The organism is Achromobacter sp. Bel (genome assembly GCF_012928505.1).
Taxonomy (GTDB): Bacteria; Pseudomonadota; Gammaproteobacteria; order Burkholderiales; family Burkholderiaceae_B; genus Achromobacter.
This window is the reverse complement of record NZ_JABBJN010000017.1, coordinates 57,672-114,806: the sequence shown is the minus strand read 5'-3', so window position 1 is coordinate 114,806 and position 57,135 is coordinate 57,672. Positions and strand designations below refer to the sequence as shown.

General features: G+C 66.3%; 42 protein-coding genes and 2 riboswitches (1 of these 44 cut by a window edge). Of the genes, 18 read left to right on the top strand and 24 right to left on the bottom strand.

The annotated features are described in order from the left end of the window. Positions 1-1,181, top strand: a 1,181-nt coding sequence (pgi, locus tag HG262_RS13150) for a glucose-6-phosphate isomerase (protein ID WP_169271450.1), incomplete at its 5' end; no start/stop codon positions are given. Here pgi and HG262_RS13145 read toward each other — a convergent pair. The 10 genes from HG262_RS13145 to coq7 all read right to left on the bottom strand — a co-directional run bounded on the left by HG262_RS13145 (position 1,178) and on the right by coq7 (position 14,026). Further along, positions 1,178-2,314, bottom strand: coding sequence for a glycosyltransferase family 4 protein (locus tag HG262_RS13145; protein ID WP_169271449.1), 1,137 nt, complete (start codon positions 2,312-2,314; stop codon positions 1,178-1,180). The two genes, pgi and HG262_RS13145, sit on opposite strands and share 4 nt — an antisense overlap. Continuing rightward, positions 2,311-3,468, bottom strand: coding sequence for a glycosyltransferase (locus tag HG262_RS13140; RefSeq protein ID WP_248293346.1), 1,158 nt, complete (start codon positions 3,466-3,468; stop codon positions 2,311-2,313). Before HG262_RS13140 ends, HG262_RS13145 begins: the two co-directional genes overlap by 4 nt. After that, positions 3,465-4,580 carry a glycosyltransferase family 4 protein gene (locus HG262_RS13135; RefSeq protein WP_169271448.1) on the bottom strand — a complete coding sequence of 372 codons (1,116 nt, stop codon included), beginning with the start codon at positions 4,578-4,580 and terminating at the stop codon, positions 3,465-3,467. Before HG262_RS13135 ends, HG262_RS13140 begins: the two co-directional genes overlap by 4 nt. A gap of 3 nt (positions 4,581-4,583) precedes the next feature. Continuing rightward, positions 4,584-6,515 carry an asparagine synthase (glutamine-hydrolyzing) gene (gene asnB / locus HG262_RS13130; protein WP_169271447.1) on the bottom strand — a complete coding sequence of 644 codons (1,932 nt, stop codon included), beginning with the start codon at positions 6,513-6,515 and terminating at the stop codon, positions 4,584-4,586. Positions 6,516-6,560: 45 nt separating this feature from the next. Continuing rightward, a complete protein-coding gene (locus HG262_RS13125) occupies positions 6,561-7,703 on the bottom strand; it encodes a glycosyltransferase family 4 protein (protein ID WP_169271446.1) in 1,143 nt (380 codons plus the stop codon). After that, on the bottom strand, positions 7,704-9,053 hold the full coding sequence (locus HG262_RS13120; protein WP_169271445.1) for a lipid II flippase MurJ: 1,350 nt from the start codon (positions 9,051-9,053) through the stop codon (positions 7,704-7,706). 1 nt (position 9,054) lies between these two features. Then, on the bottom strand, positions 9,055-10,080 hold the full coding sequence (locus HG262_RS13115; protein ID WP_169271444.1) for an SDR family oxidoreductase: 1,026 nt from the start codon (positions 10,078-10,080) through the stop codon (positions 9,055-9,057). 10 nt (positions 10,081-10,090) lie between these two features. Beyond that, a complete protein-coding gene (gene tviB / locus HG262_RS13110) occupies positions 10,091-11,368 on the bottom strand; it encodes a Vi polysaccharide biosynthesis UDP-N-acetylglucosamine C-6 dehydrogenase TviB (protein WP_169271443.1) in 1,278 nt (425 codons plus the stop codon). 95 nt (positions 11,369-11,463) lie between these two features. Continuing rightward, a complete protein-coding gene (locus HG262_RS13105; RefSeq protein WP_006226215.1) occupies positions 11,464-12,570 on the bottom strand; it encodes a glycosyltransferase in 1,107 nt (368 codons plus the stop codon). Between the two features lie 778 nt (positions 12,571-13,348). Continuing rightward, positions 13,349-14,026, bottom strand: a complete 678-nt coding sequence (gene coq7 / locus HG262_RS13100) for a 2-polyprenyl-3-methyl-6-methoxy-1,4-benzoquinone monooxygenase (protein WP_169271442.1) — start codon at positions 14,024-14,026, stop codon at positions 13,349-13,351. Between the two features lie 123 nt (positions 14,027-14,149). Here coq7 and HG262_RS13095 point away from each other — a divergent pair, with 123 nt between their 5' ends. The 4 genes from HG262_RS13095 (at position 14,150) to HG262_RS13080 (ending at position 18,758) form a co-directional block, all read left to right on the top strand. Further along, complete coding sequence (locus HG262_RS13095; RefSeq protein ID WP_006226212.1) at positions 14,150-14,593, top strand: OsmC family protein; 444 nt, start codon at positions 14,150-14,152, stop codon at positions 14,591-14,593. Between the two features lie 119 nt (positions 14,594-14,712). Next, positions 14,713-15,684, top strand: a complete 972-nt coding sequence (locus HG262_RS13090; RefSeq protein ID WP_169271441.1) for a thymidylate synthase — start codon at positions 14,713-14,715, stop codon at positions 15,682-15,684. A 426-nt stretch (positions 15,685-16,110) separates the two neighbouring features. Further along, on the top strand, positions 16,111-18,174 hold the full coding sequence (locus HG262_RS13085; protein WP_169271440.1) for a bifunctional diguanylate cyclase/phosphodiesterase: 2,064 nt from the start codon (positions 16,111-16,113) through the stop codon (positions 18,172-18,174). A 101-nt stretch (positions 18,175-18,275) separates the two neighbouring features. Further along, positions 18,276-18,758 carry a dihydrofolate reductase gene (locus HG262_RS13080; RefSeq protein WP_169271439.1) on the top strand — a complete coding sequence of 161 codons (483 nt, stop codon included), beginning with the start codon at positions 18,276-18,278 and terminating at the stop codon, positions 18,756-18,758. 79 nt (positions 18,759-18,837) lie between these two features. Here the strand turns inward: HG262_RS13080 and HG262_RS13075 are convergent, their stop codons facing one another. Beyond that, the gene (locus HG262_RS13075; RefSeq protein ID WP_169271438.1) at positions 18,838-20,256 is read right to left on the bottom strand and encodes a PLP-dependent aminotransferase family protein; all 1,419 of its coding nucleotides are present in this window, start codon (positions 20,254-20,256) and stop codon (positions 18,838-18,840) included. 161 nt (positions 20,257-20,417) lie between these two features. Between HG262_RS13075 and HG262_RS13070 the strand changes: the two genes are divergently transcribed. From HG262_RS13070 to HG262_RS13025, 10 genes are all read left to right on the top strand, one after another. Then, the gene (locus HG262_RS13070; RefSeq protein ID WP_169271437.1) at positions 20,418-21,743 is read left to right on the top strand and encodes an aspartate aminotransferase family protein; all 1,326 of its coding nucleotides are present in this window, start codon (positions 20,418-20,420) and stop codon (positions 21,741-21,743) included. A gap of 116 nt (positions 21,744-21,859) precedes the next feature. Beyond that, complete coding sequence (locus HG262_RS13065) at positions 21,860-23,353, top strand: CoA-acylating methylmalonate-semialdehyde dehydrogenase (RefSeq protein WP_169271436.1); 1,494 nt, start codon at positions 21,860-21,862, stop codon at positions 23,351-23,353. A gap of 218 nt (positions 23,354-23,571) precedes the next feature. After that, positions 23,572-25,080, top strand: coding sequence for a M81 family metallopeptidase (locus HG262_RS13060; RefSeq protein WP_169271452.1), 1,509 nt, complete (start codon positions 23,572-23,574; stop codon positions 25,078-25,080). 81 nt (positions 25,081-25,161) lie between these two features. Then, entirely contained in the window at positions 25,162-26,727 is a 1,566-nt protein-coding gene (locus HG262_RS13055; RefSeq protein WP_169271435.1) for an ABC transporter substrate-binding protein, read from the top strand. 26 nt (positions 26,728-26,753) lie between these two features. Beyond that, a complete protein-coding gene (locus HG262_RS13050; protein ID WP_169271434.1) occupies positions 26,754-27,695 on the top strand; it encodes an ABC transporter permease in 942 nt (313 codons plus the stop codon). Between the two features lie 9 nt (positions 27,696-27,704). After that, on the top strand, positions 27,705-28,607 hold the full coding sequence (locus HG262_RS13045) for an ABC transporter permease (RefSeq protein WP_169271433.1): 903 nt from the start codon (positions 27,705-27,707) through the stop codon (positions 28,605-28,607). Positions 28,608-28,612: 5 nt separating this feature from the next. Then, positions 28,613-30,310 (top strand): ABC transporter ATP-binding protein, encoded by a 1,698-nt coding sequence (locus tag HG262_RS13040; RefSeq protein ID WP_169271432.1) that lies wholly within the window; start codon positions 28,613-28,615, stop codon positions 30,308-30,310. Positions 30,311-30,346: 36 nt separating this feature from the next. Beyond that, entirely contained in the window at positions 30,347-31,756 is a 1,410-nt protein-coding gene (locus HG262_RS13035; RefSeq protein WP_169271431.1) for an amidase, read from the top strand. 28 nt (positions 31,757-31,784) lie between these two features. Continuing rightward, on the top strand, positions 31,785-33,260 hold the full coding sequence (locus HG262_RS13030; protein ID WP_169271430.1) for a M81 family metallopeptidase: 1,476 nt from the start codon (positions 31,785-31,787) through the stop codon (positions 33,258-33,260). A gap of 336 nt (positions 33,261-33,596) precedes the next feature. Further along, complete coding sequence (locus tag HG262_RS13025; RefSeq protein WP_169271429.1) at positions 33,597-35,552, top strand: DUF945 family protein; 1,956 nt, start codon at positions 33,597-33,599, stop codon at positions 35,550-35,552. A 120-nt stretch (positions 35,553-35,672) separates the two neighbouring features. On the opposite strand, the gene gcvP is transcribed toward HG262_RS13025, so the two are convergent. The 8 genes from gcvP to HG262_RS12985 all read right to left on the bottom strand — a co-directional run bounded on the left by gcvP (position 35,673) and on the right by HG262_RS12985 (position 46,719). After that, positions 35,673-38,546: an aminomethyl-transferring glycine dehydrogenase gene (gcvP, locus tag HG262_RS13020; protein WP_169271428.1), complete on the bottom strand. Its 2,874-nt coding sequence runs from the start codon at positions 38,544-38,546 to the stop codon at positions 35,673-35,675. Positions 38,547-38,614: 68 nt separating this feature from the next. After that, positions 38,615-38,992: a glycine cleavage system protein GcvH gene (gene gcvH, locus HG262_RS13015; protein WP_169271427.1), complete on the bottom strand. Its 378-nt coding sequence runs from the start codon at positions 38,990-38,992 to the stop codon at positions 38,615-38,617. Between the two features lie 99 nt (positions 38,993-39,091). After that, positions 39,092-40,192 carry a glycine cleavage system aminomethyltransferase GcvT gene (gcvT, locus tag HG262_RS13010; RefSeq protein WP_169271426.1) on the bottom strand — a complete coding sequence of 367 codons (1,101 nt, stop codon included), beginning with the start codon at positions 40,190-40,192 and terminating at the stop codon, positions 39,092-39,094. A gap of 91 nt (positions 40,193-40,283) precedes the next feature. After that, positions 40,284-40,408: riboswitch (glycine riboswitch) on the bottom strand. A gap of 35 nt (positions 40,409-40,443) precedes the next feature. Further along, positions 40,444-40,540, bottom strand: a riboswitch (glycine riboswitch). 315 nt (positions 40,541-40,855) lie between these two features. Continuing rightward, a complete protein-coding gene (locus HG262_RS13005) occupies positions 40,856-41,749 on the bottom strand; it encodes a ZIP family metal transporter (protein WP_169271425.1) in 894 nt (297 codons plus the stop codon). Positions 41,750-41,780: 31 nt separating this feature from the next. Continuing rightward, positions 41,781-42,395: a superoxide dismutase gene (locus tag HG262_RS13000; protein ID WP_169271424.1), complete on the bottom strand. Its 615-nt coding sequence runs from the start codon at positions 42,393-42,395 to the stop codon at positions 41,781-41,783. Positions 42,396-42,537: 142 nt separating this feature from the next. Continuing rightward, positions 42,538-43,740: an NAD(P)/FAD-dependent oxidoreductase gene (locus HG262_RS12995; RefSeq protein ID WP_169271423.1), complete on the bottom strand. Its 1,203-nt coding sequence runs from the start codon at positions 43,738-43,740 to the stop codon at positions 42,538-42,540. A 22-nt stretch (positions 43,741-43,762) separates the two neighbouring features. Next, the gene (locus HG262_RS12990; protein WP_105556975.1) at positions 43,763-46,024 is read right to left on the bottom strand and encodes an arginine/lysine/ornithine decarboxylase; all 2,262 of its coding nucleotides are present in this window, start codon (positions 46,022-46,024) and stop codon (positions 43,763-43,765) included. 242 nt (positions 46,025-46,266) lie between these two features. Further along, positions 46,267-46,719, bottom strand: coding sequence for a hypothetical protein (locus HG262_RS12985; protein ID WP_169271422.1), 453 nt, complete (start codon positions 46,717-46,719; stop codon positions 46,267-46,269). Positions 46,720-46,831: 112 nt separating this feature from the next. Here HG262_RS12985 and HG262_RS12980 point away from each other — a divergent pair, with 112 nt between their 5' ends. Continuing rightward, a complete protein-coding gene (locus HG262_RS12980; protein ID WP_169271421.1) occupies positions 46,832-47,350 on the top strand; it encodes a GNAT family N-acetyltransferase in 519 nt (172 codons plus the stop codon). Positions 47,351-47,357: 7 nt separating this feature from the next. On the opposite strand, the gene HG262_RS12975 is transcribed toward HG262_RS12980, so the two are convergent. Next, positions 47,358-48,596 carry a GGDEF domain-containing protein gene (locus HG262_RS12975; RefSeq protein ID WP_169271420.1) on the bottom strand — a complete coding sequence of 413 codons (1,239 nt, stop codon included), beginning with the start codon at positions 48,594-48,596 and terminating at the stop codon, positions 47,358-47,360. Between the two features lie 173 nt (positions 48,597-48,769). Between HG262_RS12975 and HG262_RS12970 the strand changes: the two genes are divergently transcribed. Beyond that, positions 48,770-49,621: a GNAT family N-acetyltransferase gene (locus HG262_RS12970; RefSeq protein ID WP_169271419.1), complete on the top strand. Its 852-nt coding sequence runs from the start codon at positions 48,770-48,772 to the stop codon at positions 49,619-49,621. 4 nt (positions 49,622-49,625) lie between these two features. Here the strand turns inward: HG262_RS12970 and dcd are convergent, their stop codons facing one another. The 4 genes from dcd to apbC all read right to left on the bottom strand — a co-directional run bounded on the left by dcd (position 49,626) and on the right by apbC (position 56,953). Further along, positions 49,626-50,189 carry a dCTP deaminase gene (gene dcd, locus HG262_RS12965; RefSeq protein ID WP_006226186.1) on the bottom strand — a complete coding sequence of 188 codons (564 nt, stop codon included), beginning with the start codon at positions 50,187-50,189 and terminating at the stop codon, positions 49,626-49,628. A 108-nt stretch (positions 50,190-50,297) separates the two neighbouring features. Further along, positions 50,298-53,906 carry a translocation/assembly module TamB domain-containing protein gene (locus HG262_RS12960; RefSeq protein ID WP_169271451.1) on the bottom strand — a complete coding sequence of 1,203 codons (3,609 nt, stop codon included), beginning with the start codon at positions 53,904-53,906 and terminating at the stop codon, positions 50,298-50,300. Between the two features lie 56 nt (positions 53,907-53,962). After that, positions 53,963-55,861 (bottom strand): BamA/TamA family outer membrane protein, encoded by a 1,899-nt coding sequence (locus tag HG262_RS12955; RefSeq protein ID WP_169271418.1) that lies wholly within the window; start codon positions 55,859-55,861, stop codon positions 53,963-53,965. Between the two features lie 3 nt (positions 55,862-55,864). Then, a complete protein-coding gene (apbC, locus tag HG262_RS12950; RefSeq protein WP_169271417.1) occupies positions 55,865-56,953 on the bottom strand; it encodes an iron-sulfur cluster carrier protein ApbC in 1,089 nt (362 codons plus the stop codon). Between the two features lie 101 nt (positions 56,954-57,054). Between apbC and HG262_RS12945 the strand changes: the two genes are divergently transcribed. Then, positions 57,055-57,135, top strand: partial view of a hypothetical protein gene (locus tag HG262_RS12945; protein WP_050448114.1) — the beginning only. 195 nt of this gene lie beyond the right edge of the window; only the first 81 of its 276 coding nucleotides appear in the window; the start codon lies at positions 57,055-57,057; the stop codon falls past the right edge of the window.

Here is a 57,135-nt window from a genome sequence, read left to right as displayed (position 1 = left end):
TGGGCATCGGCGGCAGTGACTGGGGGCCTCGCCTGGTGACGCGCGCCTTGCGCCACGGCGGCGCGAAGCGCGAAGTGCGATTCGCCTCCAACGTCGACTCGCACTCCGTCGCCGACGCCATGAGCCGGCTGGATCCGCACGACACGCTGGTCATCGTCGCCTCGAAATCATTCACGACCACCGAGCCGCTGGCCAACGCCGAAGTCGCGATGAACTGGCTGCGGGAAGCCGGCGTGGCCGATCCCATCAAGCAGGTCGTGGCGATCACCTCCAACGTCGAAGCCGCGCTGAATCTGGGGATTCTGCCCGACCACATTTTCCAGATCTGGGACTGGGTCGGCGGCCGCTATTCGCTGTGGTCGGCGATCGGCCTGCCGATCGCGCTGGCGCTAGGCAACGAGGCGTTCGACCAGTTGCTGGCCGGCGCCGCGGCCATGGACGAGCACTTCCGCACCGCCCCGACCGCGGACAACGCGCCGGTGCAGCTGGCGCTGGCCGGCGTGGTCAACCGCAGCGTGCTGGGCTATGACTCGCTGGTGATCGCGCCTTACGACTCGCGGCTGTACCACATCGTGCCGTGGGCGCAACAGCTGGAGATGGAATCGCTGGGCAAAGTCGCCACCGCCGACGGCAGCCCGGCCGGCGTGCCGACCGGGGCGGCGATCTGGGGCATGTCGGGCACCGACTGCCAGCACACGTTCTTCCAATGGCTGCACCAGGACACCATGGGCGCGCCCGTGGACTTCATCCTGTGCGAACAGCCCAACCACGACTATGCACGACACCATGAGCTGCTGATCGCCAATTGCCTGGCGCAGCGTTCCGCACTGCTGCGCGGCAAATCCTTCGACGAAGCGCTGGCGGAAACCTCCGCCACCGAACGCGATCCGGCCCGCGCGCGCCTGCTGGCGCAACACCGCGTCCACCCCGGCGGGCGCCCGTCATCGCTGATCGTGCTGCCGCGGCTGGAAGCCTATACGCTGGGTGCGCTGCTGGCGCTGTACGAGCACAAGGTGTTCGTGCAGGGCGTGATCTGGGGCATCAACCCGTTCGACCAGTGGGGCGTGGAATTCGGCAAGGCGCTGGCCAAGAACATCATGCGAGAGCTGGACTCGCCGCAGACGAGCCAGCAGGACCCGTCCACCCGCTTCTGGATCAACGCGATCTCGCGCCGCCACTAACCCGCGCTGAGCGTGTTGTAAAGCGCCACGTGGGTGCGGGCAACCTGCTCGATATTGAATTCACGTTCGGCCAGCGCCCGGCCCGCCTTGCCCATCGCCTGCCGCAATGCAGCATCTTCGGCCAAGCGGGCGATCGCATCGGCCAAGGCCTGCGCGTCCCGCACCGGCACGAGCAAACCGGTTTCGCCGGGCTCGATCGCATCCCGGCAACCCGGCACGTCGGTTGTCACGACGGCGCGCGCGCACGCGGCGGCCTCGATCAGCGACTTGGGCAGGCCTTCGCGATACGAAGGCAGCACGGCAATGTGGGAGGCCGCATACAACGCCGGCACGTCCGAACGTTCCCCCAGCGCCTGGACAGTCCCGTCGCGCTGCCAGGCGTCGACTTCATCCTGCGTCGCCGATGCGGGGTTGCCCGCGTCCACGCCGCCCACCAACTGCATCGTTACCGGTACGCCGCGCTGGCGCAGGATGTCCGCGGCCTGCACGAACTCCTGCACGCCCTTGTCGCGCAGCAGGCGGGCCACCATCGTGACCACGACCGGCGGCGCAGGCGGCTCGGGCAATGCGCGATAGGCGTCCAGGTCGACGCCTGCGCCGCGGATCATGACGACCTGCGCGTCGCGCACCGCGCCTAGCGATTTGAGCAGGTCGCGGTCATTGGCGTTCTGGAAGATCACGCGACTGTTGGGATGGCCCAGCGCGATCCGGTACAGCCTGGCCACGACCGCGCGCACCAGCCGCATCTTCAACGAATCGGACAGGAACACGAAGCCCAGCCCGGAAATCGCCGCCACCATGCCCGGCACGCGGGCCAGGCGCGCGGCGATGCCGCCGTAGAGCACGGGCTTGATGGTCACCAGGTGCACCACATCCGGACGCACGTGCCGGAACAGGCGGACGAGCGCCAGCAGCGTACCCAGCTCCTGCAACGGATGCTTGCCGCTGCGCGTCATCGGGATAGCGTGGTGCGTCATGCCGAGTGCCTGGATGTCGGCCACGGCAGGCCCGTCCATCGTGGCCACATGCACGTCGTAACCCGCGCGCTGCGCGGCTTGCGCCAGCGGCACGCGATGCGACATGAAGAATGCCGGATTATTGACGACGAACATCAAGCGACGGCCGGCGTTCATGCCTGGACTCCAGAAATGCGGCGCCACACGGCGAGGTACCGTTGCACCATCCGGGCAAGGTCGAAATTTTCAAGTACGCGGGCGCGCCCGGCTTCGCCCGCCCGTCGGCTGCCTCGCGCAGCCACGTCGCCCAAGGCCGTCTCGATACCGCGCGCCAGCGCCTCGGCCTGTTCGGGCGGCACCACGACACCGGTATCGCCGACGATATAGGCGGCGTCGCCCACGTCGGTCACGACGCAGTAAACCCCGCAGGCCATTGCCTCGGCCACCACGTTGGGGAAGCCTTCCGCGCAGCTGGACAGGACATGCAGGTCCAGCCCGTTCATCACTGCGGGCACGTCGTCGCTGGGGCCGGCAAGGATCAGGCGTTCGCGCAAATCCAGCTTATCGATCAGGGCGGCCAGTTCGGCGTTGTCCGGCGTCATGCCGCGCCCGACCAGCACGCAGCGCAAGCCCCCGTCGCGCCCGTCGCGCACCAACGCAGCCACGGCGCGCAGCAGGTTGGCGTGGTCCTTGAGCGGGTCCCAACGGGCCACGCAACCGATCACGGGCGCGTCTTCGGACAGGCCCCATTGCGCCCGCACACGCGCGCGGGCCTGAGCGTCGGGCGCATAGCGGGACAAGTCATAGCCATTTGATATCACCACCATGCGGTCGCGGCGGTAACCCTTCTCGGCATGGCGTTCGGCGGCGTTTTGCGCGGCGCAAACGATCGCGCGGGGCACGCGACCCGACAGCAGCGCGCACACGCGCAGCACCAGACGCGCCGATCGGCTGCTGCGTTCTAGGTGCGCGCCCGAATTACGGATGCCCCAGGCAACGGCGCGCACGCCGGCCAAGCGGGCAGCCAGACCGCCGATCAGGTCGGCGTGGTACATCCAGGTCTGCACGGCGTCGGGGCGACTGCTGCCGATTACGCGGCGCAAGGCCAGAAAGCCGCCCAGGCTGACGCGGCCGCGCTTCATGCCCAGCGCGTGCACGGCCACGCCGGCGGCGCGCAGGCGTTCGCCGTAGATGCCCTCATCGGTCAGCGACACGACGATGTGCTCCACGCCGGCTTCGGGGTAGGTCGCCAGGCGCAGCAGCACGGATTCCGCGCCGCCCTGCCCCAGGCCGGTAATGACGTGCAGGATGCGCATTGCCGGGGTGCTCATCGCGCCTCCCGCACCGCTTCGAACAGTTCGTCCCACTCCGACAGCACGCTGGCCAGCGCATAACGATGGCGCACCGCCGTCGCACCGCGTTCACCCATTTGCCGGCGCAAATTCAGGTCGCCCATCACGCGCTGCAAGGCGCCTTGCAAGGCGTCGCGGTCGCCTGCCGGCACCAGCAAGGCATCCTGGCCGTCGCGCGTCATCTCGCGCGGGCCGCTGGGGCAATCGAACGCCACGCAGGGCAAGCCCAGCGACATCGCTTCCAGGAGGACATTGGGGAAGCCCTCGACCAGCGAACTCAGCACAAAGGCCTGGCCGCGGGCCAGTTCGTCCCAGGGCGCTTCCGTGCGTCCGGGCAGGCTGATCCGCGATTGCAGGCCCAGCCGGGCAACCTGCGCCTCGAGCGCGGCGCGCTCGGGGCCTTCGCCCCAGATGCGCAGGTTCCAATCCGGGTTCGACGGCGCCAATTGCGCGAAGACATCGATCAGCAGATCGAATTGTTTGTCAGAGACCAGACGCCCCATCGCCAGCAGTTCACGCGGACCGTCGTCATCGCGTTGCAACACGCGGGGCGCATCCAGCAAGGGCGCAGGCAAGGGATTCGGGATGACGGCCAGACGCTTGATGCCCGGAACCTGGCGCGAGAACGGGCCGGCGGTGTCTTCCGCCTGCACGGTCACCATGTCGGCGCGCGGATACAGCAGGCGGCGCAGCTTGCGCCACACCGTGCCCGTCGTCGTCTCGGCGACCGGATTCGTCCGCTCGCAGACGATGAGCGGCACGCCCAAGCCTCGCGTGGCGAGGATGGCGGCCACATTGACGTTGGTCAGGAAGGACACCACCACATCGGGTTTGGTGTCGCGGATGTGCTTGCGCAAGGCCATCAGACGCTTGAACGCGGCCATTGCGCCCGACTCCCGCGTGCCGGCGATGTCCGCCAGCCATGCGAGTTCGACCTTGTCAGATAAGGGATAAAAACACGTGCCCTTGGACGAATAGGTGGGCGTCAAGGTGACGGCGTCCCCGCGTTCGGCCCATGCGCTAACCAGCGTGGCAGCCACCCGTTCGGCGCCGCCCGCATGCATGGAACTGACCAGCATCAATATTCTCATTCGTCAGAGACTCCCAATAGATCCCCCTTGATCCGGTTCTGCGCGATAACGGTCCAGCCAGGCCTGCATCATCAGGACGCCCCACAGATGACTGTCCCAGTTGCGATGGCCCGAAGTATGTTCACGCCACTTGCGCAGGATCGGTTCCGGTTCGAACCAGCCTTCCTGGCGCAGGCGCGCGGGGTCCAGCAACGCGTCCGCCCATTCCCGCAAGGGGCCGCGCAGCCAGGCCGCCAGCGGCACGGCAAAGCCGCGCTTGGGACGGTCCACCATCGCTTGGGGCACATGGCGATGCAGCACCTGGCGCAGCAGCCACTTGCCCGTATTGCCGCGCACCTTGTAGTGGTGCGGCAGGCTCCACGCGAATTCATAGACACGGTGGTCGATCAGCGGCACGCGGGTTTCCAGGCTGACCGCCATCGCGGCGCGGTCCACCTTGACCAGGATGTCGTCCGGCAGGTAGGTCACCGTGTCCAGCTTCATCATGGATTCGAAGGTGGAGCCCTGCATGGCCCGCGCGAATTCCGAGACCGGTTCCACGCCGCCCTTGACTACCTTGGACGGATCGGCCCAGTACGACACGAAGTGGCGGTAGAAATCGCCGCGCGAGTCGGTGCGCAGCAGTTCGCCCAACTTGCCGACCTTGCCGCGCCAGGCGCCGCGTCCCGGCAGATGGGTGGATGCGGAGAGCAGCGCGCCTGCGGGCTTGCGGACAAGCGCGGGGACGCGCTCGCACTGCTGCCACCAATTGTTCACGCGGAAGTAGCGCGAATAGCCCCCGAAGAGCTCATCGCCGCCGTCGCCCGACAGCGCCACGGTAACGTGCTGGCGCGCCATTTTCGTGACCAGCGAGGTCGGGATCTGCGACGAATCGGCAAACGGCTCGTCGTACATATCCGCCAGCGACGGCACCACCGCCAGCGCGTCCGCCGCGGTCACGTAAAGTTCGGTATGGTCGGTGCCCAGGTGCGTGGCCACAGCCTTCGCGTGCTGCGCCTCGTCATAGCCCTTTTCATGGAAGCCGATCGCGAAGGTGCGCACCGGCTTGGCGCTTTGCGCCTGCATCAGGGCCACGATGGTCGACGAATCGATGCCGCCCGACAGGAAGGCGCCCAGGCTCACGTCAGCCAGCATCTGGCCACCGACGGCCTTGGACAGCACGCCTTCCAGCGCTTCGGTGGCTTGCGCGTCCGACTCGAATTTCAACAGCGATCGGGCGGCGGTGTCGGCGGCGTCGCGCGCCGACCAGTACACGCGCGGCTCGGGCATGCGGCGGCTGCGGGTATCGTCGGCCGTGAATTCGACCCAGGTGCCCGGCGGCAGCTTGGCGATGCCTTCATAGATGGATTGGGGCGCCGGAATGTAGTTGTGCCGCATGAACGACGCCAACGCATTGCGGTTCAGGTCGCGGCCAAATCCCGGGATGGGCATCAGGCCCTTCAGTTCCGAAGCGAACACCAGCTCGGCGCCCGAATAGCCGTAGTACAGCGGCTTTTCGCCCATGCGGTCGCGCGCCAGCACCAGCTTGCGCGAGGCGCGGTCCCACAGGGCGATCGCAAACATGCCGACGGCCGCCTGCAAGGTCGCCTCGATACCCAGCGCCGTGAACCCCGCCAGCAGGGTTTCGGTGTCGGAGTGCCCGCGCCAGGACGGCGCCAGCGCGGATTGCTCCAGCTGCTTGCGGATGTCCAGGTGGTTGTAGATCTCGCCGTTGAAGACCATCACATAGCGGCCGCAGGCGGACGACATGGGCTGATGGCCCGCTTCGGTCAGGTCCAGGATCGCCAGGCGGACGTGCGCCAGCGCCAGATCCGCCTCCGGGTCTTCCCAGAAACCGTTGCTGTCCGGCCCGCGGTGGCGGATGCGGCGGCAACTTTCCGCCAGCACGCGCTCCTTGTTTCCGAGGGGGCCCCAAATTCCGACTATTCCACACATGATGTAGTTCTCGTGGTCACCGTAGCAACGGCGCACCGCGTGGGCCTAACGGCCCGATGCGCGCACGCCGTCAAAAAGTTCTTGCCATTGTTGCAGCACGCGCGTGGCCGAAAACCGGTCGCGCACGTCAGTCGCCGCCTGCGCCATGCGCTGGCGCGCGGCGTCATCGCCCATGACGTCCGCCAGCGCCTTGCACAGCGCGGGCACATCGCCATTGGGCCGGACCAGTACGCCGTCGATCCCTTCGCGCACGATCTCGCGCGGACCAGTATCGCAATCGAACGACACGGCCGCCAGGCCGCTGGCCATCGATTCAAGCAGGGTATTGGACAGCCCTTCAAAGCGCGACGTCAGCACGTATAGATCGGCACTGTCGTACCAATCGCCCACGTTGCCGGCGCGTCCAGGCATCGAGACGCGCGACGCCAGCCCGGCTTTGCCTACCTGCGCCTCGAGGGCGGCGCGCTCATCGCCTTCGCCCAGAATAACCAGATCCCAGTCCGGATGCGACGGCGCCAGCGTGGCGAACGCCTGAATCAGCAGGTCGAAGCCCTTGTCCCCATGCAGCCGGCCGACCGCCAGCAATCGCTTGCGCCCGTCGCCCGACACCGGGATCAGCAACGGTTCGGCGCGCGGCAAGGGCCAATGCACCGGATTGGGGATGACCGCCAGCCGGGAACCGGGCACATGCTGTCCGATCCAGTCGGCCGTGCCGCGGGTCAGCGCAACGACGCGCGCGGCGCGCGGATAGGTCAGCCGGCGCAAGCGCAGCCATAGGCCCGAGAGCGTCTGCGACGGCGGATGCGTGTGTTCCGTGGCGATCACGCGGCAGCCCAGGCCGGCGCTTGCCAGCACGGAAAGCACGGATGCCGTGGTCATCATGCCCAGCACAATGTCCGGTCGGAACGCCTTGATCACCCGGCGCAATGCCCGCACGCGCTGCACGTTGCTCCAGATGCCGCGCCAGCCGCCGCCCTCGCCCGCCGTATGCAGGACTTCGCGACGGACCTTGGGGTGCAGGCAATAGACGTCGCCTTCGGTGCCGGCTTGCGTCACCACCATCACGTCGCGCCCCATCTCGGCCCAGTGGGCGCTCAGGTCGGCGGCGACGCGCTCAGCGCCGCCGCCATGCAGCGAATGGATGAATAGCAGGACGCGCAAGGCACGGCCGGAATCGGCTTGGGACATTCAATCGGCCTCCTTGGGTTCGACCTTGCGCATCGCCACCACCAGGTAGCACGCGAAGGACAGCACATACATGAGGCTGGTCGCCAGCATGATGCCGGCCGCGCCCATCTTGGGCGCCAGCACGATGTTCAATATGGCCTTCAACGCGAAATTGGCAACGGCGATGGCGGCCATGATGCGGTAGCGGTTCTGGCTGGCCAGCAACTGCACCAGGATCAGCACGCCGAAGTAGAACGGCAATTGCAGCAGGCCCCAGCGCAGCACATGCGCGACGGCCTCGGTGTTCTCGGCGGTGAAGGCGCCGCGCTGGAACAGCACCGACACGCCCCACGGGGCCAATACCCAGCCGATCGCGACGGCGACGGCGCCCGCCCCCACCATCAGCACCGACCATTTCAGCGCCATGCCGCGCGCGCGGCCGGTGTCGCCCCGGGCCTGCACATCGGCCAGCACCGGTAGCGCGGCACGGCCCACCGACACGGCGCCAATGCCCAGCAGCAGGGAAAGCAGCCGGCTGGCGTAGCCCAGCGTCGCGTTCGCATTAGCGCCCAGATTCGCGGCGGCGTACTGATCCAGCGGGCCGACGAAGCTCATCGCCACTTGGCCGATCAGCATCACGCCGGCGGCGCCCATCAGTTCAGGCCAGTGTGGCGAACGCAGCGTCAGGCGCGGCGCGCCCCAGAACCCGCCGTCCGCGCGCGCCGCCAGCCAGGCCAGCCATACGGTCTGGATGGCATAGCCCACCAGCGTGCCCCACAGCAGGGGGCCGACGCCATCAGCGCTGACGGCCAGCATCACCCAGGCCAGCGTCGCCACGGCGGGCACGCTGTCCAGCAAGGTATTGACGTGGCGTTCATGTGCGCGCAATCGCGCGGCGCTGATGCCGGCGATCAGCAGCAGCGCCGACACCGGGGCGAAGGCGGCCAGCAGGTCGCCCGTCATGCCGCGCACGCGATCGGGCAGGCCCTTGCCCAGCAAGTCCACCACATACGGCCAGGCGAACCAGGTAGCGATAGCCAGCGCGATGCCGGCCGCCGCCACCCAGCCTTGCAGTTCTTTGATGAATTGGTCGCGTTCGGCGTCTTCCGCGCGGCGCAGCCGCACCAGCACCGGGATCAAGACTACCGACAGCACGCCCACGATCGTGACCGGCAGCCAGGTGGCCATGGTCATCGTGAATTGGTAGGCGTCCACGGCGTCGCTGACGCCGTACCGGTAGGCCACCGCCATCTCTTTGATGGCGCCGGCGGCTTTGCCCAGCAGCAGGAACACGGCCACCCGGAAAGCGCCTTTGAAGATGCGCTGATGGTCCGGGTGGATGTTGCCGAGTTTGCGGATGAGTGCTTTCAAATCAACGCAGGAATTGCGTGTACCAGGGCATGGCCACTTCCAGGCCTTGCAGCACCGTATGCGACGGCGCGTAGCCCAGCAGTCGGCCCGCCTTGCTGACGTCGGCCTGCGAGTGGCGCACGTCGCCCGCGCGGAAGTCGGCATACACCGGCTTTTTGCCATAGGCCACGTTCTGGTTGCCCAGGGCCTTGACCAGGAAGCCGAACAGGTCGTTCAGCGTGCTGCGGCCGCTGACGGCCACGTTGTAGACCTGGTTGCGGCCTTCCGCCGGCGCCATCGCAGCCAGCAGGTTGGCCTGCACGGCGTTGTCCACAAAGCAGAAGTCGCGGCTGGTCTCGCCGTCGCCGTTGATGGTGACGTCGTCGCCCTTGATCATCGCGGCGGTCCACTTGGGGATCACCGCGGCGTAGGCGCCGTCCGGGTCCTGGCGTTTGCCGAACACGTTGAAGTAGCGCAGGCCCACGGTCTCGAAACCGTAGGAACGCGCGAACACGTCCGCATACAGCTCGTTGACGTACTTGGTCACCGCATAGGGCGACAAGGGCTTGCCGATGTTCTCTTCCACCTTGGGCAATGCCGGGTGGTCGCCGTACGTGGAGCTGGACGCCGCGTAGACGAACGACTTCACTTCGGCGTCGCGCGCGGCGACCAGCATGTTCAGGAAGCCGCCGATGTTCACCTCGTTGGTGGTGATCGGATCCTTCAGCGAACGCGGCACGGAGCCCAGCGCGGCCTGATGCAGCACGAAGTCCACGCCCTGGACCGCGCGGCGGCAAGCGTCCAGGTCGCGGATATCGCCTTCCACGAAGGAAAAGCGCGCCCATTGCTCTGCCGAGACCGAGGTGCGCACTTCGTCCAGATTGCGCTGGTGGCCGGTGGCAAAGTTGTCCAGGCCGGTGACGGTCTGGTCGAGTTTCAGCAGGGTTTCCAGCAGGTTCGATCCGATGAAGCCGGCGCAGCCGGTCACCAGCCACTTGCGCGGCGCAGCCTGCAGTTCCTGCTTGAGGGTTTCAAAGCGTGTCGTCATCTTGGAATCCTTACAGGCGCAGATCGGATTCGTCGGCCGGCAACACGTACTTCAAGTCGTACAGAACGTGTTGCGCCTTGCCCAGTTTGCGGATGCCTTCAGCGCCCAGCGCCTTGAACTGGTTGTGCGCCACCGCCAGGATCACGGCGTCGTACTTGCCCTCTTCCGGCTTGGCCACCGGCGTCAGGCCGTACTCGTGCACGGCCTCTTCGGGGTCGACCCACGGGTCGTAGACGTCGACGTCCACGTTGTAGTCGCCCAGTTCGCGCACGATGTCCACGATGCGCGTGTTGCGCAGGTCGGGGCAGTTTTCCTTGAAGGCCAGACCCATGACCAGCACGCGCGCGCCTTGTACATGAATGCGCTGCTTGGTCATCGCCTTGACCAGCTGCGACACCACATAGCCGCCCATCGAGTCGTTCAGGCGGCGGCCCGCCAGAATGATCTCGGGGTGGTAGCCGATCGATTGCGCCTTGTGCGTCAGGTAGTACGGGTCCACGCCGATGCAATGGCCACCCACCAGGCCCGGGCGGAACGGCAGGAAGTTCCACTTGGTGCCGGCGGCTTGCAGCACGGCTTCGGTGTCGATGCCCATCTTGTTGAAGATCAGGGCCAGTTCGTTGATCAGCGCGATGTTGACATCGCGCTGCGTGTTCTCGATCACCTTGGCGGCTTCGGCCACGCGGATGCTGGACGCCTTGTGCGTGCCAGCGGTGATGATCTCTTTGTACAGCTGGTCGACCAGTTCGGCGACTTCGGGCGTAGAGCCCGAGGTGACCTTTTTGATCGTGCTGACACGGTGTTCCTTGTCGCCCGGATTGATGCGCTCCGGGCTGTAGCCGGCGTAGAAGTCCACATTGAACTTCAGGCCCGACACGCGTTCCAGCACCGGCACGCAGTCTTCCTCCGTCGCACCCGGGTAAACGGTGGATTCGTAGATGACAATGTCGCCGCGCTTGAGCACCGCACCGATCGTCTCGCTGGCCTTGACCAGCGGGGTCAGGTCAGGTTGCTTGTATTCGTCGATGGGCGTCGGCACGGTCACGATGAACACGTTGGCCTGGCCGAGCTCGGCACGGTCCGCGGAGTAGCTCAACTGAGCGGCTTCGGCCAGCTCGGTGTCGCTGACTTCCAGCGTGTGGTCATGGCCGGCCTTCAGTGCGTCGATGCGGCGCGTATTGATATCGAAACCGATGACCGAGCGCTTCTTGCCGAACTCCACCGCAAGCGGCAGACCGACGTAGCCCAAGCCGACGACAGCGAGTTTCACATCCTGAATTCGCAACATAACTCTCCCTTCACCGTAAAGCGATTACGGCATTTTAAATATGGTCGGGTGAAAGATAACCGAGCCCCCGACGGCAATCGCCGGGGCACTCAAACCTAATCCGTGGTCTTCAAAACGGACGGCAGCAGCAGCCATCCCGGCCGGCGCCAGGACACCAGGCGCGCATACAGCCAGATATAGACGCTGGCGAACACCACGAGGCTGGCGCTGAGCGCCCACGCGTTGTCCCACCAGATCGTGGCCGGCACCAGGCCGATCAGCGCCAGCACCCACATGTAGGGCGACGCCATCGCATTGCACAGCGCGGGCACCGCATGGCGGCGGCCGCGGCTGAACGTCACGCGGACCAGCCGGCGGAACACCAGCTGGTGCAGGTGCAGGGCATCCGGCTGGTCAACCGGCACGCCGCGCTTGAAGCGCCGGCGCCAGATCGAAAAACCAGTTTCGAATACGGGGTAGAACAGCACGGCCAGCGCGTAGAACGGCGATACCGACGGATTGCGCACCACCAGCAGCACGGCCAGCTCGGCCAGCATGAAGCCCAGGAAGTACGCGCCGCCATCGCCCAGGAACACGCGTCCGAACGGGAAGTTCCAAACCAGGAAGCCCAGGGTCGCGGACGCCAAGGCGGCGGAGATCAGGAAGATCGGCACGTCGCCCACTTGCATCGCGACAAGGCTGATCGACACCGACATCAGGGTGGCGACCATGCCGGCCAGGCCGTTCATGCCGTCCACGATGTTCAGCGCATGCGTACAGCCGCCCACTGCAATCATGGTGAACAAGAGCGACACGGGCCAGAACGACAGCACGTAGTCCACCGGCGCCATGCCGACGCGGCTGACGCCGCCCAGCAACCACCAGGCGATCGCCGCCGACAGGAATGCCGCCAGCAAACGCTTGCTGGCGCCGATATCTTTGGTGATGTCTTCCAACAAGCCGGCCACGAACACCGGCAGCGCGGCGACGAACAGCGCGGGCCACAGCCACGTCAACGTCATGTTGGCGGGGCCCAGGACCAGCAGGCCCAGCAAGGTGCCGGCAAGCACGGCCAGGCCGCCGACGCGCGGCGTGGCGCGGGAATGGTTCGCTTGCGGCTTGTTCAGATCGCTGTCGCCGGTAAAGCGGCCATGCCAGCGTTCCGACCACACGATGAGCCCGCCCACCATGAACGCGACCACGCAGATATACAGCCAGGTCACAGAATCACCTCTGGTTGGTCTATCGAGACAGGCCCGCCATTATGGGAGGCAGGTGTAACGCCCATATATGGGAGGGATAAGGAAGTGCAATTCAGGGGCACGAAACGTAACACCCGGGATGGGGCCGTTCGTCCGCCGCCAGGCCGCTGGTTGGAAGGGGCTGATGCAACAAAACCGCGAGCGCGCGGAAGGACGGATTTCATGCGCTGATTGTAGAGCTTTCCGCTGGGGAACACGTGAAATATCCCAGGGAAAACGCGGATGCCGCCATAGGGAGGATATGCCGCCGACCGGCCAGGCCGGACGAACTGCCCCAAAAAATAGGGACGCATTAATTCGGCGCAAAAAAAAGCCCGAGATCGTAAGATCTCGGGCTAAATCCACCAAAGGAGGAGGGTGGAGGAGACAACCGTGGCATGTTGGGAGCTGGCCTTCTGCTCGCTACGCGTTCGGGGTTTTGCACCGCGCCGACTGCGTTTCAACATCCGATGACTGAATAGTACCGAGGTTTTTTGTGCGATGCAAGAATTTTTTTAATCTCTTTTGAAGGCCGGTTTTCGCGTTGCATTTTCGCCGCAAATTCTAGCGCCACCCTCTGGAGACCCGCAGCAGTCAACGACCTTGCCGAAAAAAGGGTTTTTGCCGAATGGGTAAACCCATTGCGGACTAACCCTAGATGGCATCGGGTAATCCCACCCTATTTTTTGCACCGTAATGGTGCGTTCTGCACCGGCATGCAGCCGAATTTGCGCACTGCAACATTTCAGCCACAGACCGTTTAGATCCAGTACGCCGTCGTCGTCATGACCTTGGACATTGCCCGCATCGCCGCTTTTACCGGGCCCGGCAGGGGTACGCCCCCTGCCCGCTCGGCGCTGGCGCGATGCTCGGCTTCGTCGTCCTTCATCTTGCGGACGATCTCGCGCGAGCGCTCATCCTGCACCGGCAAGGTGCGTAGATGCTCTTCCAGATGTGCCTCCACCTGCCGCTCGGTCTCAGCCATGAAACCCAGGTTGCGCGGCACGCCCGCATAACTGGCCAGCACCCCCAATGCAAATGATCCGGCGTACCAGACCGGATTCAGCAGGCTGGGCCGGCTGCCCAACTCGGTCAGGCGCTCGTTGCACCAGACCAGGTGATCGACTTCTTCCGAGGCCGCATTCAGCAGCAGCGCGCGCGGCGCCGGCTCGCGGCAGACCGATGCCTGCCCGCGGTACAGCGCCTGCGCGCAGACCTCGCCCACATGGTTCACGCGCATCAGGCCCGCCGCGTGCCGTTTTTCCTGCGCGGACATCGCATCTGGTGCTTCCGCGGACTTGGCCGGGTATGGGCGGCCAGCGGTCGCGCTGTTGGACAGCACCCGCAATGCGCGGTCCGCTTCGGCCAGCAGCGCATCCAGCGGACTGGTGCGGCGCAGGAAGGAAAGGGGGCCGGATTGTGACAGGGCGGTGGGCATGGACAACTCCTTGGCGAAACAGGCCAACACACCCCTGATACGGGGCGGGGCTCTCGTGCCTGGAATTGTACGCAACAGGTATCATCAACCATTGACTGCGCTCAAAGCTCAAGGACACACGACATGGAATGCACGATCGACTGGGGCGGCCCCAACGGCATGCTCTTTACCGCCAGCACCGGCAGCGGCCACGTGGCCGTGATGGACGGCGCCGTGGACGGCGGCGGACATAACCTGGCGCCCCGCCCGATGGAGATGCTGCTGGCCGGCACCGGCGGCTGCACGGCGTACGACGTCGTCCTGATCCTCAAGCGCGGCCGCCATGCGGTCACCGGTTGCAGCGTCAAGCTCCATGCCGACCGCGCGGATGCCGACCCGAAGGTCTTCACCCGCATCCATTTCGCTTTCACGGTCACCGGCCGCAACCTGCCGCAAGCCGCGGTCGAGCGCGCCGTGCAGCTGTCGCACGAAAAGTACTGCTCGGCCTCGGCCATGCTGGAGAAGACAGCGGCGCTGACGTTTTCGGTCGAAATCGTCGACACGCAGGAAGCGCCGGCGGCCGCCTGAAGCGCGCCCGCGTGGTGTAATTCGCCCTATCCCTTCTTCCTTATCTTGATCAGCGCCGCCGCCTTGCACGTGGCGGCCAATTTGCGTCACCCGCAGGGCGGGCGAACACAAGGACCGCCATGAAACAATACCTGGACCTCGTTCAATCCATCCTGGACACCGGCGCGTGGCAGGAGAACCGGACGGGCATACGCACCCTCAGCATGCCGGGCGCGTCCTTGCGGTTCGACCTGCAAAAAGGCTTCCCCGCCGTCACCACCAAGAAGCTGGCGTTCAAGTCCGCGATCGGCGAAATGGTGGGATTCATGCGCGCCTCGCGCAGCGCCGCCGAGTTCCGCGAGCTGGGCTGCAAGGTCTGGGACCAAAACGCCAATGAAAACAGCCAGTGGCTGGCTAACCCGTATCGCGAAGGCCCCGACGACCTGGGCCCCGTCTACGGCGTGCAATGGCGCCAGTGGCCGGCCTACAAGGTGCTGGACGCCAACCGCCCCGCGCAGATCGAAGACGCGCTGGCGCGTGGCTATGCCAAGGTGGCCGACCTGGAAGAAGGCGGCGTCCCGAAGGTGCTGCTGTATAAGGCGGTGGACCAGTTGCGCCAATGCCTGGACACCATCCACGAGCGCCCGGGCGACCGCCGCATTCTGTTCCATGGCTGGAACTGGGCCCAGATCGAAGAAATGGCCCTGCCGCCCTGCCATCTGCTCTACCAGTTCCTGCCCAACGCGACCACCCGCGAAATCTCGCTGTGCCTGTATATCCGGTCCAACGATGTCGGCCTGGGCACGCCATTCAATCTGACGGAAGGCGCCGCGCTGCTGCATTTGGTGGGCCGCCTGACCGGCTACACCCCGCGCTGGTTCACCTACTTCATCGGCGACGCGCACATTTACGAAAACCACCTGCCGATGCTGCGCGAGCAGCTCGCCCGCGAGCCCTACGAATCGCCCAAGCTGGTGCTGTCCGACCGCATCCCCGATTTCGCCGTGACGGGGCGCTACGAACCCGAATGGCTGGAAAAGGTGGAACCGGGCGATTTCTCGCTGGCCGGCTACACCCATCACGCCCCACTCACCGCGCCCATGGCCGTGTAAGATCGCGCTCGGCGCGTCGACGCCGGCTGCCCTGGATGCCCGAGCGGGCAGCCGCCGCAGGCCCTGGCCGGCAGGCGCGCATGCCGCGCCTGCCGGCATAAGTGAAGATTGGTGAGCATCTGGAAGCGCGATTTCGGTATAACCCATCCCTTAGCCTCGGACGCGCGTCCAGAATGCGCTGCGCGCCGCGGCTACCGACCGGCCCGTGCCGAGCCGCGCGTATCGCTTGCTGCGAGCCCGCGCAGCCCATCCGGCAGTGCCGACCGCAGGCATCGCCCGCCGCCCCCCTTCCCGACAAGAGAGTAGGTAAATCGCCAGCGTCGACAGCAGGAATTGTCTTGCGACCCAATTGCAACTGTTGACTACTAATTGATTTGATTTGAGGCCGGCGCGATCGCAGTAAGCGCTCAGGACAGGACCCCACACATGCTCGTTGGAACTTATAACCCTTCGCTCGTCCTCGTATCTCTAGGGGTCGCCATCCTGGCGTCATACACGGCGTTGGGCATGGCCAATCGCGTACGGGCCTCGAACGGGCTGCCGGCCGCGCGCTACTGGCTGGCGGGCGGCGCGCTCGCCATGGGCATCGGCATCTGGTCCATGCACTTCGTCGGCATGCTGGCCTTCAACCTGCCCATCCCCATGGGCTACGACCTGCCCCTGACCATCCTGTCGCTGGGCATAGCCATCGGCTGCTCGGCGTTCGCCCTCTGGATCGTGTGCAAGGACGAACTGCCTTGGCCCAGGCTCACGGCCGGCGCCCTGCTGATGGGCGCCGGGATCGCCGCGATGCACTACCTGGGCATGGCCGCGATGCGCATGGCGCCCGGCATCGACTACGACGCCAAATGGTTCTCGCTGTCCATCCTGATCGCCGTGGCCGCCTCCGGCGCCGCGCTGTGGATCACGTACCGGTTGCGCCAGGACGGGCCGCGCATGGCCCTGTCCCGGCCGCTGGCGTCGGTCGTCATGGGCATCGCGATCGTCGGCATGCACTATTCGGGCATGGAGGCCGCGAGCTTTCCCGCCGGCAGCATCTGCATGGCCGCCGACGGCGGCATCTCCGCCGGCTGGCTGGCCATCGCCGTCACCGCCGTGACGCTCAGCGTGCTGGCCATCGCGCTCGTCGTCGCCGTGCTGGACAATCGGCTGGAAGCGCGCACGTCGGCGCTGGCGTCTTCGCTGGCCGAGGCCAACGAAGAACTGGTGCAACTGGCGCTGCACGACACGCTGACCAAATTGCCCAACCGCATCCTGCTTGAAGACCGGATGGAGCAGGCCATCGAAAGCGCCAGCCGCCGCAAGGGCTACTTCGCCGTGCTGTTCTTCGACCTGGACGGCTTCAAGGCGGTCAACGACGCCTACGGCCACCACACCGGCGACGCCCTGCTGATCGATCTGGCGCAGCGCATCCGGCAGACCCTGCGCACGCAGGACACGGTGGCGCGCCTGGGCGGCGACGAATTCATCGTGCTGAGCGAAGTGATCGAACCCACCGACGCCGCGAACGTGGCGGACCGGCTGATCGAAGCCATCGCCCGCCCGGTCATGGTCTATGGCCACGAAGTGCTGGTGACATCCAGCGTGGGCATCGCGATCTACCCCAACGACGGCGAAGATACCCACAGCCTGCTGACCAACGCCGACGCCGCCATGTACCACGCCAAGCGCCTGGGCGGCACCGGCTACAGCTTCTTCGAGCCGTCCATGAACGCGGACGCGCACGAGCAGATCGAACTGCTGCACGACCTGCGCCTGGCGCAGGAGCGCGACCAGTTCGTGCTGCATTACCAGCCCAAGTACGAAGCGCCCGCCGGCCCCATCATGGGCGCCGAAGCGCTGCTGCGCTGGAACCATCCGACGCGCGGCCTGGTCGGTCCGGACCAGATCATCCCCATCGCCGAAAAGACGGGCCTGATCCTGTCCATCGGGGAATGGGTCATCAACGAAGCCTGCCGGCAGATGCGGGAATGGATCAACGCCGGCCAGGGCCACTGGACCGTCGCCGTCAACATTTCGGCCTTGCAGTTCGCCCACGCCAGCCTGGTTGAAACGGTGCGCACCGCCCTGGCGCGGCACGACGTGCCACCCGCCTGCCTGACGCTGGAAGTGACCGAGTCCACGGCCATGCGCGACGCCGAGGCCAGCCTGGCCGTGCTCAAGCGCCTGTCGGGGCTGGGCGTGACGATCTCCATCGACGACTTCGGCACCGGCTATTCCAGCCTGCTCTACCTGAAGCGGCTGCCCGCGACCGAATTGAAGATCGACCGGGGCTTTGTGAACCAGCTGGAAAACGACAACGAAGACGCCGCCATCGTTTCGGCCATCGTCGCGCTGGCGCAGCAGCTGAACCTGCGGATCGTGGCCGAGGGCGTCGAGACGGCGGCGCAACAGAAGTTCCTGACCGGCCTGGGCTGCGATTCCCTGCAGGGCTTCCTGCTGGGCCGCCCGATGCCTGCCACGGAATTCCTGGAGCACGCGGCCGGCTAGGGGTCACCGGCCAGGCGCTGCCCGCCCGCTCCGGTGGAATTTGCTACGCTTACGCCGTCCGATCGGCCGACTCCCGGCCGTCCCTACCGTTGCCCGCCCGCATGCCCGCCAGCCTTACCCTGATCGTCGCCTATTCCGACAACCGCGTCATCGGACGCGACAACACCCTGCCCTGGAAACTCCCGGGCGACCTGGCGCACTTCAAGCGCAGCACGCTGGGCCACCCCATCGTCATGGGCCGCAAGACCTGGGATTCGCTGGGCCGCCCGCTGCCCGGCCGCAGCAACATCGTGATCAGCCGCAATCCGGATTTCGCCGCCCCCGGCGCGACGGTCGTCCCCACGCTGGACGCCGCCATCGCGGCCTGCGGCGATGTGGACCAGGCGTTCGTGATCGGTGGCGCGCAGATCTACGCGCAGGCGCTGCCGCTGGCGCGACGCGTGCTGGCCACCGAAGTCCACGCCCAAGTCGACGGCGATGCCTTCTTCCCGCTGTTGCCCGCCTTCGAATGGAAGGAAACCGCGCGCGAGACCCAACCCGCCGAAAACGGCTACGAATACGACTTCGTCACGTACGAACGCTAAATGCCAGGAAGGCGTTGCTGCCAGACAGCGGGCGCCCATTGCCTGGAAGGCGCTGCCGCCTTGCGCCGCGCGCACCCCATCAAGCCGCCCCGGCGTTCTGCATGAACCGCCACAGCGCGGGCGCTTCGGAGTACGCCACGTTAAAGCGCACCCAGGGCGTATCGGCCTCGTCCACCTCGAAGTAGGACCCCGGCGCCAGCCAGATCCCATCTTTCAGCGCCAGCTGGGCCAGGCCGTTGGCGCCGCGTTCGCGCCACTGCCCGGCCACCTTGGCCCACAGGAACAAGCCGCCCTGCGGCCGCCCGTGAATCTCGAACCCGTGCTGCTGCATCTGGCCGGCGACGACGGCATGCGCCTCGGCCAACCGCTCGCGGGTCCGGGCGATGTGCGCGCGGTAGCGTCCCTCGCGGATGACCTGATGCACGATGCGCTCCATGATCTCGGGCGACGTCAGGCCTACCGCCATCTTGGTCCGAGCGAAATCGCGGGTCAGGTCCCGGTGCGCCACCACATAGCCCACCCGCACCGACGGACTGATGACTTTGGAATAGCCGCCCAGGTAGATCACCCGCCGCGCCCCGTCCAGCGCAGCCAGCATCGGGGTCACGCCCGGGGCCAGGTCGCGGGAGATATCGTCCTCGATCACCCACAATCCATGCCGCTCGGCCACCTGCAGGATGCGGAACGCATTAGCCATGCCGATGCTGGCGCCCGACGGATTCTGCAAGGCCGTATTGATATAGAGGGCGCGCGGCTGATGCTGGGCCACGACGCGTTCCAAGGCCTCGCAGTCCAGCCCGTCGGCCGTGCGCGGCACGGCCACGACGCGCAAGCCCAGCAGGCGCAGCAACTGCAGCAGATTCGCGTAGGCGGGCTGCTCCACCACCACGGTGTCGCCCGGCCGCAGCAGCGTGCGCGACACCATGTCCAGCCCATGCGACACGCCCTGGGTCAGCAGCACCTGCGAAACCTCCACCTCCATGCCCTGCGCGCTGAGGCTGGCCGCGATCGTCTCGCGCAACGGCGCATAGCCATAGGGATGGCCATAATTGGCGATGCGCATCGCCGGCACGCGCCCCATGTGGCGTAGCGCCAGGTGCATGCCCTCTTCATTCAGCCATTCCCCCGGCAGCCAGCCGCACCCCGATTTGATCGGGATGGAATGGTCCGCGAAGATGTCGGACAGCAGCCAGCCCGCGTTCAAGCGCGGCGGCTCCCAGGACAAGGGCTCGCCCTGGCGCACGGGCGCGTCCGGCGACGCCACCCGGTAGCCGGCGCCCGGCCGCGCGGCCAGCCAGCCCTGCGACACCAGCCGGCTATAGGCGCTGGCCACCGTAAACGTGCTGACACCGTACTGGCGCGCGAACTCACGCACCGAGGGTAGGGACATACCCGGACGCAGCGTCTGCGCTTCGATGGCGCGCAAGATGGCCGCGACCAGCTGCTCGACCAGGGTCGGCGCGAGGCCACGGGCGCGGTTGGGCTGGAAGTCGATCACGAAGAAAACTGTACAGTTAGACCACCTGCAACTATACAGTTAGCGGCATTTGCGCGGATCGTATATTTTCATTCCCCGCAGGACGTACCAGAATCATTCGAATCCCGGCGGCCGCGCCTTTTCCATACAGGCCCGCCGGTTGTCCATCCCCTGGAGCCGCCATGAACGCCCCCGCCGAGTTGCCCGATCTGTCCCATCTCTGGATGCCCTTCACTGCCAACAAGCAGTTCAAGGCGCACCCACGCATGCTGGCAACGGCCAAAGGCATGCACTACACCTCGGCCGACGGCCGCCAGATCCTGGACGGCACCGCCGGCCTGTGGTGCGTCAACGCGGGCCACGGCCGCCAGGAAATCGTCGACGCGATTTCCCGCCAGGCCGGCATCATGGATTACGCGCCCGGCTTCCAGTTGGGCCACCCCCTCGCCTTCGAGGCCGCCACGGCCGTCGCCAGCTTCATGCCGCAAGGCCTGGACCGCGTCTTCTTCACGAACTCGGGTTCCGAGTCCGTCGATACGTCCCTGAAAATCGCCCTGGCCTACCACCGCGCCCGCGGCGAAGGCCAGCGGACCCGCCTGATCGGCCGCGAACGCGGCTATCACGGCGTCGGCTTCGGCGGCATCTCGGTCGGCGGCATCTCGACCAACCGCAAGACCTTCTCCGGCGCGCTGCTGCCCGCCGTGGACCACCTGCCGCATACCCATAACCTGGAGCAGAACGCCTACTCCAAGGGCCAGCCCGCCTGGGGCGCCCACCTGGCCGATGAACTGGAACGCATCGTCGCGCTGCACGACGCCTCCACCATCGCCGCCGTCATCGTCGAGCCGATGGCCGGCTCCACGGGCGTGCTGATCCCACCCAAGGGCTATCTGGAAAAACTGCGCGAGATCACGTCCAAGCACGGCATCCTGCTGATCTTCGACGAAGTCATCACCGCCTACGGCCGCCTGGGCGCCGCCACCGCCTCCGAATTCTTCGGCGTGACGCCGGACATCATCGCCATGGCCAAGGGCGTCAGCAACGCCGCAGTGCCCGCGGGCGCGGTCGCGGTCAAGCGCGAAGTCCACGACGCCATCGTCAACGGCCCGGCCGGCGGCATCGAGTTCTTCCACGGCTACACCTATTCGGCGCACCCGCTTGCCGCCGCCGCCATCCTGGCAACGCTGGACATCTACCGCCGCGAAGACCTGTTCGCCCGCGCCCGCAAGCTGTCCGGCGCCTTCCAGGAAGCGGTGCACGGCCTGAAGGGCGCGCCGCATGTCATCGACGTGCGCAACCTGGGCCTGGTGGCGGGCATCGAACTGTCGCCGCGCGCAGGCGCGCCGGGCGCCCGCGCCAGCGAAGTCTTCCAGAAATGCTTCGACAGCGGCCTGATGGTGCGCTACACCGGCGACATCATTGCCGTCTCGCCGCCGCTGATCATCGAAGAGGCCCAGATCGGCCAGATCTTCGAACAGATCGGCAAGGTCCTGAAAGAGGTCGCTTGAGCGGCATCGCGAACCCCGTGCCGCGGCAGCGCCGCGCGCATTGACACAGCTTCGCGGGCGGCCGATGGCCGCCCTCGGACGTTTTTGAAGAATCCCGCGTTTCGAGCTTCCACACCATGAAGAAGATCTCCCATTTCATCAACGGCCAGCACTACGAAGGCCGCAGCAGCCGCTACGCCGATGGCTTCAATCCCGCCACCGGCGAGATCTGCGCCTCGGTGCCGCTGGCTTCTAACGAGGACGTCGCCATGGCCGTCGCTGCCGCCAAGGCCGCGTACCCGGCCTGGTCCGAGACCCCGGCGCTCAAGCGCGCCCGCATCCTGTTCAACTTCAAGGCGCTGCTGGACCAGCACCAGGACGAACTGGCCGAACTGATCACCCGCGAACACGGCAAGGTCTTCTCCGACGCCAAGGGCGAAGTCATGCGCGGCATCGAGATCGTGGAATTCGCTTGCGGCATCCCGCAACTGCTCAAGGGCCAGTACTCCGACCAGATCGGCGGCGGCATCGACAACTGGAGCATGCGCCAGCCCCTGGGCGTCGTGGCCGGCGTCACGCCGTTCAACTTCCCGATGATGGTGCCGTGCTGGATGTTCCCGGTGGCCATCGCCTGCGGCAACACCTTCGTGCTCAAGCCGTCGGAACGCGACCCGTCCGCTTCGCTGCGCCTGGCGGAATTGCTGACCGAAGCCGGCCTGCCCGGCGGCGTCTTCAATGTGGTGCATGGCGACAAGCAGGCCGTGGACGCGCTGATCGCGCATCCCGACGTCGAAGCGCTGTCGTTCGTGGGGTCGACGCCCATCGCCGAATACATCTATTCCGAAGGCACCAAGCGCGGCAAGCGCGTGCAGGCCCTGGGCGGCGCCAAGAACCATCTGGTGGTGATGCCCGACGCCGACCTCGACCAGGTCACCGACGCGCTGATGGGCGCGGCGTACGGCTCGGCCGGCGAACGCTGCATGGCGATTTCCGTGGCCGTGGCGGTGGGCGACGTGGCCGACAAGGTCGTCGAACGCCTGATCCCGCGCGTGAAGGCGCTGGTAGTCAAGGACGGCATGCAGCCGGACGCGGAAATGGGCCCGCTGGTGACCGCGCAGCATCGCAACAAGGTCATGGGCTATATCGAGGACGGCATCGCCTGCGGCGCCGACATGGTCGTGGACGGCCGTGGCCTGACGGTGCCCGGCAACGAAAAGGGCTTCTTCCTGGGCGGCACGCTGTTCGACAACGTCAAGCCCTCCATGAACATCTACCGCGAAGAGATCTTCGGCCCCGTGCTGTGCATCGTGCGCGTCCCCGACTTCGCCAGCGCGGTCGAATTGATCAACGCGCATGAGTTCGGCAACGGCGTGGCGTGCTTCACGTCCGACGGCGGCGTGGCGCGCGCCTTCGCCCGCCAGATCAAGGTGGGCATGGTCGGCATCAACGTGCCGATCCCCGTGCCCATGGCCTGGCATTCGTTCGGCGGCTGGAAGCGCTCGCTGTTCGGCGACCACCACGCTTACGGCGAAGAAGGCATCCGCTTCTACTCCCGCTACAAGAGCGTGATGCAGCGCTGGCCGGACAGCATCGCCAAGGGCGCGGAATTCACCATGCCCGTGGCGAAGTGAGCCCACCCCCGAAGCGCTGCGCGCTCCCCCCTCAAGGGGGCGCCGCTGCGGACCGGCGGAGCCGGATCCGCGCGGCCCCGCTGGGGAAGGTCTTGCCGGATGGTAAGGCCGTGCCCCACCCGTAGATTGTGGGGCGTGCGCCAGCGCCATGGGAGTACTGAACCAGGCGCGGTGTTGTCCCCTCGCCTTCCGAACATCAACACGACAACGGAAACATGATGCGCATCGGGATTGGCGGTTTTCAGCACGAGACCAATACGTTCGCGCCCTCGCGCGCCACGTGGGAAGACTTTGCCGAGAAGGGCGGAGGCTGGCCGCGCCTTGTCAGCGGGCCCGCGATGTTCGCCGCCGTCGCCGGCGCGAACATTCCTGTGGCCGGCTTCATCGAGGCCATGGGGCAGCACACGCTGGTGCCCACCACCTGGGCCGCCGCCAGCCCGTCGGGACTGGTCACCAAGGACGCGTTCGAACGCATCAGCGCCTTGATCCTGCAAGGCTTGTCCGAGGCGATGCCGCTGGACGGCGTGTACCTGGACCTGCACGGCGCCATGGTCACCGAACACGTGGATGACGGCGAAGGCGAACTGCTCAAGCGCGTGCGGGCACTCGTCGGGCCCGACGTGCCCGTCGTTGCCAGCCTGGACCTGCACGCGAACGTCACCCGCGCCATGGTGCGCCACGCCGACGCGCTGGTCTGCTATCGCACCTACCCCCACATCGACATGGCCGAAACCGGGCAGCGCGCGGCCGCGCTGCTGTCGCTGCGGCTGGCCGGCGTGCCTCGGCCCTATGCGTCGCTGCGCGCCCTGCCCTATCTGATTTCGCTGTGCTGGCAGTCCACCGATATCGAACCCTCGCGCAGCCTGTACGAACTGGTGGGCGAGATCGAGTCGCGCGGCGTGACCAGCCTGTCGTTCGCCACGGGCTTTCCCGCCGCGGACTTCCCCGAATGCGCGCCGACGGTATGGGCTTACGGCACCACGCAAGCCGACGCCGACGCGGCCGCCGCGGAAATGGCGCGCGCCGTGCTGAACGCTGAACGCGACTTCGGCGGCAGGCTCTACACCCCCGACGAAGCCGTGCAGGAAGCCATGCGGCTGGCGCAAGACGCCCGCAAGCCCATCGTCATCGCCGACGCGCAAGACAATCCCGGCGCGGGCGGCAGTTCCGACACCACCGGCGTGCTGCGCGCGCTGATCCGCCACGATGCGCGCGATGCGTCCATCGGTCTGATAGTGGATCCTGCTGCGGCGCTGGCCGCGCACCGCGCGGGCGTCGGCAACACGGTCCGGATTGCACTGGGTGGACACTCGGGTATTCCCGACGACGAACCGCTGGACAGTGAGTTCATTGTCGAGAAAACTTCAGACGGGCGCTTCGATACGCATGGCGCGTTCTACCGTGGATTCCACATGGACCTGGGCCCCAGCGCCTGCCTGCGCATCGGCGGCGTGCGTATCATCGTCGCCTCGAACAAGGTGCAGATGGCCGACCAGGAGATGTTCCGGTTCGCGGGGGTCGAACCCACGCGCGCCGCGATTCTGGTGGTGAAGAGTTCCGCGCACTTCCGCGCGGATTTCACGTCCATCTCGCAGGCGATTCTGGTTTGCGCGGCACCAGGCTCCATGCTGATGGATGCGGCAAAACAACCATGGACACGGTTGCGTCCCGGTATCAGAATGGCGCCTTGCGGACCGGTGTTTTCCGGACGGGCCGCGACAGCCTGACCCTCGCACGCCGCCCTTGCGCGGCGCGTTAACGACGTAGCGGCCGACAGTGCCGCTCACTACGCTTCAAGGGGAATCTCCATGCTCAAGTTTGTCCGAGCGGCCGCGCTGGCCGGTGCAACGCTGATGATGGCTCACGGCGCTTATGCCGAAACCGTCATCAAGTCCGTCATGCACTCGCCTCTGCGGTTGACCGATCCGCATGCCACCACGGCGTACATCACGACGTGGCACGGCTACATGATCTACGACACCTTGCTGGCCACCGACGCCGACAACAAGATTCAGCCCCAGATGCTGGAAAAGTGGGAAGTCTCGCCCGACGGCAAGACCTACACGATGACGTTGCGCGCGGGCCAGAAATGGCATGACGGCAAACCCGTGACGTCTGAAGATTGCGTGGCGTCGATCAAGCGCTGGGCCGCCGGCGACGGCATGGGCCGCACCCTGCTGAAGTTCACCGACAAGATCGAAGTCATCGACGACAACAGCTTCCGCATCGTCATGAAGGAGCCCACGGACCTGGCCCTGCGCGCCCTGTCCAAGCCCACCGGCACCGCGCCGTTCATGATGCCCAAGCGCATCGCCGAACAGGCCATCGGCCAACCCATCACCGACATGACCGGTTCGGGCCCGTTCAAGATCATCGAATTCAAGCCGGGCGTGAAGACCGTCTACGCCAAGAACACTGACTACGTGCCGCGCAAGGAGCCCGCAAGCGGCTTGGCCGGCGGCAAGGTCGTGAACGTGGACAAGGTCGAATGGGACGTCATGCCCGACGCCCTGACGACCGCCAACGCGCTGCTGGGCGGCGAAATCGATTTCGTCGAGCAGTTCCCGTACGACCTGCTGCCGATGATCGAAGGCAACAAGGACTTGAAGGAAGAGTCGCTCAGCCCGGTCGGCTACTTCACGATGTACCGCTTCAACTTCAAGTACCCGCCCTTCAACAACAAGAAGATCCGCCAGGCCGCGATGTACGCCATCGGCCAGGAAGACGTGATGAAGGCGCTGGTCGGCAATCCGAAATACTGGAAGACCTGCGCCTCGCTGTGGGGTTGCGGCACGCCGATGGAAACCGATATCGGCAAGGACGTGGTCGTTCCGTCGAATATCGAAAAGGCCAAGGCCTTGCTGAAGGAAGCGGGCTACGACAACACGCCCATCCTCGTCATGCACGCGACCGACGTGGGCACGCTGTCCGCCCAGCCGGTGGTGATGGCCCAGGCGCTGCGCAAGGCCGGCTTCAACGTCAACCTGACTGCGATGGACTGGCAAAGCGTGGCCACCCGCCGCGCCTCCAAGGCCGCGCCGGCTGAAGGCGGCTGGAACATCCACAACACCAACTGGTACGCCACTGACGTGATGGATCCGGTCCGCTCCGCGCCTGCCGCCGCCAACGGTGACAACGCCTGGTTCGGCTGGCCTGACTTCCCGCAGGTCGAAGAACTGCGCACCAAGTTCGCCTTGACGTCCGACCCTGCCGAGCAGAAGAAGATCGCCGACGAGCTGCAGCGCATCGGCATCGACGAAGGCCTGTACGTGCCGCTGGGCCAGATGTCCGTGCCGACCGTCTACTCGACCAAGCTTTCCGGCCTGGTGCACGCACCGGTCTTTGCGTTCTGGAACGTCAAAAAAGCCCCTTAAAGGGCGCGTAGTTCAGGGGGAAATACATGCTGGCATTCGTCTCACGCCGGCTCCTCGCGACCATCCCCGTTTTGGTGATGGTCGCGGTGGTGGTCTTCGCGATATTGCGTTTCAGCCCGGGAGATCCGGCCATCATCATGGCTGGCGACGGCGCCACGCCTGAACGTATCGTCCAGATACGGCAGACGATGGGCCTGGACCAACCGGTCATCAAACAGTTCTTCATCTGGGGCGGCAAGCTCCTGCAAGGCGATCTGGGCACGTCGCTCATGTCCGGCGTGCCGGTCACCAAACTGATCGCCCAACGCCTGGAACCGTCAATGAGCCTGGCGGTGCTGACCCTGCTGTTCACGCTCGTCGTCGCCATTCCGCTGGGCATCCTGGCGGCGTGGCGGCAGGGCAAGCTGCTGGACCGCGCCGTGATGGGCTTTTCGGTGCTGGGCTTTTCAGTGCCGGTGTTCGTCACGGGCTATCTGCTGATCTGGCTGTTCGCCATCAAACTGGGCTGGTTCAACGTGCAGGGCTACGCGCCGCTGGACAAGGGTTTCTGGCCCTACCTGCACCGGCTCATCCTGCCCTCACTGGCCTTGTCCACGGTCTACGTGGCGCTGATCGCGCGCATCACGCGCACGAGCGTCATCGAGGTCATGGGCGAAGACTTCATCCGTACGGCCCGTTCCAAGGGCCTGGGTGAAACCGGCGTGCTGCTCGGCCATGCCCTGCGCAATGCCGCCGTGCCCATCGCCACGGTCGTGGGCCTGGGCATCGCGCTCCTGATCAGCGGCGTGGTCGTGACCGAATCGGTATTCAACATCCCCGGCCTGGGCCGACTGGTGGTGGAAGCCGTGCTGGCGCGTGACTACCCGGTCATCCAGGGGTTGACGCTGTTCTTCGCGTTCGTCTACGTGTTCATCAATCTCGTTGTCGATTGCGCCTACACGGTGTTCGACCCGCGTATCCGATACTGAGGCCGCTCGATGCAAACGCCAACCGACGCCGTGCAAGCGGCAGCCGACCTCCCCGGAGGCGGCAACCCTCAAGTCACCGCCTGGCGGCAGATCCGCCAGGGCTTAAAGAGCTGGCCCGTCATGCTGGCGCTGGTAGTGCTGGTGGCCATCATCGCCATCGCGCTGTTCGCGCCGCTGCTGGGCACGGTCGACCCCACCTTCATCGACCCCGGCGCGCGGCTCAAGCAGCCCTTCACCGACTATCTGTTCGGCACCGACGCCTTCGGACGCGACGTCTGGTCGCGCGTGGCCTACGGCGCCCGCATCTCGCTGATCGCAGGTTTGGGCGCCGCGGTCGTCAGCGTCGCCATCGGGCTGGTCATCGGCGTGATCGCTGGCTGGTTCCGGACGCTGGACGGGTTCATCATGCGCACGATGGACGCCATCATGGCGATCCCTGGCATCCTGCTGGCGATCGCCCTGGTCTCGGTCACCGGCGCCAGCATCACGACCGTGCTGGTCGCCATCACCATCCCCGAGATCCCGCGGGTAGTGCGGCTGGTGCGCGGCCAGATCCTGACGGTGCGCGGCGAACCCTACGTCGAGGCCGCGCTGGCGCTCGGCACGCCGCTGCCGCTGCTGCTGTGGCGCCACATGGTGCCCAGCACCATCGCGCCACTGACCGTACAGGGCACCTACGTGTTTGCGTCCGCGATGCTGACCGAGGCCATCCTGAGCTTCCTGGGCGCAGGCATCCCGCCCGAAATCGCGTCCTGGGGCAACATCATGTCCGAAGGCCGCATGTACTTCCGCATGCTGCCCGGCCTGATTCTCTTTCCTGGCCTGTTCCTGTCGCTGACCGTGCTCAGCGTGAACATCCTGGGCGACGCCCTGCGCGATGCGCTGGATCCCAAAATGGTGCGCAGGATCTGATGCCCATGACCTATTCCCCTACCCCTCCCGCGGGCGACACCTCGTCCGCCATCCTGGCCATTCGAAACCTGTCGGTGGAAGTCGGCGGCGCGGGCAATCGCGTCGTGCGCAACCTGAGCCTGGACGTGCATGCCGGCGAAACGGTGTGCGTGGTCGGCGAGTCCGGCTCGGGCAAATCCGTCACGTCGCTGGCCGTGATGGGCCTGCTGCCGCCGGGCATCCTGTCCATCAGCGCCGGCTCCATCCGTGTCGAAGGCGAGGACGTAGCCACCGCCTCGCAACGCCGGCTGCGCGAGATGCGCGCCACCCGCATGGCCATGGTGTTCCAGGAACCCATGACCGCGCTGAACCCCGTGCATACGGTGGGCAAGCAGGTCGACGAAGTGTTGCGTCTGCACCGAAAGAGCATGAGCGCCGCGGAACGCCGCGCCAAGGTGCTGGACATGTTCCGCTCGGTGCACCTGCCGGACGTCGAACGCATCTTCGACGCCTATCCTCACCAACTGTCCGGCGGCCAGCGCCAGCGCATCGTGATCGCGATGGCGCTGATCCTGGAACCCAAGCTGCTGATCGCAGACGAACCCACGACCGCCCTGGATGTGACGACGCAGAAGCAGATCCTGGCGTTGATCAAGGAACTGCAGGTCAAGCACCGCACGGCCGTGCTGTTCATCACGCATGATTTCGGCGTGGTCGCCGAGATCGCTGACCGCATCGTGGTGATGAACCGCGGCGACCTGATCGAAAGCGGCACCCGCAACGAGATCCTGGCCGAACCCAAGCAGTCCTACACCCGGCGCCTGGTGTCGTCCGTGCCCAGCCTGGTGCCGACCCGGCGCGACGCACCCGACGGCCAACCCGTGCTGCACGTCAAGGGGCTGGGCCGCACCTACGCCGGCAAGCACTCGCTGTTTTCCCGCAAGGCGGCGCAGAACGTCATCGCCGCCACCGACGTGAACCTGACGCTGCGCAAAGGCGAGATCCTGGGGATCGTGGGCGAGTCCGGCTCGGGCAAGTCCACGGTGGCGCGCTGCATCGTGCGGCTGATCGAACCCACCGCCGGCCACATGATGATGGGTGGCGAAGATCTGAGCACGCTGTCCGGATCCGCGCTGCGCCCGGTTCGTCGCCGCATCCAGATCGTGTTCCAGGATCCCTACCGATCGCTCAACCCGCGCCGCACGGTGGGCGAATCCATCATCGAAGGGCTGCTCAATTTCGGCATGCCGCGCGACCAGGCGTTGAAGCGCGCGGGCGAAACCCTGACCGTCGTGGGCCTCAGCCCCGACGCCATGCGGCGTTATCCGCATCAGTTCTCCGGCGGCCAGCGCCAGCGCATCTGCATTGCGCGCGCGCTTGTCATGGACCCTGAAATCCTGGTGGCCGACGAAGCCGTATCGGCGCTGGACGTGTCGGTGCAGGCGCAGGTGCTGGAGCTGCTGGAGCAAGTGCGCCAGCGCACCGGCGTCGGCGTGCTGTTCATCACGCACGACCTGCGCGTGGCCGCGCAAATCTGCGACACCATCATGGTCATGCAGCGCGGCAAGGTCGTCGAAACCGGCTCCGCTGAAACGGTGCTGACCGAGCCGCGCCACGAATACACCCGCGCCCTGATCGACGCGGCGCCCGGGCGCGACTGGGACTTCCGCAATTTCCAGCCCGTCGCGGCCACCCTGGCGCACGCGCACGCGCCTGCGCCCTGATGCCCTGACTGCCCTCCTCCGCACACTGGAACCGAGATGCCACAACCGCATGAATTGTCTGCCCAGGAACTGCTGCACGCCTACCGCAACAAGACGCTGTCGCCCGTTGAAGCCACGCGCTCCGTGCTGGAACACATCGAACGCTGGGAACCGCACCTGAAGGCTACCTACGCGCTGGATCCGGAAGGCGCGCTGGCGATGGCCCGGGCGTCCGAAGCCCGCTGGATGAAAGGCGAACCGCAATCTTCAGGCGGCTACACGCTGGACGGCGTGCCCGCCACCATCAAAGAAAACATCGCCACCCGCGGCACGCCCATTCCGCTGGGCACCGCCGCTACCGACCTGACCCCGGCCACCGCCGACGCGCCCCCGGCTGCCCGCATGCGCGAGGCCGGCGCCGTGCTGCTGGGCAAGACCACCATGCCCGACTACGGCATGCTGTCCTCGGGGCTGTCCAGCTTCCATGAACTGACGCGCAACCCCTGGGACCTGTCCAAGAACCCCGGCGGCTCCAGCGCCGGCGCCGGCGCCGCGGCCGCCGCCGGCTATGGCCCGTTGCACATCGGCACCGACATCGGCGGTTCGGTCCGCCTGCCCGCCGCCTGGTGCGGCATCGCCACGCTCAAGCCCAGCCTGGGCCGCATCCCCATCGACCCGCCATTCATGGGCCGCTGCGCCGGCCCCATGACGCGCACCATCACCGACACGGCACTGATGATGGGCGTGCTGTCGCAGCCCGACGCGCGCGACCACATGAGCCTGCCGTTCCAGGACTTCGACTGGCTGAACTTGGCGCAAGACGTGCGCGGCCTGCGCATCGGCCTGTTGATGGACGCCGGCTGCGGCCTGCCGCTGGACCCCGAGGTGCGCGAGGCCGTGCAGGCCGCCGCCCAGGCCTTCGAAGCCGCCGGCGCCGTCGTCACCCCGATGCTGCCCTGGATGACGCCCGACATGCTGGACGGCGTGGATCGCTTCTGGCGCACGCGCTCGGCGATCGATCTTGCCGCGTTGCCCGAAGCACGCCGCGCGAAGATCCTGCCGTTCATCCGCGCGTGGGCGGAAAGCGGCGGCGGGCAGACCGGTGAAGCCGTCTTTCGCAGCTACTACGAAACCCTGAACGTGCGCGCCAAGACCGTCGCGGCCTGCGCCCCGTTCGACTACGTGCTGTCGCCCGTCGCGCCCGTGGTGGCCTACAACGCCGAATGGCCATCGCCCACCAATGAAGTCGCCACCACCATGCACCACATCGGCTTCACGCTGCCCTTCAACATGAGCGAACAGCCCGCCGCGTCGGTCAATTGCGGCTACACACGGGCCGGCCTGCCCATCGGGCTGCAGATCGCCGGCGCGCGGTTCGACGACCTGGGCGTGCTGCGCGTGGCGCGCGCCTGGGAACAGATGCGCCCCGCCCAGCATCCGTGGCCCCAGCCGCCCCAAGCAAACTGACTCTCCACAGCAACCCACAGGAATTCCCATGCGTTGGCTTTTGGCAATGATCAAGCACGAGACGAATACCTATTCACCCGTGCCGACCCCGCTTGAACGCTTTTTCCGCGGCAGCCCCGAAATCCTCGAGGGCGAGCGCGCCATCAAGGCCTACGAGAACACGGACAGTGGATTGGGTGGCTACATCGAGGTGGCCCGCCGCGAGGGCGCCGACATCGTCGTGCCTGTAGCAGCCGAGTCCTGGCCGAGCGGCCCCGCCAGCGCCGAGACGCATGAACGGCTGTGCAATCTGGTGCTGGACCAGGTCAAGCTGGGCGGCTTCGATGCCATCTTGCTCGACCTTCACGGCGCGATGGTGGCCGAAGGCGTGGAAGACGCCGAGGGCGACCTGCTGCGCCGCCTGCGCGAAATCGATCCCAACACGCCGGTCGCCGTCACGCTGGACATGCACGCCAACATCTACGACGACATCGTGGACAACGCCACCGTCATCAGCGGCTTCCACACCTACCCGCACGTGGACATCCGCGAGGCCGGCGTGCGCGCCGCCAACGTGATCGTGCGCACGCTCAAGGGCGAGATCCACCCCGTCATGAGTTGGGCCAACAAGCCGATGCTGCCGCACATCATGTGCCAGGGCACGCACGCCGCGCCCAACAAGCCCTTGCAGGAACGCTGCAAGGAACTGGAGGCCAACGGCGTGCTGGCGGCGTCCGTGTTCGTCGGTTTCCCGCATGCCGACATCCGCGAGGCCGGATTGAGCGCGGTAGTCTGTACGGACGGCAAGCCCGAGGACGCGCGGCAGTACCGCGACGAACTGCTGGAACGTGCCTGGGCCGGCCGCGCGGACTGGGTGTTCCACCCCGAACCGCTGGCGCCCACCATCGCGCGCGCGAAGTCGATCGAACAGGGTCCGGTCGTGCTGCTGGACCACTTCGACAACACGGGTTCCGGCGGCACCATGGACACCACCGCCGTGCTGGCCGAAGTGCTGCGCCAGGAATTGGACAACGTCGTCTTCTACGCCATCTGCGACCCGCAGGCCGCCCAAGAGGCCGCCACCGCCGGCGTGGGCAGCACCATCACGCTGAAACTGGGCGGCAAACTGCCCATGCCCGCCATCAAGCAAGCCAGTGACCCGCTGGAAGTCACCGGCCGCGTCAAATTAGTGTTCGACGGCGTCTACCTGAACCGCGGCCCGATGTACCGGGGAGTGCGCAACGACACCGGGCTGACCGTCGTCATCGACACAGGCCGCGTCGAAATCGTGCTGGTGTCGCGCCACCAGGAGCCCTTCGACATCAATTGCCTGCTGTCGGCCGGTATCGACCCGCTACAAAAGCGCTACGTGGTCCTGAAAAGCCGCGTGCACTGGCGCGCGGGTTTCTCGGACATGGCCACCGAGGTGATTGAATGCACGGGCGTGGGGGTGACGACGTCTGATTACAGCCAGCTGGATTTCAAACACGTGCGGCGGCCGATTTACCCGTTGGATCCGCTGTAACCCGGCGTCAACCCGCCTCAAACCGGCAAATTGTCGAAGAGGCCCCCCCGCGCTGCGCACGCTTCGTGCGCTTGCTGCCCCCCCAAGGGGGGCGTTTTTGCCTTGGGGCGGCCCGGCAGCAAAAAGGCCGGCGCCTTGCACTGGCCTTTCATTTTGAAATCTTCGGTAACTGCGCGCACGGTTACATGACGGTGCGCCTCGGTATACTCGCCGCCGGGCCCTTACAGGCCGATGAATACGTGTATGCCGACAGCAGCCCCTGGCCCCCAGGGCGCGATGGCGACAAGCGCCTCGCCTGTCGGATATGACTCGATAATCAACGAAAAAAGCAGAACGATGAAAAAGAGCGTAGCGATCACCCTCGGTGTGGTCATAGTGGGAGCGGGAAGCTGGGTAGGCGCCACGTGGTACACCGGCAAGCGCATTGAGGAAAGCTCGCAGCGCCATCTGGCTGAGGCCAATGAAAAACTGGCCAAGCTGACGCCGCTGTTCGGTCTGCGCATCGATCAGCTGAAGTACGAACGCAGCCTGTTCTCGACCCAGGCGCGCTACGGCCTGTCGCTCGTCAAGAACGACAAGAGCCCGGACGCCATGCCCGCCGGCATGATCGAATTCGACGCGGTCGTGGAACACGGCCCCTTCCCCAAGAGCGCCCTGGCAAGCGGCGCCCTTGCGCCCAAGCTGGCGTACGTCCATGCCGAAATGGCCAAGACGGACAACCTGAAGGAAGTGTTCGAACTGACCAAGGGCGTGTCGCCGCTGATCAGCGATGCCACCGTCAGCTACAGCGGCATCACCAGCTCCACGTCCAAGATCGCCCCGGTCAAGGTCACGCACGAAGGCACCTCGGTCGATTTCAGCGGCATGGTCGTGACCGGCGAGTTCGATCGCGCCCTGCAAGGCGTGACCGGGCACGGCGTGATGGACACGCTGACGATCGACGCATCCAAGAGCAGCGATCCGGCCAAGGTTTCCATCGCCGGCATGACCATTGACGCCAACAGCCGCGTGGGCAAGTTCGGCGTGTCGATCGGCGATTCCGACCTGAAGATCAAGCGCATCGACGTCACCCGCCCCGAGGACGACATCAAGCTGTCGCTGGACAACTTCGGCTATGGCGTGAAGCTGTCGGAAGACGACAAGTCGATCAACGTGCAAGCCGCCTACCAGACCGGCGACATCATCGTGAACGACGTCGCCCTGGGCAATGGGCAGGCCGTCATCAAGCTGGCCAAGCTTGACGGCCAGGCCGTCAAGCAGTTGTCGGACACCTACAACCAGCTGATGCGCCAATACATGGCGAGCACGGAAGACGAAGGCCTGAAGGACGAGCAGATCCAGGTGCTGCTGGACAGCGCCGGCAAGCTGCTGGCGGGCAACCCGTCGTTCAGCATCGATCCGATCAGCTGGAAGACCGGCAAGGGCGAAAGCAAGCTGAACTTCACGCTCGACCTGGCCAACCCGGCCGACGTCAAGAACCTGACCCCGCAGGAAATCGCGGTTCAGGCCATCAAGCGCATCGACGCCACGCTGATCATCTCCAAGCCGATGGTCCAGGACCTGATGACGCAATACGCCGTCAAGAAGGAAGGCATGGCCGCCGACAAGGCCGCCGAAGAAGCCGAACAGAACGTGCGCCAGATGTCCGGCATGGCTGAAATGTTCAACGTCGGCAAAAACGAAGGCGACAACATCGTCGGCAAGTTCACGTTCGCCGACGGCATGGGCGACCTGAACGGCAAGAAGATCCCGGCCGACGAACTTTTCTCGGGCCTGCTGGGCGCAGCCGGCATGGACTCCATGGACGAGGAGACCGAAGAAGAACCGATGCCCGGCATGGAAGAACCGGCGGTGTCCGATACCCCCGTCGCCGGATTGCTGCAGGACTTCAACCTGGACACGGTCAGCAGCATGCTCGACGACATGGGTTACACCGTGAAGAAGAGCGACGGCGACGAAGGCCCGGTACTGGTGTTGGATACCGGCACCACCGGCGCTAGCGACCTGCGCCTGGAATTCCTGTGCAACGACTTCACCGAGAAGTGCCTGGATCTGGTCGTGACGGCCACGTACAAGACCAAAAAGCCGATGGCATTGAAGGCCATCAACACCTGGAACCAGGAATACCGCTGGACCCGCGCCTACCTCGATGACAAGAACCAGGCCGTGCTGCAGATGGACATGAATGCCGAAGGCGGCATCGGCAAGGAAAACCTGCAGATTCTGCTGAACACCTTCATCAGCATCGCCGAAGACTTCGGCACGCTGAGCAAGGGCACGGCGGCCAAGTAAGCCTGCCACGGCAACTGAAGCCCAAAGAAAAACCCCCATCGATAGTAGATGGGGGTTTTTTTATGCCCGGCAGATCGGCTCGGATCCAGGCCCGGCTTACGCCGGACCCGTCCCGTCACATCATGCGTAGGCTTCGATCGGCAGGCACGCGCACACCAGGTTGCGGTCGCCGTAGGCGTTGTCCACCCGACCCACTGGCGGCCAGTACTTGGCCTCGCGCAGCGACGCCACCGGATAGGCGGCCTGCTGGCGCGGGTAGTCGTGCAGCCATTCTTCGGCCAACAGCATCTGCGCGGTGTGCGGCGCATTCTTCAGGACGTTGTCTTCGCGGTCGCGTTCGCCGCGCTCGACCTGGGCGATTTCCTCGCGGATCGAGATCATCGCTTCGATGAAGCGGTCCAGCTCGGCCACGCCTTCGGATTCCGTCGGCTCGACCATCAGCGTGCCCGCCACCGGGAAGCTCATGGTCGGCGCATGGAAACCGTAGTCCATCAGGCGCTTGGCGATGTCTTCGGCGCTGATGCCGCTGACTTCCTTCAGCGGACGCACGTCCAGGATGCACTCGTGCGCCACGCGGCCGTTGCGGCCCGCGTACAGGACCGGGTAGTGGCCGCGCAAGCGGGTGGCAATGTAGTTGGCGTTCAGGATGGCGACTTCGGTCGCGCGGCGCAGGCCATCGGCCCCCATCAGCGAGATATACACGAACGGGATCGGCAGGATGCCGGCAGAGCCGAACGGCGCGGCCGAAACCGGGCCGACCTTCGCGTCGCCAGGCAGCTTGCCCTGCTCGTTCACCACGCCCGGCAGGTACGGCGCCAGGTGGGCGCGCACCGCCACGGGGCCCACGCCGGGGCCGCCGCCGCCGTGCGGGATGCAGAATGTCTTGTGCAGGTTCAGGTGGGACACGTCCGAACCGAACTTGCCCGGCTGGGCCACGCCGACCATCGCGTTCATGTTGGCGCCGTCCAGGTAGACCTGGCCGCCGGCCTGGTGGACCAGGTCGCAGATTTCGGTCACGGCTTCTTCGAACACCCCGTGCGTGGACGGGTACGTGATCATCAGCGCGGCCAGCTTGTCGCCGACCTGTTCGATCTTGGCGCGCAGGTCGGTCAAGTCGACGTTGCCGTTGGAATCGGACGCCACCACCACCACGTCCATGCCGGCCAACTGCGCCGAAGCGGGGTTGGTGCCGTGCGCGGACGACGGGATCAGGCAGACGTTGCGCTGGTGCTGGCCGTTGGCCTGGTGATAGCCGCGGATCGCCAGCAAGCCGGCGTATTCGCCCTGCGCGCCCGAGTTGGGCTGCAGGCTGATGTTGTCATAGCCGGTGATTTCGCACAGCGCGGCCGACAGGCGGTCGATCAACTCGTTGTAGCCCTGGCTTTGCGACGCGGGCGCGAACGGGTGGATCAACGCGAACTCGGGCCAGGTGATCGGGATCATCTCGGCGGTGGCGTTCAGCTTCATGGTGCACGAACCCAGCGGGATCATCGTGCGGTCCAGGGCCAGGTCCTTGTCGGCCAGGCGGCGCAGGTAGCGCAGCATGTCGGTTTCGGACTGCACGCTGGAGAAGACCGGATGCGTCAGGATGGCGCTTTCGCGGGCGACCGAAGCGGGGATGCCGCCAGCGGCGGCGGCGTCCAGGGCGTCGATGTCCAGTTCGACATCATCGTGCTCCAGACCGGCGGCGAACACGTTAACCAGCGCTTGCAGGTCGTCGGTAGTGACAGTCTCGTCCAGCGACACGGCCAGGCGGGCGCCGTCGACGCGGCGCAGATTGATGTGCTCGCACTCGGCGGCTGTCAGGATGGCCGGCGTCGCGGGGCCGGTTTCCAGCAGCAGCGTGTCGAAGAACGTGTCGTTGACGACCTTCACGCCCAGCTTCACGAGTTCGCCGCGCAGGATGGCGGTGCTGCGCTGCACGCGTTCGGCGATGCGGCGGATGCCGGCCGGGCCATGCCAGACGGCGTACATGCCGGCCATCACGGCCAGCAGCACCTGCGCGGTGCAGATGTTGGACGTGGCCTTTTCGCGGCGGATGTGCTGTTCGCGCGTTTGCAGCGCCAGGCGCATCGCCGGATTGCCTTGCGAGTCCTTGGACACGCCGACCAGACGGCCGGCCATGTTGCGCTTGAACGAATCCTTGCAGGCCATGAAGCCGGCGTGCGGGCCGCCGAAGCCGAACGGCACGCCGAAACGCTGCGCCGAACCGATGGCGATGTCCGCGCCCCACTCGCCCGGCGCAGCCAGCACGGCCAGCGCCAGCAGGTCGGTCGCGCACGCCACCACGGCGCCTTGCGCGTGGGCGGTTTCGGTCAGTTTGCGGTAGTCGGCGACGGAACCCGTGCTGTGCGGGTATTGCAGCAGCACGCCGAAGCATTCGGGCAGGCCTTCGGCCTCGTCGCCCACCGAGATTTCAAGTCCCAAGCCTTCGGCGCGCGTGCGCACGACTTCGATGGTCTGGGGGTGCACATGGCGCGAAATGAAGAACACCGGGCTCTGCGACTTGGCGCCGCGGCGGGCCAGCGTCATCGCTTCAGCGGCAGCGGTGCTTTCATCCAGCAGCGAGGCATTGGAGATATCCAGCCCGGTCAGGTCGGCGACCATGGTCTGGTAGTTCAGCAGGGCTTCAAGACGGCCCTGCGAGATCTCCGGCTGGTAGGGCGTGTAGGCCGTGTACCAGGCGGGGTTCTCAAGAATATTGCGCAGCACGACGTTAGGCGTCTGCGTGCCGTAGTAACCCTGGCCGATGTAGTTGCGGTAGACCTTGTTGCGGCCCGCGATCTGCTTCAGTTCGGCCAGCACGTCGGTTTCGCTGCGCGAGGGCGGCAGCGCCAGCGGGGCCTGGCTGCGGATCTTGGCGGGCACGACTTCTTCGATCAAGGCGTCCAGGCTGGGGCTGCCAATCACGCTCAGCATGGTGGCCTGGTCGGCATCGGAGGGGCCGATGTGGCGGGGAATGAAGTCGGTATGGGTGTCTAGGGCGCGCGACATGGAGGATCTCGGGGTGGTGGTGCGTCAGGGCGGGCGCGGCAAGGGGCCGTGCCCGCCTCGGGCCAGCTTTAGCCGTTGGCGACAGCTTCGTAGCCGGCAGCGTCCAGCAGCTTGTCGGCATCAGCGGCGTTGACCGGCTTGATCTTGAAGATCCAGGCGGTGAAGGCCGATTCGTTGATCAGGTTGGGGTTGTTTTCCAGCTCTTCGTTGAAGGCGACGATTTCGCCGGCCACGGGCGCGTAGATGTCGGACGCGGCCTTGACCGATTCGACCACGCCGGCGGTTTCGCCCGCGTTCAGCTTGGCGCCGACCTTCACGTCGCCAACGAAAACCAGATCGCCCAATTGATCCTGGGCGGTGTCGGTAATGCCGACGACGAACACGTCGCCTTCAGCTTTGACCCATTCGTGGGACTGGGTGTACTTGCGATCGGTGGGCAGACTCATGGGAACTCCTGAGGGAATGCGGGTAGATGAATGGTGTTGCGCGCCTCGCGCGGGCAACGCTTGCCCTGGCCGGGCCGCCGCTCGCGCGAAGCTTCGAGTTTACGAGTGTTCGACGGCTTTGCCGTTACGGACAAACGGCAGTTTGCAGACCAGGGCGGGCACCCATTTACCGCGGATGTCGACCTCGACCGTGTCGCCCGGACGCACGCCTTGCGGCAGGCGGGCAAAGCCGATGGACACGCCCAGCGTGGGCGACATGGTGCCGCTGGTGAGTTCACCCGTGCCGGCCGGCGTACGCACGGCCATGTGGGCGCGCATCACGCCGCGCTCTTGCAGCTTCAGGCCGATGAAGGTGGCGGGGGTGGCGAACTGCTCCAGTGCGTCGCGGCCGATGAAACGGCGCTCGGCGTCTTTCAGGGAAACGGTCCAGGTCAGGCCGGCCTGATCCGGGTGGGTCAGCTCGTCCATGTCCTGGCCGTACAGGTTCATGCCGGCTTCCAGGCGCAACGTGTCGCGCGCGCCCAGGCCCGCCGGACGCACGCCCTGGGCGGCCAGGTCGCGCCACAGTTGCACGACGTCGGCAGCGGGCAGGACGATTTCAAAGCCGTCTTCACCGGTGTAGCCGGTACGGGCGACAAGCGTATCGTCGGCCACGACAGCGGCGACGAAGGGCGTCAGCGGTTCAGTCGCGGCCTGCCATGCCGGGCGGGCGGCCCAGACCTTGGCGCGGGCGTTCGGGCCCTGCACGGCCACCATGGCCAGATCGCGGCGGGGGGTGATGGCGACGTCGAAATTGCCGGCCTGCTTCACGCGCTGCATCCAGGCCATGTCTTTGTCGGCCGTGCCGGCGTTGACCACCACGCGCCATTCGTCGGCCGCGAAGAAGTAGACGATCAGATCGTCGATGACGCCGCCTTGCGGGTTCAGCATGCAGGTGTACAGCGCCTTGCCCGGCACCGTCAGCTTGGCCACGTCATTGGCGACCAGGCGCTGCAGGAAGGCGAAGGCGTCCGGGCCGACGACGTCGGCGTTCAGCATGTGCGACACGTCGAACATGCCGGCGTCCTGGCGCACCGCGTGGTGTTCTTCCAGCTGCGAGCCGTAGGCCAAGGGCATGTCCCATCCGCCGAAATCGACCATTCGGGCGCCGGAGGCGATATGTTCTTCGGCCAGCGGGGTGCGTTTAAGGGTTGCGGACATGCGCGGAAACTCCGGGACGGCAGTGATTTGCCAGGGTTACGGAATGCCGGTCGCAACAGGCGGATGACGCCCGCGCGGCTACGGCTGAATCTTCCGCCCCTCTGTCCTTTTGCCTGAGAGTTGCCCCGCGCGTGGCGGGTTTGCACCTTCGGCGCCTGGGCTACGCGCTATGTCCCTTATTCAGGGGCGGCGCCAGGTCTCTCCAGAGTACTGTTTTGCCGCGTCCGCACGGTAAGAAAACCGGGACAGGGCAAGCATGTGCGATATCGGTTACCTGAGCGATTCTGGGCGAATTGCGCCTTCGGCGGCGGCCCGTGTTGATAGGCCGCTCTCTCCCGCAAACATGCGTGACAGCGGCGCCAAGCATACAACGAAAAGAAGTCCTCCGGAAAGGCCCCCACGCCGCGCACGCTGCGCATGCTTGCTGCCCCCCGAGGGGGCTTTTTCCCCTTGGGGCGGCCCGGCGGGAGACGCTACCCCCCCGCCGCGCACGCTGCGCATGCTTGCTGCCCCCCGAGGGGGCTTTTTCCCCTTGGGGCGGCCCGGCGGGAGACACTACCCCCACGCCGCGCACGCTGCGCATGCTTGCTGCCCCCCCGAGGGGGCTTTTTCCCCTTGGGGCGGCCCGGCGGGGAAAACCGCTCCTTCTGGCGCCCCGTTGGGTCAGCCTAACGCGGTGTCCAGCAGCATCATCAGCACGAACCCGATCATCAGCCCGCAGGTGGCGTAGACCTCGTGCCCCTTGCGGTGCGATTCGGGGATGATTTCGTGGCTGATAACAAACAGCATGGCGCCGGCGGCAAAGCCCAGGCCCCACGGCAGCATCGGCGCCGAGAATCCGACGATAGCCGCGCCGATCACGGCGCCCAGCGGTTCGACCAGCCCGGACAGCATGCCCAGCGCCACGGCAAAGGCGCGCTTGTAGCCGGCGGCCAGCAGCGCGACGGCCACGACCAGCCCTTCCGGGATGTCCTGGATGGCGATGCCGGTAGCCAGCGCCGTCCCGCGCACCGGGTCGCTGCCCGCGTAGCCCACGCCGATAGCCAGGCCTTCGGGCAGGTTGTGCAGGGTGATGGCGAACACGAACAGCCAGGTACGGCGCAGGCGGTGGGCCTCGATGCCCTCGCGTCCCTTGATGAAGTGCTCGTGTGGCAAGGTGCGATCCATCACCAGCAGGACCGCCGCGCCCAGCAGGATGGCGGCGCCCACCGTCAGGCCGGCTCCCCACGGCCCCATGCCCTGGGACTCGGCCGCCTGGATGCCCGGCGCCACCAGCGAAAACGCGCTGGCGGCCAGCATCACCCCGGCGCCGAAGCCGAACATGCTGTCCTGCACCTTTTGAGGAATGGTGCGCGCGAACAGGATGGGCAAGGTGCCCAGCGCGGTAGCGGCGGCGGCAACCAAGCCGCCCAGCAGCGCGTCAGCCACGTGCGGCGCCCGCACGTCCAGGTACGCCCAGAGCTGATGCAGCGCCAGGCAGGACACCATGACGGCAAGCGTCCACACGCTGATACTGGTGGCCGCGGGCCGCACGCGATGACGGCTGAAGGTGTTCATAGGGCCGCTACCCTCCTTGAGAGAGATGGCCTCAGCCCTTGGCGGCCGCATAGCGGCGAGCCACTTCGGGCCAGTTCACGACATTGTAGAAGGCGCCGATATATTCGGGACGGCGGTTCTGATACTTCAGATAGTAGGCGTGTTCCCAGACATCCAGACCCAGGATCGGCGTATTGCCCTGCATCAGCGGGCTGTCCTGGTTGGCGCTGCTTTCAACCACGAGCTTGCCGGCCGGCGTCACCGACAGCCAGGCCCAACCGCTGCCGAAACGGGTCAGCGCCGCCTTGGTGAAGGCCTCGCGGAAGGCGGCCAGGCCGCCCAGTTCGGATTCGATGGCGGCCGCCAGCGCGCCGCCGGGTTCGCCGCCGCCCTCGGGCGACATCACCGACCAGAACAGGCTGTGGTTGGCGTGGCCGCCGCCGTGGTTGCGGACCGCGCCGCGGATGGCTTCGGGCAATTGGTCAAGGCGGGCCACCAAGGCGTCGACGGGTTCGTCGGTGCTGATCCCGGCCCCATCCAGCGCCGCATTCAGGCTCGTGACATAGGTTTGATGGTGCTTGCTGTAGTGGATCTCCATCGTCATCGCGTCGATGTGAGGCTCCAGGGCGTCATAGGCGTACGGCAGGGTCGGAAGGGTGTAGGCCATGCATGTCTCCGGTGGACCCGCCTTCCTGGGGGAAGGCGCAAGTCAATATCGAAAACATAAATGATATGTATTTTTATTTAATATCACAATGGTATTGTTGCAATGGGTGCCATAGCGCCCGGCGATGCGCCAGGCGCCGGGCCTACAGCGCCTTGCCGCAGGCCACGCCCGATGCCCAGGCCCATTGGAAGTTGTAGCCGCCCAGCCAGCCGGTGACGTCCACCGCCTCTCCGATGAAATACAGCCCCGGGGTGGTTTTCGCCTGCATGGACTTCTGGTCCAGCCCGCGCGTATCCACGCCGCCGCGCATCACTTCGGCCTTCTTGTAGCCGGCAGTGCCACTGGGCACCAGCGACCATTGATGGATGTCCTGCGCCAACGCGCGCAGAGTCTTGTCCGGCGCGTCGGCCAGGCGCAGGGCGGCCAGGCCGGGCTTGCCGCCCTGCTCCGCCAGATGCAGCCAGCGATCGGCCAGCCGCTTGGGCCAAAGCCCCGCCAGCACCGTATGCATCTGCTGCCGGTTGCCGGACTTGGACGCCAGCAGTTCTTCGGCCAGGTCGCGGCCTGGCGCCAGGTCGATCACGATGGGTTCGCCGGGTTTCCAATAGCTGGAGATCTGCAGGATCGCCGGCCCCGACAGGCCCCGGTGGGTGAACAGCAGGTCTTCCAGGAATTCGCCTCGCGCCTTGCCCTGCCCCGTGTGCAGGCCGACTTCCAGCGCCACGCCCGACAGCTCGGACAGCGCCTGCCATTGCGCGGGATCAAAGGTCAGCGGCACCAGCGCGGGCCGGGGCTCGACCACTTTCAGGCCGAACTGCCGCGCGATCTTCAAGCCGAAGTCGGTGGCACCCAGCTGCGGGATCGCCATGCCGCCGGTCGCGACCACCAGCTTGGCCGCACGGATCATGCCCTGGCCGGTGCGCAGCTCGAAGCCCGCGTCGCCGTGGCCGATCTCGGACACCGGGCAGCCCATCCGCCATTGCACATTGCCCGCGTCGCACTCGGCGCGCAGCATGTCGATGATGGATTCACTGGAATCGTTGCAGAACAACTGGCCGCGGTGCTTCTCGTGCCAGGCGATATGGTGGCGCTTCATCAGCGCCAGGAAATCCTGCGGGGTATAGGCCGACAGCGCCGAGCGGCAGAAATGCGGGTTGTCGGACAGGAAATTGGCGGGTCCGGCGCCGATGTTCGTGAAATTGCAGCGGCCGCCGCCCGAAATGCGGATCTTCTCCGCCAGGCGGTCGGCATGGTCGACCAGCACCACGCGCAAGCCGCGCTGGCCGGCCACCGCTGCACACATCATGCCAGCGGCGCCGGCGCCGAGTACGGCTACATCAAACATCAGGACTCCAGACCCGCGGGTCTTACTCTTCGATCAGGCAATCGACGTAGTAGCGCTTTTCACCATTCGGACCCACTTCGTCGGCCAGGCCGTGGATGTAGGTTTCGAAGCCGGGGAAGCGCTCATTGAACTCGCGCGCGAATTGCAGGTACTGCACGATCGTGCGGTTGAAGCGCTCGCCCGGGATCAGCAGCGGGATGCCCGGCGGATACGGCGTCAGCAGCACGCCGGTCACCCGGCCTTCCAGCTTGTCGATGTCGACGCGTTCGACCTCGCGGTGCGCCATGCGGGCAAAGGCGTCCGAAGGCTTGAGCGCCGGCACCATGTCGCTCAGGTACATCTCGGTGGTCAGGCGGGCGACGTCGCGCGCGCGGTAGGCTTCGTGGATCTCTTGGCAGAGATCGCGCAGGCCCATGCGCTCGTAGCGGCGATGGACCTTGCAGAAGTCCGGCAGGATGCGCCACAGCGGCTGGTTGCGGTCGTAGTCGTCCTTGAACTGCTGCAAGGCGGTCAACAACGTATTCCAGCGGCCCTTGGTGATGCCGATGGTGAACAGGATGAAGAACGAGTACAGGCCCGTCTTCTCGACCACCACGCCGTGTTCGGTCAGGTACTTCGACACCAGCGCGGCGGGGATGCCCGTTTCGCCGAAGCTGCCCGACATGTCCAGCCCCGGGGTGATGACCGTGGCCTTGATCGGGTCCAGCATGTTGAAGCCTTCGGCCATTTCACCGAAGCCGTGCCAGTGGTCGTTGGCTTCCAGAATCCATTCGTCGCGGTTGCCGATGCCTTCGGACACCAGGCGGTTCGGGCCCCAGACCTTGAACCACCAGTCGTTCTTGCCGAACTCGGATTCCACCTTGCGCATGGCGCGGCGGAAGTCCAGCGCTTCGCGGATGCTCTCCTCGACCAGCGCGGTGCCTCCCGGCGGCTCCATCATGGCGGCGGCCACGTCGCACGACGCGATGATCGCGTACTGCGGCGAGGTCGACGTGTGCATCAGGTACGCCTCGTTGAAGACGTTGCGGTCCAGCTTGCGGGTCTCGGACTCCTGCACGATGATCTGCGAGGCCTGCGAAATGCCGGCCAGCAGCTTGTGCGTGGAGTGCGTGGCGAAGACCATCGCGTCGTGGCTGCGCGGGCGGTCCTGGCCGATGGCGTGCATGTCCTGGTAGAACTCGTGGAACGAGGCGTGCGGCAGCCAGGCTTCATCGAAGTGCAGCGTGTCGACATAGCTGCCCAGCTGCTCCTTGATCATTTCCACGTTGTAGATAACGCCGTCGTACGTGCTTTGCGTCAAGGTCAGGATGCGCGGATTCTTGTTCACCGCTTCGCGCGCGAAGGGGTTGGCTTCGATCTTTTTGCGGATGTTGTCCGGGTGGAATTCTTCCAGCGGGATCGGGCCGATGATGCCCAGGTGGTTGCGCGTGGGGCGCAGGAACACCGGGATCGCGCCCGTCATGGTGATGGCGTGCAGGATCGACTTGTGGCAGTTGCGGTCCACCACCACCACGTCGCCCGCGGCGACGTTGGCGTGCCAGACGACCTTGTTCGAGGTCGACGTGCCGTTGGTGACGAAGAAGCAATGGTCCGCATGGAAGATGCGCGCGGCATTCAGTTCGGATTCGGCGATGGGGCCGGTGTGGTCCAGCAGCTGGCCCAGTTCGTCCACGGCGTTGCAGACGTCGGCGCGCAGCATGTTCTCGCCGAAGAACTGGTGGAACATGCGTCCCACGGGGCTCTTCAGGAACGCCACGCCGCCGGAGTGGCCGGGACAGTGCCAGGAATACGAACCGTCCTGCGCGTACTTGACCAATTCGCGGAAGAACGGCGGCGGCAGCGAATCCACATAGCTGCGCGCTTCGCGGATGATGTGGCGCGCCACGAATTCGGGGGTGTCCTCGAACATGTGGATGAAGCCGTGCAGTTCGCGCAGGATGTCGTTCGGGATGTGTTCCGACGTACGCGTCTCGCCATACAGGTAGATGGGGATGTCGGCGTTGCGGAAGCGCAGTTCGCCGATGAACATGCGCAGGTTCTTGATCGCGCTGGCCACGTCCTCGGGGGAATCCACGTCGAACTCTTCATCGTCGATCGACAGGATGAAGGCGCTGGCGCGGCTTTGCTGCTGCGCGAACGAACTCAGGTCGCCATAACTGGTCACCCCGATCACCTCGACGCCCTCGGCCTCGATCGCTTCAGATAAGGCACGGATACCCAAACCGGACGCGTTCTCGGAACGGTAGTCCTCGTCGATGATGAAGATGGGGAAGCGGAATTTCATGCAGGCGCTCCTGGGGGCAAGGCGGGATCGGACGCTTATCGCGGCGCGAGTGTACTTCTAGTAAAAATCCGCCTGATGACAGACGGCGCGACCCCCCGCCGGGGAGGCGGGAATGGCGGAATTGTAGGGCTGTTTTTCTTACAGTCCTAAGGGAAATCCCCAGAAGGCCTGAACGGCCGTTGTCATCGCGCCAAAAGCGGGCGTTTTCAGCACAGGGACAACGGCGGCGGCGGGGAGCAAACCTAGCGGATCGTGTGGGCTTCGCCCGTCTGCAAGGCGGCCGTGAACAGTTCGAAGTAGGCGGGGATCGCCTCGGCGGCGCCGTAGCGGATGCGCCGTTCGACCTTGGCAATCGCGCCAAAACAGACTTCGGAACCGGGGTCGCCGCAGACCAGCACGACCGGGTCTTCGTCGTCGCAGACCTCATAGAGGCCGCCATGGGCCCGGCGCCCGATCTCGTAGAGGTAGGCGGCGGCGCCGACGGTCTGCATGGGGGTAAGAGGCAAAGTCCCGACATGGGCGGCCTCGAGCGCGTCATCCAGCGCATGGACGCTGGACGGGGAATAGTCCAACACCGCGCCCGTGGAACGGGCGGCTTGTACAAAGTCTTGCGCAGCATCCGCCACGCGGGCGACGAATTCTTCCTGCACTTCGTCGCGCTTGGCGTCCTGGTTTATCTTGAGGAAACCGAACATCGTTGGCTCCTTGTTGAAAACCGCAAGCGGCAATGAACCCATTATAGGCAAACCGCCCGCCTATACTGTCCAAACGCCGCCCGACCGTTCCGTATTCCCAACACTTGCGCCCATGCCCTCTCTGCTTGTCAGACGTCTGACCGCCCCGGATGCCCCGTCCCTGCGTCGATTGCGCCTGGACGCCCTGGTGGAAACGCCGGAATCGTTCGGATCAAGTTACGAAGAGGAACACACGCTGACACTGGAAGATATCCGGGCGTGGATCACGCCGCTGGATGATGGCGCGATGTTCGGCGTGTTCACGGACGACGCGCTCGCCGGCATGGTGGGCGTGGGCCGTCAGCGCAAATTGAAGATGCGCCACAAGGCGCACATCTGGAGCATGTACGTCACCCCTGCGCAGCGCGGGCAAGGCCTGGGCCGGCTGCTGATGCATGCGGCGATCGCGCATGCGCAGACCATGCGCGGTATTCGGCAGGTGCAATTGAGCGTGACCGCCAACAACAGCGCCGCGGCCGCGCTGTACGCCAGCCTGGGCTTTGTGGAATACGGCACGGAGCGCGAAGCGCTGTGCGTGAACGGGCTGCTCTATGACGAAACCCTGATGGCGCTGGCGCTGACCGGCAAGTAGGCCGGACTCAGGCAGTGGCCTTGCGCCGGACGCCGTACGCGCATACCTGGTTGCGTCCGCCGTCCTTGGCCTTGTACAGCGCCTGGTCCGCGGCCTTGATCACCGCGTCCGGCGCCCGCAAGGCGTCGCCGCGCTCGGCCACGCCGATACTGACCGTCACCCGCAACGGACGCGCCCCGCGCCCGCCCCGCGTTCCACGCCGGCGCAGGCCGACCTGGTCCGCCTTGGGACGGGCCGGCCTGTCGCGCAGGCGCATCTGATAGGCCTCGATCGCCCGCCTGACCGTTTCCAGGTGCGGCATGCTTTCCGCCGCGGTCTTGCCGGGGAACACCAGCGTGAACTCTTCGCCGCCGTACCGGTACGCCTGGCCGCCGCCGGGCACCCGCCGCAATTGCGACGCCACCATGCGCAGCACCTGGTCGCCGACGTCGTGCCCGTGCGTATCGTTGAATATCTTGAAGTGGTCCACGTCGGCCATCGCCAGCGTGTAGACGCGGCCCATGCGCTGCAGGCGTTCGTTCAGCGCACGCCGGCCCGGCAGGCCCGTCAACTCGTCCCGGAACGCCATGTGGAAGCCTTCATGCGCCAGCGAAATGCACAGCGCCGTCAGCGCCGCGGCCGACATCAAGGCCAGTTCGATGGGATGGTGCGCGCCGCGCGGCAACGCCCACGCCATGCAGACGAAACCCAGCCATTGGCCGGCCTGCTGCGGCCGCCCGTAGCGCAGCAGCAGCAACGTCAGCGTCAGGCCGGTCAACAGCAACCCCACCAGCGCTTCGACGGGCACGCCCAGCCGCGCCAGCTTGCCCTGGAGCGCCAGCGTGCCGAAGACGTCGGCCAAGCCGTCCTTGCCGGCCAGCACGATCGCCGCCACGCCCACGGCCATCAGCCCGATGCGCGCGGCCATGTCCAACAGCATGCTCAACCGTTCCGACCATACCGCGTTGATCGTATAGGCCACCGACCACCACGCCAGCACGGGCCCCAACGCCCACGGCGCTTCCCGCGCCAGCGTCGGCCAGACGGCGGTGGCGGCCAGCACGCACAGCATCAGCGCCATCGTTTGCGAGCGCTGGTACATCAGGCAGATCGCCGCGCCGATCAGCGCCATCACCCACGGCACGAACGGCACGATCAGCGTCAGCGCCGGCGGCCAATCGCGCCACAGCATCAGACCGACCGCGGCTGCCACTGGCAGCGCGGGATAGAACAACAGGGGCAGCCAGGGAATGTGGGGGTAACGCACGGGGTCGGGGCCTTGCTCAGCTTGCAGAGATGACGTCGCCAAATCGGCAAACACATATACCCTTTTTACGGCCACGCCAGCGGTTTTCTTTAGCGTGCGGCACGCACGCTGCCGGCCGCATGGCGCATCGGACCCGTGATATGGTTTCCGGGCCCTTACAACGGAAAAGCCCTATGCATATCCTGGTCAATATCGATGTGCCCGATCTTGAACACGCCATCGACTTCTATCGGCGCGCCTTCGGATTGACCCTGCATCGACGATTGGGCCCGAAGGCGGCGGAAATGCTGGGCGCCAATGCGCCCATCTATCTGTTGGAGAAGGCCGCCGGCACGCCGGCAGCCAGCGCGGCGCGCCAGACGCGGGACTATGCGCGGCACTGGACGCCCGTGCATCTGGATGTGGTGGTGGAAGACGTGGATCGCGCCGTCGACCAGGCGGTCGCCGCCGGCGCCCGCCTGGAGGATCCGGCCGCCTCGCACGCCTGGGGCCGCATCGCGCACCTGAGCGACCCCTACGGCCACGGCATTTGCATCCTGCAGTTCCTGGGCCGGGGCTATGACGAACTTTCGGGTGCGGACGTGCAATACAGCCCCGTGTCGGAAGCGGATTTCGACGCGTTGGCGACCTTGCGGATCGAGGCCATGCGCGACAGCCTTGAGCAGTTGGGCCGCTTCGACCCGGAACGGGCGCGCCAGCGGCTGCGCAACACCTTCCAGCCGGAACACACGTGGGCCATCCAGCACAACGGACAACGGGTGGGGTTCTACGCCCTGCGTCCGGAAGGCGCGGGCTTGCGGCTGGACCACCTGTATGTGGTGCCCGCCGCGCAGGGACAGGGCCTGGGCAGCCAGGTCATGCGGCGGATCCTGAAGGAAGCCGACAGCCGCGGGCTGCCGGTCGCCGTGGGCGCGTTGCGCGGCAGCGATTCCAACCGGTTCTATCGCCGGCATGGATTCGTCCAGGCCGCGGAAAGCGAATGGGATATCGACTACCGGCGCCCCGTGCCCGGCCAGGACGACTGACGGATCAGGTGCGCGGCAGCGTGACGCCGCGCTGGCCCTGGTACTTGCCGCCGCGGTCCGCGTAAGAGGTCTCGCAGACCTCGTCGCTTTCCAGGAACAGCATCTGCGCGCAACCTTCCCCGGCGTAGATCTTGGCGGGCAGCGGGGTGGTGTTCGAGAATTCCAGCGTGACGTGGCCTTCCCATTCGGGTTCCAGCGGGGTCACGTTGACGATGATGCCGCAGCGCGCATAGGTACTCTTGCCCAGGCAGATCGTCAGGACGCTGCGCGGAATGCGGAAGTATTCGACCGTGCGGGCCAGGGCGAACGAGTTGGGCGGGATGATGCAGACATCGCCCTTGAAGTCCACGAACGAGCCTTCGTCGAAATTCTTCGGATCGACGATGGTGGAATTGATGTTCGTGAAGATCTTGAATTCGTCGGCGCAGCGCACGTCGTAGCCGTAGCTGCTGGTGCCGTAACTGACGATGCGCCCGCCATTGGCCGTGCGGACCTGACCCGCTTCAAAGGGTTCGATCATGCCGGCTTCGGCCTGGCGGCGGATCCAGCGGTCGCTTTTGATGCTCATGGTGGGAATGGTGCTAAGGGGAAGGAATGGGCCTCATTTTATCCCGAGCGCGCGCGCGCTGCCGGCGGGCGGGGCGGGACGCCTTGATCCCGCCCCGCCCGACGTCGTTCAGTTGCCCCAGAAGGTCCGGTAGACCAGGGCAATGCCGTTGACGGAACCGCCCTTCAGGTCCACGGACAGGCCACGCGCCAGGCGGTAGCTGGCCCGGCCGACCGTGTCGCTGCCCGCCAGCGCCTGCTCGACGCTCAGGGTGATGCCGTTGGCGAACGACTTGCTGGCCACCAGGAACTGGGTCGCCAATTGGCTGTCGCTGTCCCGGTTGACGTCGCCGGCGACGGTGCGGTCCGGCAGGATACTGCCGGAACTGCCGATGTTGCCCGTGCGCACGCTGACATCGTCCAGGCCGAATTGCTTGTAGAACGGCTGCCCGCCCCCCAGCAGCGCCGTACCCACCGACACGAGCAAGGCCGCGTCGCTGCCGCTTTCATCCGGCCCCCGGCCCAGCAGCAGCCAGGAGAGCTTTTCCACGTCGCTCACGTCCGGATAGGAAACCAGGTCGATCCGGGGACGTTGCGCCGTGCCGACGACCTTGACGCCCGCCTCGACCTGTTCACCGGTACGCAGGGCCTCGATGTCCAGGAGAGGATTGTCCAACCGCCCCTGGAAGGTCAGCGTGCCCCGGCTCAGCCGCAGCTTCTGGCCGTAGGCCTCGATGCCGCCGCCCCGCGTGCGCAACTGGCCTACGCCGGACAAGCGGCCATCGTTCAGGAGGATCTGGATCGAACCCAGCAGACCGGCGTCCAGGCCCATCCCGGTGATATAGAAGCGCGGCCCCATGTCGAACTTCAGGTTCATGCTGGTCTGCAGCGGCGTCGACACCGCCGTCGGGTCCTGCCCGGCCCGGACCACTTTGACGTCGTCGTCCAGCGAGGGCACACCTTGCAGGATCTCCAGGCTGAACCAGCCAGCGTCCGCCTTCAGGTCGCCCACGATCTCGATGCGGGGCATGGCCGCCGTCAGGTCTATGACGCCGGACACCATGGCATAGCGGTCCGAGCGCTGCAACGCCGGGAACCGGTACAGGGTCAGTTTGATGGCGCCGCCGCCGTCAATGAAATTCCACTGCCCCTTGGCCTCGGCGTACCCGCCCTTGGCTTCGGGATTCGTCGTGATCCATTCCTTGGTGCGCCATTCGGCCGGCATCACCCGCAACGAGGCCGGGAACCGCAGGCTGTCCAGCACCAGACGGTCGCCATCCAGGCGCGCCGACAAGGTGCCATCGATCAGACGCACGCCGTCGTCAATGCGCACCACGCGCAGCTTGTCGCCCCGGATGGTGCCCGTGGCCGACCACTTGCCGGCCAGGGTGCCCTGGGCTTCCAGATTGGCCTTGAGCGCACCGCCGACTTCCATCGAATCGCCGACGAACAGGCCGATCCAGGCAAGATCGGCGATATCGGCGTCCAGCTTGGCGCGCAGGGGCTGGCGCTCGTCCAGCGCCATGCCGCCCTTGGCGTCGACGACCAGGACGGCCGAACCGGTGCCGTTGACCGTGCCCATCTTGGCGGTCGCGAGGTTGATCTTGGCATCCAGCCGGCTGGCGTTCGCGGACGTGGGCGTGGCGGTCACGTCCAGCACCAGCGCCTTCACGCCCAGCGGAATGGGCGGATCGCCCGGAATCAGCAGATCGCCATCGCGGCGTGCGATGCGGGCCTTGCCGCCCAATCGTCCGTCGAATTTCAGATCCCACAGCAAGTCCAGTGCGATGCGGCGCTGGCCCTCGGGGATCATCGCGTTCACCCGGCTGGGCCCTTTGCCCAGTTTGGAAGCCGCGTCGGGGTCAACGGCGCCGATCACCTGGCGGGCCATGGCGGCCGTAATGACCAGGTTATCGGCCTGGCCCGCGGTTTCCCAGCGCTTGCCGCCGCCGCGCGAACCCTGATGCGCCAGGGTCACGCGTTCTTTGCCGGGCAGCGTCAGGCTCAAGGCAGTCTGTCCGACCTGCCATTGCCACTGCGGCGCCACGGCGGACGGCAGATAGGCCAAGGTCACCGGCCGGTCCGCCGTCACGGTAAAACCGGCGGTGTCGGCCGTCAGCTTGGAAAACGCGCCCCGCCATCCCGTCAGCGCGGCATCGGGCTGGCCGGCTGCGCCCTTGCCCCAGGCACCGGTGAAGACGATGTCGGCCTTGGCCGGGGCCTGCCCCAGCACGCCAGGGCGCGGTTTGGCGGGCGTGTAGCCGGCCCTCACCTCGCCACGATGCGCGGCCATGGTGCCCGCGAACTTGGCCTTGACGTCCGCGCCGCCCGGAATGCCTGGCCAGAATGCGTCCAATTGGGGCGCCTGGGCGTCAAGCGTCAGCGAACCGTCCCGGGCGTCCAGCTCGCCCTTGGCCTGAATCCGGTTGCGGCCCAGCTTCAGGTCCACGTCCAAGCCGTGGATACGCAGCCCCGCCAGCGGGTCCAATGCCGCTTCGGCTGACGTTGCCGTGGCATCCGGCGTCGCGGCGTCCGGTGCGGCGATGTCCACCTGCGCCTTCAGCGCCCCCGTCAGGGGCTGCTTGTTCCAGCGCGTACCGTCTTCGAAACGCAGATCGACCGCGGCATGCCGCAACTGGCTCAGGTTCTCGATATCGGCCTGCACGTCGCCGCGCACGGTCAGCACGGCAGGCGGAATGGCCTCGCCCAGCCACGGCGCCAGATCCAGGCGCTGAGCGCTGACGGTGCCCACGATACGGTCACGGCCCGCGCCTTGCGCGGTGTCTGACTGCAGATCGAATTGCGCAAAAAGCGTTGATTTATCGGGCAATTGCGCATTCGCTCGGGCGCTGCGCAGCACCAGCGCCGTGCGCGGTGCCAGATCAGCGACAACGTCCAGCAGCAACCCGGAACCCGCGCCGTCCAATTTGGCCTGAATGCCATCCATCGACCCCGCGGCATCCGCGCGCAACACCACCTGGCAGGCGGGCGCCGGCGGGCCGGCCCGTTCAGCGGGCTTGGCGTCGGCCGCGGCTTTAGGCGCAGGCTTGGCCTTGGGGTCGGGCTTGGCGTCGGCGTTGGCCGGACGCGCGTCGTACACGCCGCTCAGCTTGTCCGCCTGGCACAACGGGGAATCGGGGCCCGAACCCCGCGCAGTCACGTCCAAGCGCGCGGTGAACGGCCACGGGTCGGCCATGCCCTGCAGATCGGCTTGGCCCGACACGTCCGCGTGCCCAACCTCATGGCCCACCCGCAGGCTGGCGATGCGCAACTGCGCCCCCTGCTTGCCGGCTGCGAAGGTGGCGTTCAGATCGCCCAGCGTCACAGGCAACGGCTGGCCATCCTGATCCAGCTGGAAGTCGCCCAGCGCCACGCGGTCCACGGCGATGTCCACCGGCAGCGACGGCAGCGTGAACGGGGCGCCGTCGTCTTCCTCGGGCGCCGCGTCGGGCGACGAGGTCAGGGCCACGCGCACCGAACTCGCTGACACGTCGCGCACATGCAGCAGGCGCTCACCCAGCGCACGCCACTGCACGTTCAGATGCAGGTCGGTGATGTCGATCCGGGTGCCGCCTACGTCCAGGTCCAGCTTGCCCACCGACACGCCGCGCAGCAGCGAGCCGTTCACCTCCAGCGCCTGCCCGTCCAATTGCTGGGCTGCCGTGGTCAACAGTAACCGCGTGCCGTTCTGCGAACCCACCAGCCAGAACAGGAATCCGCTAGCCAGCAACGCCAGCATCGCCAGGCCCGGCAACCACCAAACCAGGATCTGGCGCAGGATTTTGCGCAACACCTTCAAAACGCGATCCCCAACGAAAAGTGCAGGCGCAGGTCGCGTTCACGCTGGCCGTAGGCCAGGTCCAGGAACAACGGGCCCGCCGGCGTGCGCACCCGGGCGCCCACGCCATAGCCGACCGCCATCGACATGTCGCCGAACGATTCCGCGGCGTCGCCGGCGTCCACGAACACACCCATGCCCCAGCGCTCATTGAAATAGTGGTCGTATTCGACGCTGCCGACAACGAGCGTGGGCGCACCCACGACGGCGTTATCGCGATGCACGCCGATGCTCTGGTACTTATAGCCCCGGATCGATCGCGCGCCCCCCGTGCGGAAGCCGAAATCGTCCGGCACCTGCACCTTGCTGCTGGACCAGACCCGGCCGACCTCGCCTCGCACCGTCAGCACGTCCAGCTTGCCGATCGGCCACCATTTCTGGGCCCGCAACCGGGCGCGCGTGTAGGGTTCGCCGGTGTCCAGCGTCACGCCCACCCCGCCGCCCACCGCGATCAGGTGGCCTTCGCGCGGGTCGTACTTGTTGTCCACATCGCGGCGCAGCCACTCGGCCGTCGCGGTCAGCGTCGGCAAGGTGTATTCGTCGCCGCCGTCGATTTTCACGTGATCCTGCGCCAGCAGCAGGCCCCAGCGGGTTTCGTATTCCACCCGGCTGTCGCCCGCGCCCTTGCGTTCTTGCAGGCGCGTCGCGCCCAGCGCGTAACGCGTGACGTCCAGCCCCTGGATATCGGAATGGTCCGCCAGCACCCCGAAGGAATCCTTGTAGCCGCGCTCGGTGGGCGGCAGCAGGAAGTCGGCATAGGCGCGTTGGCGCAGCCGGTCCACGCTGAAACCCGTTTCCATGGTGACCGGCTGCCCGAACACCACGTTCTGCCGGTACAACGATTCCACGCGCACGCCTGCTTCGTCGTCCACGCCCAGCGAAGCCGTGAAACGCTTGGGCGGCGCCTCGACCACGCGCACCTGCACGGGCAGCGTCACTTCGCCATCGGAATCATAGACAGCGGGCGGCGGTGGCACCGCGCCGGACACGGACGGGTCGCCAGCGGGGGTGGCCGCGGCCAGATCGGTCGAGCCCGGCGCGCGGGCCCGGTCCGATTTCGCCTCCTGGGCCTGTTGCTGCTGCGTGGCCCCCGGTTGCTCCAGCGAGACGAAGGCGCCCCGGAAGAAGGCAGTGGACTGCAGGTCCTGCTGCCAGGTGTCCAGGCGGTTCTGGTCATAGGCCGAGCCCACGGAATAGCGCACGTAGCGCTGGACCAGCTTGTCCGGCACCCGCTTCAGGCCTTCGGTGTTCAGTTCGCCCATGCGGACCTGCGGCCCGCTGTCGATCGTCACGCGCAGCACGGCCGACGCCGTGTCGGCCTGGATATCGGCTTGCGACGCCGTCATGCGCGCCAGCATGAAGTCGCGCGTGGAGACTTGGTCCAGCAGGCTGGATTTGGCCCGGTTCCAGTCGCTGTTGATGAACGGCTGCCCCGCCTTCAATTGCCAGTCGTCGCGCAGTTTCTGCACGCGCTGCGCAAATTCAGGACGGGTGATGCGGCCCGTGAATTTCAGGTCCACTTCCGACACGGTCGTGCGCTTGCCCGACACGATGCCGATATCCCAGGTTTCCCCGCCGATATCGGTGCCGGCTTCAAGCGTCACCGTGGGCGAAAAGTAGCCCTGGGTGGCCAAGGCGGCCAGCGTCGCGTCGCGCGCGCGCCGGCGCAGCCGGTTGATTTCACCGCCGTCCTGGTCTTCGGCCAGGCGCGCAATGGCGTCCACCGCCTCGGTGATCGCTTGCAGTGCCGCCGGCGGCACGCCGCCGGGGTCCACGATGATTTCCGGGCGTTTGGCCAGCGCCTCGCCCGATACCACGCAAAGTCCAGCCAAGAAGGCTCGGGCTGCCCACCGCATGCGTCAGGACGGCTGCTGCACGACGATGGACGGGAATTTTCCGGCCATGTCGCGCGGTAGCGCCGCGACGCCCGCTGCCAGCTTCCGTGCAATGCCCCGGTACAGCGAAGCGGCTTCGCTGCCCGCATCCGACACCACGGTCGGCGTGCCGGCGTCCGTCTGCTCGCGGATCGCCAGCGTCAACGGCAGGCTGCCCAGCCAAGGCGTCTGATATTGCTCTGCCATGCGCTGGCCGCCGCCTTCGCCGAAGATGTGTTCGGCGTGCCCGCATTGCGAGCAGATATGGATGGCCATGTTCTCGACCACGCCCAGGATCGGCACTTCGACCTTCTGGAACATGCGCAGGCCCTTGCGCGCGTCCAGCAGCGCCACGTCCTGCGGCGTCGTGACAATGACGGCGCCCACCACGGGCACCTTCTGCGCCAGAGTCAGGGCCACGTCGCCCGTGCCCGGCGGCATGTCGACAATCAGGTAATCCAGGTCGCGCCAATTGGTCTGGCGCAGCAACTGCTCCAGCGCCTGCGTGACCATGGGGCCGCGCCAGATGGCGGGCGAATCGGCGTCGATCAGGAAACCGATGGAGTTGGCTTGCAGGCCGTGGCCCGTCAGCGGCTCCATGCTCTTGTTGTCCAGGCTTTCGGGACGTCCGGAAATGCCCAGCATCGTCGGCACGCTGGGGCCATAGATGTCGGCGTCCAGCAGGCCGACCTTGGCGCCCTCGGCGGACAGGGCCAGAGCCAGGTTCACGGCGGTGGTGCTTTTGCCCACGCCCCCCTTGCCCGAGGCCACTGCAATAATGTTGCGCACGTTCGGCAGGGGCTTCAAGCCCTTCTGCACGGCATGGGCCGCGACTTTCCAGGTGACGGTGACCTGGGCGTCCGGCGCGCCGGACGCCGCCAGCGCCGCAACGGCGATATCGCGGACCTGATCGCGGACGCTGTCGGCCGGATAGCCGAGTTCCAGCGTCAGGGCGACGCGGCCGCCCGTTAGTTCAATGTCACGATCTTTTACAGAAACGCCCAGGTCCAATCCGGTGTTCGGGTCGTGCGCGGCGCGCAAAGCGGCGCGGATATGTTCTATCGTTATACTCATGTCACTATGGTTCCGTAGGCAGCGCGGCTTCTGCGGGCCGCCATCCCCTAAAGGATAGCGGATACACGGGAACCTTTCGCTGCGTTTTGCATCCCACCTTCATGACCAACACACTTATCCGCTTCTTCCGTGCCGTCCTATTCGCCGCCCTGGCCTTGATCGGCATGGCAATGGCGCTGGTC

Coding starts and splice junctions, on each gene's coding strand:
- HG262_RS13145 (WP_169271449.1), bottom strand. CDS start 2,314: ATGAACGCCGGCCGTCGCTTGATGTTCGTCGTCAATAATCCGGCATTC.
- HG262_RS13115 (WP_169271444.1), bottom strand. CDS start 10,080: ATGACGACACGCTTTGAAACCCTCAAGCAGGAACTGCAGGCTGCGCCG.
- HG262_RS13040 (WP_169271432.1), top strand. CDS start 28,613: ATGACCTATTCCCCTACCCCTCCCGCGGGCGACACCTCGTCCGCCATC.
- HG262_RS13025 (WP_169271429.1), top strand. CDS start 33,597: ATGAAAAAGAGCGTAGCGATCACCCTCGGTGTGGTCATAGTGGGAGCG.
- HG262_RS13140 (WP_248293346.1), bottom strand. CDS start 3,468: ATGAGCACCCCGGCAATGCGCATCCTGCACGTCATTACCGGCCTGGGG.
- asnB (WP_169271447.1), bottom strand. CDS start 6,515: ATGTGTGGAATAGTCGGAATTTGGGGCCCCCTCGGAAACAAGGAGCGC.
- gcvP (WP_169271428.1), bottom strand. CDS start 38,546: ATGTCGCGCGCCCTAGACACCCATACCGACTTCATTCCCCGCCACATC.
- HG262_RS13090 (WP_169271441.1), top strand. CDS start 14,713: ATGAAACAATACCTGGACCTCGTTCAATCCATCCTGGACACCGGCGCG.
- HG262_RS12955 (WP_169271418.1), bottom strand. CDS start 55,861: ATGCGGTGGGCAGCCCGAGCCTTCTTGGCTGGACTTTGCGTGGTATCG.
- HG262_RS13135 (WP_169271448.1), bottom strand. CDS start 4,580: ATGAGAATATTGATGCTGGTCAGTTCCATGCATGCGGGCGGCGCCGAA.
- HG262_RS13030 (WP_169271430.1), top strand. CDS start 31,785: ATGCGTTGGCTTTTGGCAATGATCAAGCACGAGACGAATACCTATTCA.
- coq7 (WP_169271442.1), bottom strand. CDS start 14,026: ATGCCCACCGCCCTGTCACAATCCGGCCCCCTTTCCTTCCTGCGCCGC.
- HG262_RS12985 (WP_169271422.1), bottom strand. CDS start 46,719: ATGTTCGGTTTCCTCAAGATAAACCAGGACGCCAAGCGCGACGAAGTG.
- HG262_RS12970 (WP_169271419.1), top strand. CDS start 48,770: ATGCATATCCTGGTCAATATCGATGTGCCCGATCTTGAACACGCCATC.
- HG262_RS12990 (WP_105556975.1), bottom strand. CDS start 46,024: ATGAAATTCCGCTTCCCCATCTTCATCATCGACGAGGACTACCGTTCC.
- dcd (WP_006226186.1), bottom strand. CDS start 50,189: ATGAGCATCAAAAGCGACCGCTGGATCCGCCGCCAGGCCGAAGCCGGC.
- HG262_RS13125 (WP_169271446.1), bottom strand. CDS start 7,703: ATGTCCCAAGCCGATTCCGGCCGTGCCTTGCGCGTCCTGCTATTCATC.
- HG262_RS12960 (WP_169271451.1), bottom strand. CDS start 53,906: ATGCTGGCGTTGCTGGCTAGCGGATTCCTGTTCTGGCTGGTGGGTTCG.
- HG262_RS13045 (WP_169271433.1), top strand. CDS start 27,705: ATGCAAACGCCAACCGACGCCGTGCAAGCGGCAGCCGACCTCCCCGGA.
- HG262_RS13000 (WP_169271424.1), bottom strand. CDS start 42,395: ATGGCCTACACCCTTCCGACCCTGCCGTACGCCTATGACGCCCTGGAG.
- HG262_RS13070 (WP_169271437.1), top strand. CDS start 20,418: ATGAACGCCCCCGCCGAGTTGCCCGATCTGTCCCATCTCTGGATGCCC.
- HG262_RS12980 (WP_169271421.1), top strand. CDS start 46,832: ATGCCCTCTCTGCTTGTCAGACGTCTGACCGCCCCGGATGCCCCGTCC.
- gcvH (WP_169271427.1), bottom strand. CDS start 38,992: ATGAGTCTGCCCACCGATCGCAAGTACACCCAGTCCCACGAATGGGTC.
- tviB (WP_169271443.1), bottom strand. CDS start 11,368: ATGTTGCGAATTCAGGATGTGAAACTCGCTGTCGTCGGCTTGGGCTAC.
- HG262_RS13050 (WP_169271434.1), top strand. CDS start 26,754: ATGCTGGCATTCGTCTCACGCCGGCTCCTCGCGACCATCCCCGTTTTG.
- HG262_RS13035 (WP_169271431.1), top strand. CDS start 30,347: ATGCCACAACCGCATGAATTGTCTGCCCAGGAACTGCTGCACGCCTAC.
- HG262_RS13060 (WP_169271452.1), top strand. CDS start 23,572: ATGCGCATCGGGATTGGCGGTTTTCAGCACGAGACCAATACGTTCGCG.
- apbC (WP_169271417.1), bottom strand. CDS start 56,953: ATGAGTATAACGATAGAACATATCCGCGCCGCTTTGCGCGCCGCGCAC.
- HG262_RS13005 (WP_169271425.1), bottom strand. CDS start 41,749: ATGAACACCTTCAGCCGTCATCGCGTGCGGCCCGCGGCCACCAGTATC.
- HG262_RS12995 (WP_169271423.1), bottom strand. CDS start 43,740: ATGTTTGATGTAGCCGTACTCGGCGCCGGCGCCGCTGGCATGATGTGT.
- HG262_RS13055 (WP_169271435.1), top strand. CDS start 25,162: ATGCTCAAGTTTGTCCGAGCGGCCGCGCTGGCCGGTGCAACGCTGATG.
- HG262_RS13080 (WP_169271439.1), top strand. CDS start 18,276: ATGCCCGCCAGCCTTACCCTGATCGTCGCCTATTCCGACAACCGCGTC.
- HG262_RS13095 (WP_006226212.1), top strand. CDS start 14,150: ATGGAATGCACGATCGACTGGGGCGGCCCCAACGGCATGCTCTTTACC.
- HG262_RS13065 (WP_169271436.1), top strand. CDS start 21,860: ATGAAGAAGATCTCCCATTTCATCAACGGCCAGCACTACGAAGGCCGC.
- gcvT (WP_169271426.1), bottom strand. CDS start 40,192: ATGTCCGCAACCCTTAAACGCACCCCGCTGGCCGAAGAACATATCGCC.
- HG262_RS13085 (WP_169271440.1), top strand. CDS start 16,111: ATGCTCGTTGGAACTTATAACCCTTCGCTCGTCCTCGTATCTCTAGGG.